37 protein-coding genes, 5 tRNA genes and 1 pseudogene are annotated in these 41,461 nt (G+C 62.9%); 26 read left to right on the forward strand and 17 right to left on the reverse strand.

Annotation, left to right across the window (positions count from 1 at the left end):
• Positions 1 to 655: 655 nt before the first annotated feature.
• The 8 genes from alaS (at position 656) to mgtE (ending at position 7,381) form a co-directional block, all read left to right on the forward strand.
• Complete coding sequence (gene alaS, locus LU671_RS27095; protein ID WP_232857508.1) at positions 656 to 3,280, forward strand: alanine--tRNA ligase; 2,625 nt, start codon at positions 656 to 658, stop codon at positions 3,278 to 3,280.
• Positions 3,281 to 3,363: 83 nt separating this feature from the next.
• On the forward strand, positions 3,364 to 4,599 hold the full coding sequence (locus LU671_RS27100) for an aspartate kinase (RefSeq protein WP_028691060.1): 1,236 nt from the start codon (positions 3,364 to 3,366) through the stop codon (positions 4,597 to 4,599).
• A 168-nt stretch (positions 4,600 to 4,767) separates the two neighbouring features.
• Positions 4,768 to 4,956 carry a carbon storage regulator CsrA gene (gene csrA / locus LU671_RS27105; RefSeq protein WP_003254503.1) on the forward strand — a complete coding sequence of 63 codons (189 nt, stop codon included), beginning with the start codon at positions 4,768 to 4,770 and terminating at the stop codon, positions 4,954 to 4,956.
• 72 nt (positions 4,957 to 5,028) lie between these two features.
• Positions 5,029 to 5,119, forward strand: a tRNA-Ser gene (locus LU671_RS27110).
• A 48-nt stretch (positions 5,120 to 5,167) separates the two neighbouring features.
• Positions 5,168 to 5,244, forward strand: a tRNA-Arg gene (locus LU671_RS27115).
• A gap of 70 nt (positions 5,245 to 5,314) precedes the next feature.
• Positions 5,315 to 5,391: transfer RNA gene (locus LU671_RS27120), tRNA-Arg, on the forward strand.
• Between the two features lie 71 nt (positions 5,392 to 5,462).
• Positions 5,463 to 5,539, forward strand: a tRNA-Arg gene (locus LU671_RS27125).
• A 399-nt stretch (positions 5,540 to 5,938) separates the two neighbouring features.
• Entirely contained in the window at positions 5,939 to 7,381 is a 1,443-nt protein-coding gene (mgtE, locus tag LU671_RS27130) for a magnesium transporter (RefSeq protein WP_110738608.1), read from the forward strand.
• Positions 7,382 to 7,623: 242 nt separating this feature from the next.
• Here the strand turns inward: mgtE and LU671_RS27135 are convergent, their stop codons facing one another.
• A complete protein-coding gene (locus tag LU671_RS27135; protein WP_232857509.1) occupies positions 7,624 to 7,950 on the reverse strand; it encodes an Arc family DNA-binding protein in 327 nt (108 codons plus the stop codon).
• An 87-nt stretch (positions 7,951 to 8,037) separates the two neighbouring features.
• Positions 8,038 to 8,187: a hypothetical protein gene (locus LU671_RS27140; RefSeq protein ID WP_232857539.1), complete on the reverse strand. Its 150-nt coding sequence runs from the start codon at positions 8,185 to 8,187 to the stop codon at positions 8,038 to 8,040.
• Positions 8,188 to 8,296: 109 nt separating this feature from the next.
• Here LU671_RS27140 and phnN point away from each other — a divergent pair, with 109 nt between their 5' ends.
• The 3 genes from phnN to LU671_RS27155 all read left to right on the forward strand — a co-directional run bounded on the left by phnN (position 8,297) and on the right by LU671_RS27155 (position 10,477).
• Positions 8,297 to 8,920, forward strand: a complete 624-nt coding sequence (gene phnN, locus LU671_RS27145; RefSeq protein ID WP_232857510.1) for a phosphonate metabolism protein/1,5-bisphosphokinase (PRPP-forming) PhnN — start codon at positions 8,297 to 8,299, stop codon at positions 8,918 to 8,920.
• Between the two features lie 74 nt (positions 8,921 to 8,994).
• A tRNA-Arg gene (locus LU671_RS27150) sits at positions 8,995 to 9,071 on the forward strand.
• A 98-nt stretch (positions 9,072 to 9,169) separates the two neighbouring features.
• Positions 9,170 to 10,477, forward strand: coding sequence for a hypothetical protein (locus tag LU671_RS27155; protein ID WP_232857537.1), 1,308 nt, complete (start codon positions 9,170 to 9,172; stop codon positions 10,475 to 10,477).
• On the opposite strand, the pseudogene LU671_RS27160 reads toward LU671_RS27155, so the two are convergent.
• From LU671_RS27160 to LU671_RS27185, 6 genes and pseudogenes are all read right to left on the reverse strand, one after another.
• A pseudogene (locus tag LU671_RS27160) lies at positions 10,474 to 11,081 on the reverse strand (recombinase family protein). The gene LU671_RS27155 and the pseudogene LU671_RS27160 sit on opposite strands and share 4 nt — an antisense overlap.
• 589 nt (positions 11,082 to 11,670) lie before the next feature.
• On the reverse strand, positions 11,671 to 12,330 hold the full coding sequence (locus LU671_RS27165) for a DUF4145 domain-containing protein (protein ID WP_232857512.1): 660 nt from the start codon (positions 12,328 to 12,330) through the stop codon (positions 11,671 to 11,673).
• Between the two features lie 186 nt (positions 12,331 to 12,516).
• Positions 12,517 to 12,783 (reverse strand): DUF6953 family protein, encoded by a 267-nt coding sequence (locus LU671_RS27170; RefSeq protein ID WP_232857515.1) that lies wholly within the window; start codon positions 12,781 to 12,783, stop codon positions 12,517 to 12,519.
• The gene (locus tag LU671_RS27175; RefSeq protein ID WP_232857516.1) at positions 12,783 to 12,971 is read right to left on the reverse strand and encodes a YodC family protein; all 189 of its coding nucleotides are present in this window, start codon (positions 12,969 to 12,971) and stop codon (positions 12,783 to 12,785) included. Before LU671_RS27175 ends, LU671_RS27170 begins: the two co-directional genes overlap by 1 nt.
• 85 nt (positions 12,972 to 13,056) lie before the next feature.
• Positions 13,057 to 13,410, reverse strand: coding sequence for an Arm DNA-binding domain-containing protein (locus LU671_RS27180; RefSeq protein ID WP_232857518.1), 354 nt, complete (start codon positions 13,408 to 13,410; stop codon positions 13,057 to 13,059).
• A gap of 192 nt (positions 13,411 to 13,602) precedes the next feature.
• The gene (locus LU671_RS27185) at positions 13,603 to 14,805 is read right to left on the reverse strand and encodes a benzoate/H(+) symporter BenE family transporter (RefSeq protein WP_232857519.1); all 1,203 of its coding nucleotides are present in this window, start codon (positions 14,803 to 14,805) and stop codon (positions 13,603 to 13,605) included.
• Positions 14,806 to 15,165: 360 nt separating this feature from the next.
• Here LU671_RS27185 and LU671_RS27190 point away from each other — a divergent pair, with 360 nt between their 5' ends.
• Together LU671_RS27190 and LU671_RS27195 are read left to right on the forward strand one after the other, a co-directional pair.
• On the forward strand, positions 15,166 to 16,557 hold the full coding sequence (locus LU671_RS27190; protein ID WP_232857521.1) for an aminotransferase-like domain-containing protein: 1,392 nt from the start codon (positions 15,166 to 15,168) through the stop codon (positions 16,555 to 16,557).
• 380 nt (positions 16,558 to 16,937) lie between these two features.
• Positions 16,938 to 17,936: a diguanylate cyclase domain-containing protein gene (locus LU671_RS27195; RefSeq protein WP_232857529.1), complete on the forward strand. Its 999-nt coding sequence runs from the start codon at positions 16,938 to 16,940 to the stop codon at positions 17,934 to 17,936.
• A gap of 65 nt (positions 17,937 to 18,001) precedes the next feature.
• On the opposite strand, the gene lpdA is transcribed toward LU671_RS27195, so the two are convergent.
• From lpdA to LU671_RS27215, 4 genes are read right to left on the reverse strand one after another with little or no spacing between them, the layout of a single operon-like run.
• Positions 18,002 to 19,381 (reverse strand): dihydrolipoyl dehydrogenase, encoded by a 1,380-nt coding sequence (gene lpdA / locus LU671_RS27200; RefSeq protein WP_232857532.1) that lies wholly within the window; start codon positions 19,379 to 19,381, stop codon positions 18,002 to 18,004.
• A gap of 2 nt (positions 19,382 to 19,383) precedes the next feature.
• Positions 19,384 to 20,652 (reverse strand): dihydrolipoamide acetyltransferase family protein, encoded by a 1,269-nt coding sequence (locus LU671_RS27205; RefSeq protein ID WP_203651568.1) that lies wholly within the window; start codon positions 20,650 to 20,652, stop codon positions 19,384 to 19,386.
• Positions 20,653 to 21,711, reverse strand: a complete 1,059-nt coding sequence (locus LU671_RS27210) for an alpha-ketoacid dehydrogenase subunit beta (RefSeq protein ID WP_186714872.1) — start codon at positions 21,709 to 21,711, stop codon at positions 20,653 to 20,655.
• Between the two features lies 1 nt (position 21,712).
• Positions 21,713 to 22,945 carry a 3-methyl-2-oxobutanoate dehydrogenase (2-methylpropanoyl-transferring) subunit alpha gene (locus LU671_RS27215; RefSeq protein ID WP_110738599.1) on the reverse strand — a complete coding sequence of 411 codons (1,233 nt, stop codon included), beginning with the start codon at positions 22,943 to 22,945 and terminating at the stop codon, positions 21,713 to 21,715.
• Positions 22,946 to 23,143: 198 nt separating this feature from the next.
• On the opposite strand from LU671_RS27215, the gene bkdR reads away from it, so the two are divergent.
• From bkdR to LU671_RS27230, 3 genes are all read left to right on the forward strand, one after another.
• Entirely contained in the window at positions 23,144 to 23,632 is a 489-nt protein-coding gene (gene bkdR, locus LU671_RS27220) for an Lrp/AsnC family transcriptional regulator (RefSeq protein WP_203651586.1), read from the forward strand.
• Between the two features lie 296 nt (positions 23,633 to 23,928).
• Complete coding sequence (locus tag LU671_RS27225; protein ID WP_232857538.1) at positions 23,929 to 25,170, forward strand: glutamine synthetase family protein; 1,242 nt, start codon at positions 23,929 to 23,931, stop codon at positions 25,168 to 25,170.
• Between the two features lie 130 nt (positions 25,171 to 25,300).
• A complete protein-coding gene (locus LU671_RS27230; protein ID WP_203651588.1) occupies positions 25,301 to 26,623 on the forward strand; it encodes an MFS transporter in 1,323 nt (440 codons plus the stop codon).
• A gap of 206 nt (positions 26,624 to 26,829) precedes the next feature.
• Here the strand turns inward: LU671_RS27230 and LU671_RS27235 are convergent, their stop codons facing one another.
• The 4 genes from LU671_RS27235 to flgA form a co-directional block, all read right to left on the reverse strand.
• Complete coding sequence (locus tag LU671_RS27235; RefSeq protein ID WP_232857533.1) at positions 26,830 to 27,573, reverse strand: flagellar brake protein; 744 nt, start codon at positions 27,571 to 27,573, stop codon at positions 26,830 to 26,832.
• A gap of 81 nt (positions 27,574 to 27,654) precedes the next feature.
• Positions 27,655 to 28,122 (reverse strand): flagella synthesis protein FlgN, encoded by a 468-nt coding sequence (locus LU671_RS27240; protein ID WP_186735519.1) that lies wholly within the window; start codon positions 28,120 to 28,122, stop codon positions 27,655 to 27,657.
• Between the two features lie 47 nt (positions 28,123 to 28,169).
• Positions 28,170 to 28,484 (reverse strand): flagellar biosynthesis anti-sigma factor FlgM, encoded by a 315-nt coding sequence (gene flgM / locus LU671_RS27245; RefSeq protein WP_203651596.1) that lies wholly within the window; start codon positions 28,482 to 28,484, stop codon positions 28,170 to 28,172.
• Between the two features lie 177 nt (positions 28,485 to 28,661).
• Positions 28,662 to 29,411, reverse strand: a complete 750-nt coding sequence (gene flgA / locus LU671_RS27250; RefSeq protein WP_186714868.1) for a flagellar basal body P-ring formation chaperone FlgA — start codon at positions 29,409 to 29,411, stop codon at positions 28,662 to 28,664.
• A 63-nt stretch (positions 29,412 to 29,474) separates the two neighbouring features.
• Between flgA and LU671_RS27255 the strand changes: the two genes are divergently transcribed.
• Positions 29,475 to 30,404, forward strand: coding sequence for a chemotaxis protein CheV (locus tag LU671_RS27255; protein WP_050706714.1), 930 nt, complete (start codon positions 29,475 to 29,477; stop codon positions 30,402 to 30,404).
• Between the two features lie 51 nt (positions 30,405 to 30,455).
• Positions 30,456 to 31,283: a protein-glutamate O-methyltransferase CheR gene (cheR, locus tag LU671_RS27260; RefSeq protein ID WP_050706713.1), complete on the forward strand. Its 828-nt coding sequence runs from the start codon at positions 30,456 to 30,458 to the stop codon at positions 31,281 to 31,283.
• 76 nt (positions 31,284 to 31,359) lie between these two features.
• On the opposite strand, the gene LU671_RS27265 is transcribed toward cheR, so the two are convergent.
• Complete coding sequence (locus LU671_RS27265; RefSeq protein ID WP_232857534.1) at positions 31,360 to 33,942, reverse strand: autotransporter family protein; 2,583 nt, start codon at positions 33,940 to 33,942, stop codon at positions 31,360 to 31,362.
• 348 nt (positions 33,943 to 34,290) lie between these two features.
• Between LU671_RS27265 and flgB the strand changes: the two genes are divergently transcribed.
• The 8 genes from flgB to LU671_RS29495 all read left to right on the forward strand — a co-directional run.
• A complete protein-coding gene (flgB, locus tag LU671_RS27270) occupies positions 34,291 to 34,698 on the forward strand; it encodes a flagellar basal body rod protein FlgB (protein ID WP_203651598.1) in 408 nt (135 codons plus the stop codon).
• 2 nt (positions 34,699 to 34,700) lie between these two features.
• Entirely contained in the window at positions 34,701 to 35,144 is a 444-nt protein-coding gene (gene flgC, locus LU671_RS27275; protein ID WP_198743001.1) for a flagellar basal body rod protein FlgC, read from the forward strand.
• A 15-nt stretch (positions 35,145 to 35,159) separates the two neighbouring features.
• The gene (gene flgD / locus LU671_RS27280) at positions 35,160 to 35,858 is read left to right on the forward strand and encodes a flagellar hook assembly protein FlgD (RefSeq protein ID WP_186735515.1); all 699 of its coding nucleotides are present in this window, start codon (positions 35,160 to 35,162) and stop codon (positions 35,856 to 35,858) included.
• Positions 35,859 to 35,888: 30 nt separating this feature from the next.
• Positions 35,889 to 37,262 (forward strand): flagellar hook protein FlgE, encoded by a 1,374-nt coding sequence (gene flgE / locus LU671_RS27285; protein WP_203651599.1) that lies wholly within the window; start codon positions 35,889 to 35,891, stop codon positions 37,260 to 37,262.
• Positions 37,263 to 37,334: 72 nt separating this feature from the next.
• A complete protein-coding gene (locus LU671_RS27290) occupies positions 37,335 to 37,520 on the forward strand; it encodes a hypothetical protein (RefSeq protein ID WP_050706708.1) in 186 nt (61 codons plus the stop codon).
• Between the two features lie 118 nt (positions 37,521 to 37,638).
• On the forward strand, positions 37,639 to 39,369 hold the full coding sequence (locus tag LU671_RS27295; protein WP_232857535.1) for a type I secretion system permease/ATPase: 1,731 nt from the start codon (positions 37,639 to 37,641) through the stop codon (positions 39,367 to 39,369).
• Positions 39,366 to 40,679: an HlyD family type I secretion periplasmic adaptor subunit gene (locus tag LU671_RS27300; protein ID WP_232857536.1), complete on the forward strand. Its 1,314-nt coding sequence runs from the start codon at positions 39,366 to 39,368 to the stop codon at positions 40,677 to 40,679. Before LU671_RS27295 ends, LU671_RS27300 begins: the two co-directional genes overlap by 4 nt.
• A gap of 66 nt (positions 40,680 to 40,745) precedes the next feature.
• Positions 40,746 to 41,461 (forward strand): calcium-binding protein (locus LU671_RS29495; protein ID WP_442964153.1); only part of this gene is annotated, 716 nt, incomplete at its 3' end.

Below are 41,461 nucleotides of genomic sequence, written 5' to 3' on the forward strand. Positions count from 1 at the left end.
TGCTGAGATCCTGGGGCTGCTTTGCAGCCCTTTCGCGGCACAAGGCCGCTCCTACAGGAACGCTCAGCGCTTGGCCGGTTTTGGATCCCTTCGGTGATGAAATTCTTTTAATTCACCAACCTGTTAATTTTCCCCGTCCCGGGACCGTAATTGGCTTGCCAGTAGCGAAACGCTGGCTTTAGCATCGCGGTCATGCCGTTTTCTGCCCGACTCGGGCTAACGGCTGGCTTAAGCCTTGCGCGATCCCTGTAGGAGCGGCCTTGTGCCGCGAAAGGGTCGCAAAGCGGCCCCGGCAATATCTGCTTTGTTGCTGAGATCCTGGGGCTGCTTTGCAGCCCTTTCGCGGCACAAGGCCGCTCCTACAGGAACGCTCAGCGCTTGGCCGGTTTTGGATCCCTTTGGTGATGAAATTCTTTTAATTCACCAACCTGTTAATTTTCCCCGTCCCGGGACCGTAATTGGCTTGCCAGTAGCGAAACGCTGGCTTTAGCATCGCGGTCATGCCGTTTTCAATTGCTGTAGTCCGACAAACCGTCCATTCGACGGTTTCTATCGCATAAACACACTGCACCGAGACTGCAGGACCGATATAATGCGGCCCTTTGCCGTCGTTTCGTCGATTCGACGTGTGGCCGCCGTTTCCGTGGAAGAACCTATGAAAAGCGCAGAAATCCGTGAAGCCTTCCTCCGCTTCTTCGAAGAGCAGGGACATACTCGCGTTGCCTCCAGCTCCCTGATCCCGGGCAATGACCCGACCCTGCTGTTCACCAACGCCGGCATGAACCAGTTCAAGGACTGCTTCCTCGGCCAGGAAAAGCGCGCCTATACCCGCGCCGTGAGCAGCCAGAAGTGCGTACGCGCCGGTGGCAAGCACAACGACCTGGAAAACGTCGGCTACACCGCCCGTCACCACACTTTCTTCGAGATGCTGGGCAACTTCAGCTTCGGCGACTATTTCAAGCGCGATGCCATCACCTTCGCCTGGACCTTCCTGACTTCGGACAAGTGGCTGAACCTGCCGAAGGAAAAACTGTGGGTCACCGTCTACGCCAGCGACGACGAGGCCTACGACATCTGGACCAAGGAAGTCGGCGTGCCGGCCGAGCGCATGGTGCGCATCGGTGACAACAAGGGCGCCCCGTACGCCTCCGACAACTTCTGGACCATGGGCGACACCGGTCCGTGTGGCCCGTGCACCGAGATCTTCTACGACCACGGCGCCGACATCTGGGGCGGCCCACCCGGCTCGCCGGAAGAAGACGGCGATCGCTACATCGAGATCTGGAACAACGTCTTCATGCAGTTCAACCGCACCGCCGACGGCGTCCTGCACCCGCTGCCGGCGCCGTCGGTGGATACCGGCATGGGCCTGGAGCGCATCAGTGCGGTGATGCAGCACGTGCACTCGAACTACGAGATCGACCTGTTCCAGAGCCTGCTGGCCGCTGCCGCCAAAGCCATCGGTTGCGCCAATGACGACCAGCCGTCGCTGAAAGTGGTTGCCGACCACATCCGTTCCTGCGGCTTCCTGATCGCCGACGGTGTGCTGCCGTCCAACGAAGGCCGCGGCTACGTGCTGCGCCGCATCATTCGTCGCGCCTGCCGCCACGGCAACAAACTGGGCGCCAAGGGCAGCTTCTTCCACAAGATCGTCGCCGCGCTGGTGGCCGAGATGGGCGAAGCCTTCCCTGAACTCAAGAGCCAGCAGGCGCATATCGAGCGCGTGCTCAAGACCGAGGAAGAGCAGTTCGCCAAGACCCTCGAGCAGGGCCTGCGCATCCTCGAGCAGGACCTGGCCCAGCTGCAGGGCCAGGTCGTGCCAGGGGATGTGGTGTTCAAGCTGTACGACACCTATGGCTTCCCCATGGACCTGACCGCCGACATCGCCCGCGAGCGCGAGCTGACCATCGACGAAGCCGGCTTCGAGCGCGAGATGGAAGCCCAGCGTGAGCGTGCCCGCTCCGCCAGCGCCTTCGGCATGGACTACAACAGCCTGGTCAAGGTCGACACCGCCACCGACTTCCTCGGCTATGACGCCACCGAAGGCCAGGGCAAGGTCATCGCCCTGTACAAGGACGGCCAGGCCGTCGAGCAACTGGCTGAAGGCGAGGAGGGCGTCGTGGTCCTCGATCGCACCCCGTTCTACGCCGAGTCCGGCGGCCAGGTCGGTGACTGCGGCTACCTGCAGGCCGGCGCCGCGCGCTTCGACGTGCGCGACACCACCAAGACCGGTGGTGCCTTCCTGCACCACGGCGTGGTCGCCAGCGGCGCCCTGACTGTCGGTGCCGCAGTTGATGCCCGCGTCGATGCCGACGTGCAGCACGCCACCTCGCTGAACCACTCCGCCACCCACCTGCTGCACGAAGCCTTGCGCCAGGTGCTGGGCGAGCACGTGCAGCAGAAGGGCTCGCTGGTCGACAGCCAGCGCCTGCGTTTTGACTTCAGCCACTTCGAGGCGGTCAAGCCAGAACAGATCAAGGCCCTGGAAGACATCGTCAACCGCGAAGTGCGTCGCAACACCGAGGTACAGACCGAGCTGACCGACATCGAGACCGCCAAGGCCAAGGGCGCCATGGCGCTGTTCGGTGAGAAGTACGGCGACACCGTGCGCGTGCTGAGCATGGGCGGTGACTTCTCCGTCGAGCTGTGCGGCGGCATCCATGCCAAGCGCACCGGCGACATCAGTCTGTTCAAGATCATCAGCGAAGGCGGTGTGGCCTCTGGCGTGCGCCGTATCGAAGCGATCACCGGCGCCGCCGCGCTGGCCTACCTGAACACTGCCGAAGAGCAGGTCAAGGAAGCCGCGCAGCTGGTCAAGGGCAATCGCGACAACCTGATCGACAAGTTGTCGGCTGTGCTCGAGCGCAACCGCCAGCTGGAAAAGCAGCTCGAGCAGCTGCAGGCCAAGGCCGCCAGCGCCGCCGGGGATGATCTCTCCAACGCGGCCGTTGAGGTCAAGGGTGCCAAGGTCCTCGCCGCCCGCCTGGATGGGCAGGATGGCAAGGCGCTGCTGGCGCTCGTCGATCAACTGAAGAACAAGCTCGGCCACGCAGTGATCCTGCTGGGCAGCGAGCATGAGGGCAAGGTCGTGCTGGTGGCTGGCGTGACCAAGGACCTCTCCAGCCAACTCAAGGCTGGCGACCTGATGAAACAAGCTGCTGCGGCGGTCGGTGGCAAGGGCGGCGGTCGTCCTGACATGGCCCAGGGCGGTGGCGTCGACGTCGCCGCGCTGGACCAGGCGCTGGCCCTGGCCGTGCCGTTCGCCGAGCAGGGACTTTGAGATGGAGGGGGCGCCGGTCTAGTCGGCGTCCCCGCCATGTTGGATTGTTTTTTGGGGCCCTTGAGGGCTGAGGCACCTTTGAAATGGCGTTGATCGTACAGAAATTTGGCGGTACCTCTGTCGGTTCCATCGAGCGGATCGAGCAGGTTGCCGACAAGGTCAAGAAATTCCGCGAGCAAGGCACCGACCTGGTGGTTGTGCTGTCGGCGATGAGCGGGGAAACCAATCGCCTGATCGACCTGGCGAAGCAGATCACCGACAAGCCCGAACCCCGCGAGCTGGACGTGATCGTCTCGACCGGCGAGCAGGTTACCATTGCCCTGTTGTCCATGGCCCTGATGAAGCGCGGCGTGCCGGCGGTGTCCTACACCGGCAACCAGGTGCGCATCCTCACCGACAGCGCGCACAACAAGGCGCGCATCCTGCAGATCGACGACCAGAAGATCCGCGCCGACCTCAAGGCCGGCCGTGTCGTGGTGGTCGCCGGTTTCCAGGGCGTCGACGAGCACGGCAACATCACCACCCTCGGCCGTGGCGGCTCCGACACCACCGGCGTGGCCCTGGCGGCGGCGCTGAAGGCCGACGAGTGCCAGATCTACACCGATGTCGATGGCGTCTACACCACCGACCCGCGTGTGGTGCCCCAGGCCCAGCGCCTGGAGAAGATCACCTTCGAGGAGATGCTGGAAATGGCCAGCCTCGGCTCCAAGGTGCTGCAGATCCGCTCGGTGGAGTTCGCCGGCAAGTACAACGTCCCGCTGCGCGTGCTGCACAGCTTCAAGGAGGGTCCGGGTACCCTCATTACCATTGATGAAGAGGAATCCATGGAACAGCCGATCATTTCCGGTATCGCCTTCAACCGTGATGAGGCCAAGCTGACCATTCGTGGCGTCCCGGATACCCCAGGCGTCGCCTTCAAGATCCTCGGCCCGATCAGCGCCGCCAACATCGAAGTCGACATGATCGTGCAGAACGTCTCGCACGATAACACCACCGACTTCACCTTCACCGTGCACCGCAACGAGTACGAGAAGGCGCTGAGCGTGCTGGAGAACACCGCCCGCGAAATCGGCGCGCGTGAAGTGATCGGCGACACCAAGATCGCCAAGGTGTCGATCGTCGGCGTCGGCATGCGCTCCCACGCGGGCGTTGCCAGCCGCATGTTCGAGGCCCTGGCCAAGGAGAGCATCAACATCCAGATGATCTCCACTTCCGAGATCAAGGTCTCGGTAGTGATCGAAGAGAAGTACCTGGAGCTGGCCGTACGCGCGCTGCACACCGCGTTCGAACTCGATGCGCCTGCCCGACAGGGTGAGTGACACGCTGCCTGGAGGGGCGCGGCTTGCCGCGCCCTTCGCGTTTCTGGCCACTGCGGCTGTCCCTGTCCAGGCAGCCGTGGTGGTCGATCCGGGCCAGTGCCGTCGTCCCCGGCCAGGCCCTGCTTTTCAAAGACTGTTGTCCCTGAAGATTCATGTGAGGAGAAAACTATGCTGATTCTGACTCGTCGGTGCGCCGAGAGCCTGATCATTGGTGACGGTGAGATCACCGTGACGGTCCTGGGTGTCAAAGGCAACCAGGTGCGTATTGGCGTTAGCGCGCCCAAGGAAGTGGCTGTTCACCGCGAGGAAATCTACCTGCGGATCAAGAAAGAGAAGGACGAGGAGCCAAGCCTTTAATTTTTTTGAAGTTTTTTTCAAAAAAAGGGTTGCAAACGAGGAAGGGTGTGTTTAATATTCGCCTCGTGTTGCGGTGAGGTGGCCGAGTGGCCGAAGGCGCTCCCCTGCTAAGGGAGTATACCTCATAAGGGTATCGGGGGTTCGAATCCCCCCTTCACCGCCATTATTTGCCTGGAGCGCTTAAAGCGATCCGAATGGCACAGCAAGACACGGACTCATAGCTCAGCTGGATAGAGTACTCGGCTACGAACCGAGCGGTCGGAGGTTCGAATCCTCCTGAGTCCGCCACTTTTGAAGTGGCTTTGCCTGCAAGGCTGCTTCAACAAGCCAGTGGTAATCTGGTCTAAAACTACCCCACGGACTCATAGCTCAGCTGGATAGAGTACTCGGCTACGAACCGAGCGGTCGCAGGTTCGAATCCTGCTGAGTCCGCCACTTTTGAAGTGGTTTTGCTTGCAAAGGCACTTCAACAAGCCAGTGGTAATCTGGCCTAAAACTACCACCACGGACTCATAGCTCAGCTGGATAGAGTACTCGGCTACGAACCGAGCGGTCGCAGGTTCGAATCCTGCTGAGTCCGCCACACATCAAGAAGCCCGCTCGTTAGAGCGGGCTTTTTGTTTTTCTGGCGCGCTGAATTGTTACGGATGTCCATCTACGCTGTTCTGTAGATGTTCCCGAAAGGGGCCAGGCGCCGCAAATCGAACCAGCGCAAGACGAATGTGCTTTTCACGCCAGAGCGACCGTCGCACTGATGGCTTCGAGCGTTGTCACAGCTTTAGCGCGCAAACGATTGTTCTGGCCAAAAATTTAAGCGATCCGACAGCTTGCACAGTGTATGATTGCGCCCGTCAGCCCCGCCGGGGCTTGTGGAATCCCACCATGGACTTACCCAGTAGTTACTCGCCAACACGCTTCATACAGCCAGATCTGACCGATTGATTCTCCCGGCGTGCTCCGCTGCTGGGAGTGGAGTTCGCCTATGACCGAAATCGAAGTAAAGAAAGCCCAAGACAGCCTGCAGGATCGCCTGGCCCAGGTGATCGAGCTGCTGCAGCGCCAGCGGGTGGTCGAGGACCTGACGCACCGTCAGGAAGGTCACCACCATGACCTGGTGGAAAACCTCGTCCACCGCCAGAACCTCGTCGAACTGCAGCGCAAGCTCGACGACCTGCACCCCGCCGACATCGCCTATATCCTCGAAGCCTTGCCGCTGGACGACCGCCTGACGGTCTGGCAGCTGGTGCGCTCGGATCGCGACGGCGACATCCTGCTCGAAGTCTCCGACGCCGTGCGCCAGACCCTGATCGCCGACATGGACGATCACGAGTTGCTGGCCGCCGCCAAGGAAATGGACGCCGACGAACTTGCCGACCTGGCGCCGGAGCTGCCTCGCGACGTCGTGCACGAGCTCATGGAAACCCTCGATGCCCAGCAGCGCGAGCGTGTGCGCTCGGCCCTGAGCTATGACGAAGAGCAGGTCGGTGCGCTGATGGACTTCGAGATGGTCACCATCCGCGAAGACGTCAGCCTCGAGGTGGTATTGCGCTACCTGCGCCGGCTCAAGGAGCTGCCAGGGCATACCGACAAGCTGTTCGTCGTCGATTACGATGGCATTCTCAAGGGCGTGCTGCCGATCAAGCGGTTGCTGGTCAACGACCCGGACAAGAAAGTCGCGGAGGTCATGGCCAATGACCCGGTGACCTTCCACCCCGAGGAAGATGCCTACGACGCCGCCCAGGCCTTCGAGCGCTACGACCTGGTTTCCGCCCCGGTGGTGGACAAGAACGAGCGGCTGATCGGCCGTCTGACCATCGATGAAATGGTCGACCTGATTCGTGAAGAGAGCGAGAGCGAAGTGCTCAACATGGCCGGTCTGCGCGAGGAGGAAGACATCTTCGCCTCGGTCTGGCGCTCGCTGCGCAACCGTTGGGCGTGGCTTGCGATCAACCTGATCACCGCCTTCGTCGCCTCGCGGGTGATCGGCCTGTTCGAAGGCTCCATCGAAAAGCTGGTGGCGCTGGCGGCGCTGATGCCGATCGTGGCGGGTATTGGCGGCAACTCGGGCAACCAGACCATCACCATGATCGTGCGCGCCATGGCCCTCGACCAGGTGTCGCCGGGCAACACCAGCCGCCTGATGCGCAAGGAGCTTGCGGTGTCGCTGCTCAATGGCCTGATCTGGGGTGGCGTGATCGGTGTCGTGGCGTTCTGGCTCTATGGCAGCTGGTCGCTGGGCCTGGTGATGACGGCGGCAATGACCCTGAACCTGTTGCTGGCCGCCTTGATGGGCGTACTGATCCCGATGACGTTGACGCGCCTGGGGCGTGATCCGGCGATGGGGTCGAGTGTGATGATTACGGCGGTCACTGACAGTGGCGGCTTCTTTATCTTCCTCGGCCTGGCCACGCTGTTCCTGCTGTAAGCGTTGGGTTCAGTCCATGCGCACCCCCCCTGTAGGAGCGGCCTTGCGCCGCGAAAGGGTCGCATAGCGGCCCCGGCGATCTTTGCATCAACGCTGAAATCCTGGGGTCGCTATGCGACCCTTTCGCGGCACAAGGCCGCTCCTACAGGGGGGCGTGTGTGACCCCGCCGTCATCCTGCAATCACCAGATGCAAAAAAGCCAGCTTGCGCTGGCTTTTTTGTGTGCGGTGTCGCTGCCTGGATCAGGACGCGTCGGCGGCCATTTCCACATCGTGAGCGATGAGGGCGACCAGGGCATTCTGCTGGCGGTGGGACAGTTGGCGGAAGCGCTGCAGCAGTTCACGTTCGTGGAGGCTGAGCTCTGAGCTGTCCAGGCGCATGCTCAGTTCATCACCCAGGGCGCCTTCCTGGATAAGGCTCTGCTCCAGGCGGGCGATGATCTCGGAGTTCATGCTGCGGTGGTGGTTGCGCGCTACCTCGGCAATGCGCTCACGCATCCCGTCTGGCAGGCGGACGACAAACTTGTCAGCGGTGCGGCTCGAATAGATAGCCTGTTTCATTGGGCGCATATAAATTGACCGGTTGTTCTGGTTCAGGGGGAGCGGTTCGCAAATTGGCCGCACGGTGGAAGTACGACCGCGGCGACGACAAAATGTTCAACCGTGATGTGATTTTGGTTCTTCATCTTGCCTCAGGGTCGCCGTTTCCTTGGCGTCAATTCTGTGACAAATAGTGATCTCGATAAAGGCTTTTTGCCAGTACCAATTATCAGAAATGAGCACTGGTTTGAAAAGTTTCACATTCATCGAATTACACCGGTGTCAGACAAATGCCGTCAAAATCTGGTAAAAGACGGTAAAGGCCTAGGGAAAATCCTGGAATACGCTGGTTTCCCATACATTGAGCATAGTGGCTATGCAATATGACGCAAGCGGTGGGGCGACCTCAAGAGGGCGCCTGATATTCCTCATGGGACCGTCGGGTTCGGGAAAAGATTCCCTGATCGATGCGGCGCGTGAGCGATTGTTCACCCTAGGTGTCGAAGTCGCCCGGCGGGTCATCACGCGCTCAGCCGAGGCCAAGGGCGAAGCTGCGCTCGGAGTGAGCGTCGAGCGCTTCGAGGCGATGCGCGAGGCGGGGGCCTTTGCCCTGGACTGGCAGGCTAACGGCTTGAGCTATGGCATTCCTGTACAGCTGGACGCATGGCTCGCTGCGGGTCGGTCGGTGCTGGTCAATGGTTCGCGTGCCTACCTGGCCAATGCCCGGCAGCGCTATCCCGACCTGGTGGCCGTGGGGCTGACCGTTTCACAGCAGGCGCTGCGCCAGCGTCTGCTGGCCAGGGGGCGGGAGAGCAACGAAGAGATCGAGCAGCGCCTGGCCCGCAACTTCAGGTTGCAGGCGTATGATCCCGGCGTGCATGTCGTGGACAACTCCGCTTCGCTGGCCGGTGCGGTCGAGGCGTTGCTCGCGCTATTGCGCAACGAAGGCGTGATCGCTGACGCGCAGGGGAAAAAGCCGACGTGCAAAACGCCCGATTGATACATGACAAATGCCCGCACGCTGGTTAACATGCTCGCCGTCCCCGCCGCACAGCGTCTGTTGTCGGCTTCAGTGTCTCAGTAGCTCAATTGGATAGAGCATCCCCCTCCTAAGGGGAAGGTTGGCAGTTCGAACCTGCCCTGGGACGCCATATATTTCAATAGGTTAGGCCGATTCACTTTGCTCGCGCGATTTGATGTGGGTGCATTGTGGGTGCAGTCGACATCAAGGATGACGAATGTGAGTGAAATGCTGAAGCCTTTGATCAGTGAAATCAATGGCATCATTAATGCGATTGATCAGAACATTTCGACTGCAGCTCCGCTGAGTCTGAACAGCGGGAATTGGTCATTTCCTGGCATTACCAAAGCTGACTTGGTCAGTCGTGCGATGGCGTTGAGGGAGCTCATCGAAGAGGCGAAGGAGCCTGCTCCAGAATCTCAGGCCATCATCACCAATCTAGGCGAACGCCTTACGTTCCTTCGTACAAACACTGTCCCTCAGTTTCTTTCGCAGGGAGGGGCAGCGGTCTCTGCTTATTTGATGACTTTGGATGCTGTGGAGAAGGTTTTGACGCCGATCTTCACTGACACCAAAAGTCAAGCGCTGAAAAACTCACAGGCTGTAAAGAAGACTACTACACAGGTTCGTTCGATTGAGACTCGACTGCGAGAGCTCGAGCCGCGGACCGTTACATTGGAATCGATGGTTGCGCGAATTGAAAAAGCGCATGACGCCGCTGATCAGCTTCCCACCGATCTTGAGTCATTGGCTGAGTCGCAGAAAAAGGTGGCGGATCTCCTGGCGAAGGCCCAGGGCGATAAGGCAGGTATTGGCAATATCTTGGCTGATGCAGAAGGTGTCAGTAAGCAGATGGTCTTGCACGCTGCTGAAGCAAGAGAAATTCTTGCGCGCTGCGAATCTGTTTACTCTTCCGCAACTAGTGTCGGTCTGGCTGCTGCATTCACGGAGCGATCTAAGGCTTTAGATCTGTCTATGTGGGGCTGGGTAGCAGGTTTAGTGGTTGCCCTTATCGTCGGGGGCGTCGCCGGCTCAGCGCAGTTGCACAACCTTGCGTTCGAGCTGACGAAAGCTGATTCGAATAGCGTGGGTGTTGGCATTAGCCTTGTGTTGTCGATTTTGTCAGTGGGTGGCCCCGTCTGGTTTGCCTGGCTTTCGACTAAACAAATTGGTCAGCGTTTTCGGCTATCTGAGGATTACGCATTTAAAGCGTCTATCTCCCGTGCATACGAAGGGTATCGCAGAGAAGCGTCGCGAATTGACCCTGATCTTGAGAGGCAGTTGCTAGGCTCAGCTCTATCAAGACTTGATGAACAGCCACTTCGCTTGGTCGAAAATGATAGCTTCGGGAGTCCTTGGCATGAATTTCTTTCCTCGGATGTCGTGAAAGACGCTGTGAAGAGTGTGCCGGGGTTCGTCGACAAGGTTACTTCTATGGCCACTGCAGCTGTTCAAAAGAAAAGTCTTCCGGTGACGCCGATTGTAGTGGCGAATGATGCGGCTGCTCCGCCTGAACAAGCTGAAGCCAAAGCTTAGAGGTCACGAATCCTCAATACCGTTGTAGTCGAGCAGTTGGCGTGTCTGGCCGTGGCTCTTACGCCAAGGCCTGCGGCCAGTAGCTCCTTGACCCGTTTATGCAGTTCCCCATCGACCGGCCGTCCCCGATACTTGCCAGCGGCCTGGCCTTCTGGATGCCTTGCGCCTGCCGTTCGTGGCGTTGTTCGTAGTCCTTGCGAGCGATCGCCGCCATCATTTCTACCAGCATCGAGTTAATCGCTGCCGGCATCCGATCAGTGAATTCTTCATCTCTGGTGTCGCGCATTCCTTGGTAGCTGGTGGGCAGATCGAGCGCGACGATGCGCAGGCCCTTTGCGTCTATTGCGCCCTTGAGCTTGGCCCAGTCGTCCGCGGGGAAGCGGGAGAGGCGGTCGATGGATTCGACAAGCAGCACATCACCCTTGCGGGCATCCTTGAGCAGGCGAAGCAGTTCAGGCCGACCCGCTGCGGCGTCACTGGCGTTCTCCAGGTGCGCGCAGGCGATGACCTTGTTATGGTCGTTGGCGAACTTCTCCAGAGAGACCCGGGCGCGTCCGGCGTCTTGCTCGGCGGTGGATGCCCGTAGGTAGGCGCGGATGAACATAGGCAACCTGTATCAGCTAGGGTGTTGTCCTAACGCTGTTTCATTTTGGGTTGTACTTATCAAGCGAAAAGGCTCATAAAGGCTCAAGTTGCCCGTATCAGCCCAGGTGTACTCCAGGTGCTACACGTAACGGGACATAACGGTCAAATGTGAGCCACGATCACAATTACCTTTCCTGGCCTGCTGTCAGGGCGGGGGTATCAGGCCTGGAGGTCCGAATCGGACGATCTGGTCTGTCTCGACTGATGGTCCGAATTTCGGACTTCAAATCCTGGCACTGGCGACCGGAGCCGGGATCACGGCTTAGCCAAAGCGGGATTTCCCGCCCAGGCTTTTACGAGACGGTTGCGAAAGGGGATCGGCTGTATCGTCGGCCCAGCCTTGGGCAATACCCTCAAATCTGAGGGTATCTCGCCCGCCTGGAGATGCGCTCAGGTTTGAGCACAACTCACCGCGGCAGGTGTGGTGGTCATCACCACACCTCCCTCTACGACGAAGCGCGGAATTTTGCTCACATCTAATCTGTCGGCCCCTGGTAACGCTCCGATTCTTAACGGGGCGTTACTTGGCCGTCTTATGCCCAAAGCTCCTACTGCTGTGCGAGTAGGAAGCGCTGCACGTCATCGATCATGCCTTTCACCTGGTCGGCCGTAAACTCTTCAGGCTTGCCATGAGCGGCGCTGTTTCGGATTGCCGAGAGAGAAGTGATCTGCTTTTTCTGGTTGGTGTTATAGGCGCCGGCTTTGGCCAGGTCATCGTTCATCCTGTTCAGAGTGCCGTGTCCAATAGCGTGCTTCGAGCATAGATCCCGCAGTGAGGTCTCGAGAACCACACCTGCAATTACTGCCGCCGCTGTTGCGTACCCAGAACTCAATAGCTCTTCTGCTTGCTCGAGCTCATTGCTAAAAACCTCAGCCTGCACAAGATTCCGGAGGGAGTTGAGATAACCGCCCTCGAAATCCTCTTTCGCAGCTAGGAATACTGCCTTCATCCGCTTCAACTGGTTTAGGCGGGAGTCGAACGAAACTAGCTTTTCGGCATCCAGATACATCTGGAGGTGAGTGGATTTCACCCCACAAGCTCGCTCCAGTAACGACCTTACCTTGACACTCCAGTTGAGAATCAAGTCAGACGGAATGGTGAGCTCGCTATCACCGGTAATTGGGCTTCTTACCTCGGTGGTGGACCTTTCAATGTCGGACAGCTGTTGCTCCAGCTCCCCGAAGCGCTGTTTGAAAAGTGCGGTCATTTGCTGCTCCTTAGCATGGTAGATGGCTGATGTTCGCTCGGGCTTGCCACCACCGCAAGGTTCAACGTGCCGGACCGCTGCTTCAGAGAGCCGCCCAGCGGCCTAGTCCATCCAGATCTGGATACATTCTCAATCTGAGGAAGTGTGTGGGTGCCAGGCCTGATGAACTGGGCCTGGCTAGCCATCTCAACCGCGGGCGTCACGTCCTGCCTCATCTTCCTCCACTCGGAGGCGCCAGTAGCGGTCGGGCTTCACCCAGACCACATTATCAGGGGTGAGCTTTCGGAAGGCAGCAAGAACGCCTTTGCCGAGCACCTGATTGCCGTCAGCGTTTTCGATCAGTAGGTCCTCTCTGCCAGCTTTGATGAAATAATCCACGACATCATCTTGATAGATGCAGGCCTCTGTCTTGATTTTGGCCAACATCCACTTGGAAACTGAGTCGGCGTCCATCAGTTTTTCTCAGGCTTTGAAATCTCAAGGGATTCGCCAGTGAAAAAGCCTCGCTCGAGTTTTTTCCCTGCGAACCACTGGCATTCGTACGCCTCCTGCAGGCTGCTCCAAGCCTTCACGGTCATATCTGGGCCACCAGATTTCAGTTTTACGATTTGCCCATCCTTAAACCCATTTGCCTTTGCCATAGCTGTAACACCTCGATTGGTAGGGGACATCCCTGTACCGGTCATATGGGGGCTGGCCATTTGCTTTCAAGTGAATGACAGGCCCCTACGACTTGCCCTCCACGAATGGTGAGCGACGCCCAGGGTAGGTGTCAGCGATGAATTCGCGCAGGGAGGGTAGGGTGGCACCTCGGCGTCCCTGCGAGACGGCCGTGGGCTCGCTGTGCTTGCGAGCCTCGGCAAGGTACTGGGCCGTCTCCTGACGCGCCTGCTCGAGAGTCAGGATGCCTGCCCGGCCAAGGGGCTTTTTGCGGCCCCGGGCCCAGGTAACGACATAGGACTTCGCTCCTGCGGCGGTCACACGCACGAACAGCCCGGTGATGGTGGTGTCGTGCACTTCGTCCTCGCGTCCGGTGAACTGCAGGCCGGCCAGGAGCTTGGCGGTGAGCTTTTCCTTCACTTCGTCCCCGAGGGTGCGACATGGGTGCAGAAATGAATATTCGGCGGTGTCTGGTAGGACGCACCGGACGAAAAGCTTGGCAAATACATGCGAAGGCCAGTTGCTGCGAGAGTGAAAGGCCCTCGTAAGGCGAAGGTTGGCAGTTCGAACCTGCCCTGGGACGCCATCTCCCCCCATTCCCCTTGTCTTCGTTCAACGAACCTGAACGCTTGCCTGCGGCTGCCGCGTCGTGCGGCTGTAGCTCAGGGCGAAGTGTGCCGCCAGCCCGAAGATCAGACCCCAGAACGCGGCGCCAAGGCCGAGCAGGCTCATCCCCGATGCGGTGACCAGGAAGGTGATCAACGCCGGCTCCCGCTGTTTCTCGTCACTCATGGCGCCCGCCAGGCCGTTGGCGATGGCGCCGAACAGCGCGAGCCCGGCAAGGGCGGCGATCAGTTCCCTCGGCAGGGCGGCGAACACGGAGGCCAGGGTCGCGCCGAAGCTGCCCATCAGCAGGTAGAAGGCGCCGCAGGCCATGCCGGCGATGTAGCGCTTGTCCGGGTTCTCGTGGGCCTCGCGGCCAGTGCAGATGGCGGCGGTGATCGCCGCCAGGTTGACGCCGTGGCAGCCGAAGGGTGCCAGCAGCAGCGAACCCAGGGCGGTGACCGAGACGATCGGGCGTGCCGGCACCTGGTAGCCGGAGGTGCGCAGTACGGCGATGCCGGGCACCGACTGGCCGGTGAGCGATACCAGGGCCAGGGGCAGGCTGATATTGACGATGGCCTGCCAGCTCCACTGCGGGCTGGTCCAGGTCGGGATGGTCATTTCCAGCACCAGGGCCTGGGTGTCCAGCTGGCCCAGGCCGGCGGCGAGGCCGCAACCGACGATCAGCACCGAAAGAATCGCGTAGCGCGGCGACAGGCGCTTGAACAGCAGGTAGCTCGCCAGCATCGACAGTACCAGCACGGGCTGCAGGCGGATCGAGCTGAACAGCTCGGCGCCGAAGCGGAACAGGATACCGGCCAGCATCGCCGCGGCAATGGCCTTGGGCAGGCGATTCATCAGCTTGTCGAAGGCGCCGCTCAGCGCGATCACGGCAATCAGCAGCGAGGCGACGATGTAGGCGCCCACCGCCTGGGCCAGTGACACGCTCGGCAGCATCGACACCAGCAGCGCCGCGCCGGGCGTGGACCAGGCGGTGATCACCGGCACCCGCAGTTTCCAGCTCAGCAGCAGGCCGGTCAGGCCGCTGCCGATGGAGATGGCCCAGATCCACGAAGCGGTCGCTGCGTTGTCCAGACCTGCCTGGTCGGCGGCCTGGAACACAATGATCAAGGGGCCTGCGTAGGAGATGATCACGGCGATCAGGCCGGCGACCAGGGCGGAGAGGGAAAAATCCTTTCTGAGGTTGTCCATGGCGAGTCCAGGTGAGTTAATTGATTCGATTGAGTCGATTCAAATTGAATCTATACGGTAACGAGACCTGAATTCAAGTGGGGCTGCTCTCCAGCCCATCGCGGGCACGTTCACTCCTCCTGGTGCAAGCTGTAACTTGTTGATTCAGTGAGTACCTGTGGGAGCGGGTTTACCCGCGAAGCATTCGGCGCGGTGGATGGCACCGGCTCCGCCGGTGTTCGCGGGCAAGCCCGCTCCCACAGAGGGACAATTTCATCCGTGATTTCATGGCAGGAAGGCACAACTTGAATCGCTCGGAGGATCGACTCAAGTCGGCCTGTGTGTTCAAATTTCAATCATTTTCAGCCCGGTAGCCGTCTCATGTGGGTTCCACGGATCAGCGAAAGCAATCAGCCTGTCTACCTGTCCATCGCCGATGCGCTGGCGCATGACATTGCCAGCGGCGCGCTGCGGCGTGGCGAGCGCTTGCCGACGCTGCGCGAATTGGCGCAGGCGCTGGATGTCACGCCCGGCACCATCAGCCGCGCCTATACCGAGGCGTCGCGCCGTGGCCTGACCCAGGGCGAGGTGGGGCGTGGCACCTACGTCCTTGACCGGATCGCCGAGACGGACGAGGCCCCCGTTGCCGCCCGTGCTGCCCCCGCGGTCCGCAGCGAAGTGCTCGACCTGTCGATCATCAAGCCCTACGGCGAAACCCTGCAGTACTGGTTGCGCAACGCCTTGACCGAGCTGGCCAATACCTCACGGCTGGAGCAGGTGCTGGACTACGCCCCCGACGGCGGCCATCCGGCGCATCGCGAGGCGGGCGCGCAATGGTTGCGCCAGTGGCTACCGGGTGCGCAGTGGCAGCAGGTGGTCATCACCAGCGGTGCCCAGCATGGGCTGATGGTGGCGATCAGCGCCCTGACCGGGGCGGGCGACCTGATACTGTGCGAGTCGCTGTGCTATCCGGGCATCATTTCCGTGGCCCATGGCCTGGGCCGCCGTCTGCGTGGCGTGCCGATGGACGAGCAGGGCATCATCCCCGAGGCCTTGCGCGAGATCTGCCAGCGCGAGCGGCCCGCCATGCTGGTGTGCGTGGCGACCTGCCAGAACCCGACCACGGCAATCATGTCCAACGAGCGGCGCGCCCAGATCGCGGCGCTGGCGGAGGAGTTCGACTTCCTGCTGCTGGACGATGACATCTACGGCTTCCTTGCCACCGACCCGCAGACCCGGCCGCTGGCGACCTTCGCCCCGGAGCGTTCGATCTACCTCACCAGCCTGTCCAAGTCGGTCATGCCGGCGCTGCGCATCGGCTACCTGTACAGCCCGCCGAAGCTGCTGTCGCGCCTGACCGCCATGGTGCGCAGCACGGTGTGGATGCCTTCGCCGTTGACCGCGCAATTGGCCAGCCATGTGATCGGTGAAGGGTTGGACAGCCAGTTGATCCGCATGCACCGCGCCGAGGCGGCGGCACGTCAGGCCATCGCCCGTGAAGTCTTCGGCAGTGCGTCGCTGCAGAGCCAGTCGCACTGCTATCACCTCTGGCTCAACCTGCCCGAGCCGTGGCGCAGCGACGAGTTCGCCCTGCTGGCGCGGGCCAATGGCGTGGTGGTCATGAGCGCCAGCCAGTTCCAGGTGGAGCGCACGGACGATCCACGTGGCGTGCGGGTCGTGCTGATGGCGCCGACCAGTCGGGAGGAGTTGCGCTTCGCCCTGACCCAGCTGGCCAGCCTGCTTGAGTCAGGGGATCCGCAGCGCTTTTACTGACGGATGCTCAGGGCTACAGCTTGGCGCTGTACTTACGCTCGGTGTCCCTGTCATCCGCCGAGGTCATGGCGCCCTGGGCGCGCTGCGCTTCCTGATCGTTTCATCTCGGTCTCCTCCTGCATGCGTTGGGCGATCTGTCGAGCGATCGCGGTGATAAGCATGATGGCTCCCGGGATGGAGCTGAAGACACGACGAAAGGGGCAAAAGCAGTACCAGTAGTGGTACCGGGGCGAAATAGGCCGTCAGGGCTATTCCGGCAGCCAGTTGCTCGGAATATGCTTGCCCGGCATAGGAACAGGATTGCCGCTTGCGGCAAATACAAGCATGTGTCGGCAGCACCGGATACGGGGCGCAGTTGCTGGACAACAGGGAGCGCGTCCATGAGTCAGGCAACAAAGCCGCTACCGGCTGGCTTCACCGAGCAGCAATTGCACACCTTGTTCGATCTGATCAGCGACGGTATCTGGGACTGGGATGCCAACAGCGGCTATGTCTACCGCAACCCGGGCTGGTACGCGATGTTGGGCTACGCCAGCCATTCGCTGGACAATTCCGTGCTGACCTGGGAAAGCGTGATTCACCCCGAGGATTACCCGCGGGTGATGGCGCATTTCGAGGCTTACATCAACCAGCGCAACGAGCGTTATCTCATCGAGTACCGTTGCCGCTGCCAGGATGGCAGCTATCTGTGGATCGAGGACAGCGGCCATGTCATCGCCCGCAACGCCGACGGTTCGGTGGCGCGGATGCTCGGCGCCCACCGCAATATCGACGCGGGCAAGCGCCTGGTCGCCGAACTCGAGCAGCGCAACCTGTCCCTGGAAAGCCTGGTGGCCGAGCGCACCCGCGAACTGTCGTGGGTCAACCAGCAGTTGCAGCGCCAGCTCGACGAGAATCGCGAGTTGGCCGAGCGCGACGCCCTGACCCGTACCGCCAATCGCTATCGCCTGGAAAAGACCCTGGAGCAGGCGTGCGAGCGTGCCCGGCGCTTCCGTGAACCGCTGGCGTTGATCGCCATGGACCTGGACGACTTCAAACCGATCAACGACCTGCACGGCCACGCCCGTGGCGATGCCGCACTGGTCGAGGTTACCGAACGGATCCGTCGGTGTCTGGGCGAGCAGGACTTGTTGGCACGTTGGGGCGGCGATGAATTCGTGGTGGTCTTGCCGCGAACTTCGCAGGAGCAGGCACGTGAAGCGGCGCAGCGAATCCAGGAGGCCTTGGCCAAAGTGCCGCCGATAGGCCAGTGCCAGCTGACCATGAGCTATGGCGTGGTGCAGTGGCGCGAAGGGGAGGACCGTCAGGGGTTGCTGGGCCGTGCCGACAAGGCGCTGTACCGGGCCAAGGCAGCCGGCAAGAACGTCGTCGCCGAGTGAAAAAAAGACCCGCTGCGCCAGGGGCGTAGCGGGCCAAATACGGCGATTGCCGCTTCAGTGTCAGGTCAGATGTGCAGGGCGTGGCCCAAGGCGCGCAATGCCGCTTCCTGCACCGCCTCGCCCAGGGTCGGGTGGGCGTGGATGGTGCCGGCGATGTCTTCCAGGCGTGCGCCCATCTCCAGCGACTGGGCGAAGGCGGTGGACAGTTCCGACACCGCCACGCCCACGGCCTGCCAGCCGAGGATCAGGTGGTTGTCACGGCGGGCCACCACGCGCACGAAGCCGGTCTTTGATTCCAGGCTCATGGCCCGGCCGTTGGCGGCGAAGGGGAACTGCGCGACGATGCAGTCCACGCCCTGCTGGCTGGCTTGTTCCGGGGTATGGCCGACCACCACCACTTCCGGGTCGGTGAAGCACACCGCGGCGATTGCGCTCGGCTCGAAGCGTCGGCTCTTGCCGGCGATGATCTCGGCGACCATCTCGCCCTGGGCCATGGCCCGGTGCGCCAGCATCGGCTCGCCGGCCACGTCGCCGATGGCCCAGACGTTGCGCATGCTGGTCTGGCAGCGCTCGTCGATGGCGATGGCCGCGCCGTTCATCTTCAGATCCAGGCTTTCCAGGCCGAAGCCTTTGGTACGAGGGCGACGGCCCACGGCCACCAGCACCTGGTCAGCCTCAAGGCGCAGCTGGCCACCTTGGCCATCGCTGGCCAGCAGGCAGCCGTCGGCATAGCCTTCGACACTGTGGCCCAGGTACAGGGCGATGCCGAGTTTCTTGATCGAGTCGGCCACCGGCGCGGTGAGTTCGGCGTCGTAGGTCGGCAGGATGCGTTCGCGCGCTTCCACCACGCTGACCTTGGCGCCAAGCTTGCGGTAGGCGATGCCCAGTTCCAGGCCGATGTAGCCGCCGCCGACCACCACCAGGTGCTGAGGCAGCGCCTTGGGCGCCAGGGCCTCGGTGGACGAGATGATCGGCCCGCCGATCGGCAGCATCGGCAGTTCGACGCTGTTCGAGCCGGTTGCCAGCAGCAGGTGCTCGCACTGGATGCGCTGGCCATCGACCTCGACGCTCTTGCCGTCGAGGATCTTCGCCCAGCCATGGATCACCTTCACGCCGTGCTTTTTCAGCAGGGCGGCGACGCCGCTGGTGAGGCGGTCGACGATGCCGTCCTTCCACTCGACGCTGCGCGTGATGTCCAGGCGCGGCGAGGATACGCTGATACCCAGCGGCGAAGGTTCGGTGAAGCGACTGGCCTGGTGGAACTGCTCGGCCACATGGATCAGCGCCTTCGAGGGAATGCAGCCGATGTTCAGGCAGGTGCCGCCCAGGGCCTGGCCTTCGACCAACACGGTGGGGATGCCCAGTTGCCCGGCGCGGATGGCGGCCACATAACCGCCGGGGCCGCCGCCGATGATCAGCAGGGTGGTGTTGATGAGCTCTTGCATGATCACTCCACGAACAGGCAGGCAGGCTGTTCCAGCAGGCCGCGCACGGCCTGGATGAACAGGGCGGCATCCATGCCGTCGACCACGCGGTGGTCGAACGAACTGGACAGGTTCATCATCTTGCGCACGACGATCTGGCCGTCGATCACCACCGGCCGTTCGACCATGCGGTTGACGCCGACGATCGCCACTTCCGGGGTGTTGACCACCGGGGTGCTGACAATGCCGCCCAGGGCGCCGAGGCTGGTCAGGGTGATGGTCGAGCCGGTCAGCTCTTCGCGGCTGGCCTTGTTGTTGCGCGCGGCGTGGGCCACGCGGGCGATCTCGCCGGCGTTGCTCCACAGGTTGCCGGCCTCGGCATGACGCAGTACCGGCACCATCAGGCCGTTGTCGCCCTGGGTGGCGATGCCGACGTGCACCGCGCCGTGGCGGGTAATGACCTGGGCCTCGTCGTCGTAGGTGGCGTTGATCTGCGGGAAGTCGCGCAGGGCGACGACCATGGCGCGCACCAGGAACGGCAGCAGGGTCAGCTTGCCGCGGCTGTCGCCGTACTTGGCGTTGAGCTGCTGGCGCAAGGCTTCCAGGTTGGTGACGTCGATTTCCTCGACGTAGCTGAAGTGGGCGACGCGACGCTTGGCGTCCTGCATGCGCTGGGCGATCTTGCGGCGCAGGCCGATCACCGGTACCTGCTCGCTGTCGGTGCGCTTGCCGTAGCCGCCCGGTGCCTGGCCGGCGCCGGTCTGCGGCTTGCTGATGAAGGCGTCGAGGTCTTCATGCAGGATGCGCCCGGCCGGGCCGCTGCCATGTACGTAACGCAGCTCGATCCCGGCGTCCAGGGCGCGCTTGCGCACGGCCGGGGACGCCAGTGGCTTGTCGTGGGCTTCGCGCGGCACGATAGGCGCGGCGGCATGGGCCGCAGCAGCCTGGGGTTGTGCCTCGATGCGTGGCTCGGGCTGGGCCACGGCCTTGACCGGCGCGGCTTCCGGCTCAACCGGCTTGGCCTGTGGCGCGTCGACATGGTTGCCGCTGCCTTCGACCTCGATGCGGATCAGCTCGCTGCCGACCGCCATCACTTCACCCGGCTGGCCGCCCAGGGCCAATACCTTGCCGCTGACCGGCGAGGGAATTTCCACGGTGGCCTTGTCGGTCATGACATCGGCCACCACCTGGTCCTCGGCGATCATGTCGCCGACCTTGACGAACCATTCCACCAACTCGACTTGCGCGATGCCTTCACCGATATCCGGCATCTTGATGACGTGCGTGCCCATTCAGACCTCCATGACCCGTTTCAGTGCCGCGCCTACCCGCGAAGGGCCGGGGAAGTAGGCCCATTCCTGTGCGTGGGGGTAGGGCGTGTCCCAGCCGGTGACGCGCTCGATCGGCGCCTCGAGGTGATGGAAGCAGTGCTCCTGGACCAGCGACACCAGCTCGGCGCCGAAGCCACAGGTACGGGTGGCCTCGTGCACGACCACGCAGCGGCCGGTCTTTTTCACCGAGGCGACGATGGTCTCCAGGTCCAGCGGCCAAAGGCTGCGCAGGTCGATGACCTCGGCGTCGACGCCGCTCTCCTCGGCGGCCACTTGCGAGACATACACGGTGGTGCCGTAGGTCAGCACGGTGACGTCATTGCCTGGGCGGGTGATCACCGCCTTGTCCAGCGGCACGCTGTAGTAGCCATCAGGCACTGCGCTGTGCGGGTGCTTGGACCACGGCGTTACCGGGCGGTCGTGGTGGCCGTCGAACGGGCCGTTGTACAGGCGCTTGGGCTCGAGGAAGATCACCGGGTCGTCGCATTCGATCGAGGCGATCAGCAGCCCCTTGGCGTCGTACGGGTTCGACGGCATCACGGTGCGCAGGCCGCAGACCTGGGTGAACATCGCCTCGGGGCTCTGGCTGTGGGTCTGGCCGCCATAGATGCCACCACCGCAGGGCATGCGCAGGGTCAGCGGCGAGATGAACTCGCCGGCCGAGCGATAACGCAGGCGGGCCATCTCCGAGACGATCTGGTCGGAGGCGGGATAGAAGTAGTCGGCGAACTGGATCTCGACCACCGGACGCAGGCCATAGGCGCCCATGCCCACGGCGGTGCCGACGATGCCGCTCTCGGAGATCGGCGCATCGAACACGCGGGACTTGCCGTACTTGGTCTGCAGACCTTCGGTGCAGCGGAACACGCCGCCGAAGTAGCCAACGTCCTGGCCGTAGACCACCACGTTGTCATCGCGCTCGAGCATGACATCCATGGCCGAGCGCAGGGCCTGGATCATGGTCATGGTGGTGGTGGACATGGCGTTTTCCAGATGGATGCTGTTGTTGTGATCGTTCATCTCAGACCCCCAGTTCCTGGCGCTGACGGCGCAGGTGGTCGGGCATTTCCTTGTACACATCCTCGAACATCGAGGCGGCGCTGGGGATATGGCCATTGCTCAGGGTGCCGAACTGCTCGGCGTCCTTCTGCGCCTTGATCACCTCGGCCTCGAGCTCGGCGGTGACCGCCTGGTGCTCTTCCTCGGACCAGTGGCCGAGCTTGATCAGGTGCTGCTTGAGGCGGGCAATCGGGTCGCCCAGCGGGAAGTGGCTCCAGTCGTCGGCCGGGCGGTACTTGGACGGGTCGTCCGAGGTCGAGTGCGGGCCGGCACGGTAGGTGACCCACTCGATCAGCGTCGGGCCCAGGCCGCGGCGGGCGCGTTCGGCGGCCCAGCGCGAGGCGGCGTAGACGGCGATGAAGTCGTTGCCGTCGACCCGCAGCGAGGCGATGCCGCAACCAACGCCACGGCCGGCGAAGGTGGTCGACTCGCCACCGGCGATGGCCTGGAAGGTCGAGATCGCCCACTGGTTGTTGACCACGTTGAGGATCACCGGGGCGCGGTAGACGTGGGCGAAGGTCAGGGCGGTGTGGAAGTCGGACTCGGCGGTGGCGCCGTCACCGATCCACGCCGAGGCGATCTTGGTGTCGCCCTTGATCGCCGAGGCCATGGCCCAGCCGACCGCCTGGACGAACTGGGTGGCCAGGTTGCCGCTGATGGTGAAGAAGCCGGCTTCGCGCACCGAGTACATGATCGGCAGCTGGCGGCCCTTGAGCGGGTCACGGGTGTTGGACAGCAGCTGGCAGATCATGTCCACCAGCGACACCTCGCGGGCCATCAGGATGCTCTGCTGGCGGTAGGTGGGGAAGCACATGTCGCTGCGGTTCAGGGCCAGGGCCTGGCCGCTGCCGATGGCTTCCTCGCCCAGGCTCTGCATGTAGAAGGACATCTTCTTCTGGCGCTGGGCAACCACCATGCGGCTGTCGAAGATACGCGTCTTGAGCATGGCGTGCATGCCCTGGCGCAGTACCTGCGGCTCGATGCCCTCGGCCCAGGGGCCGACGGCGTCGCCGTGCTCGTTGAGCACGCGCACGAGGCTGTAGGAGAGGTCCGCCGTGTCGGCAGGCTCCACATCGATAGGGGGTTTACGGACTTGACCGGCGTCGTTCAGGCGCAGGTAGGAGAAATCGGTCTGGCAGCCTGGCCGGCCTGTAGGCTCGGGCACATGCAGACGCAGGGGGGCGTACTCGTTCATGCTTTTTACGCTCGCTCGAATGTTGTTTTTGTGAGCTTTGAAGCGGCCGCCGCTGACTGCCGGCTCGTGACTGGCAGGTCAGCGTCTTTTTACATCATAGGGGGACGGCAGGAGAATTTTTCTCTCAAGTTCATTGCCTTTGTCCGGCGGCGCAGATAAACATTCCGTACAAACACAAAAACCAGGTCAATTTCTCTCATGCGTAAACTGGATCGAACGGATATCGGCATCCTCAACAGCCTGCAGGAAAACGCCCGGATCACCAATGCAGAGCTGGCGCGCTCGGTCAACCTGTCGCCCACGCCGTGCTTCAACCGGGTCAAGGCCATGGAGGAGCTTGGGGTGATCCGCCAGCAGGTCACGCTGCTGTCGCCCGAGGTGCTGGGGCTGGATGTGAATGTGTTCATCCACGTCAGCCTGGAAAAGCAGGTGGAGCAGTCGCTGCACCGCTTCGAGGAGGAGATCGCCGAACGGCCGGAGGTGATGGAGTGCTACCTGATGACCGGGGATCCGGACTACCTGCTGCGGGTGCTGCTGCCGAGCATTCAGGCGCTGGAGCGCTTCCTCGATTACCTCACGCGCTTGCCCGGGGTGGCGAACATTCGTTCCAGCTTTGCCTTGAAACAGGTGCGTTACAAGACCGCGTTGCCGCTGCCGGCCAATGGCATGACGCTGCGCGAGCAGTAACCTGGGCTGGCCCTTTCGCAAGTAAACCCGCAGGTTCACCTTTGCCCTGAAGGCTGGCCAGGTTCCTGTGGGAGCGGATTTACCCGCGAAGAGGGCGCCACGATCCCTGGGGTGCTTGATATTTTAAACACCCCCGGCCTATGTTGTGTGCGTCGCCATTCCCGGCATGCGAACACAACAAGAAGGACAGCGTCATGACGACCGAAGGCCCGCGCAACCAGGCAGCGTTCCTCAAGGGCATCGATGAAATCGAGTGCGTCACCCCCGACCTCAACGGCGTGCCCCGCGGCAAGGTGATGACCGCCGAGGGCTTCCTCGAGGGCCGCCGCCTGCAGATGGCTCGCGGCGTGCTGCTGCAGTGCATCATGGGCGGCTACCCGGCGGCCAAGTACTATGGCAGCGACGACGGCGACCTGGCGCTGGTGGCCGAGCCTTCGCAGATTCACCGCCTGCCCTGGAGCGACGAGCCTCGCGCGCTGGCCATCTGCGATGCGGTGGAGCTCGATGGCACGCCCTCGGGCCTGTCCAGCCGTGGCCAGCTCAAGGCGGTGATCGCCCGCTACGCCGAGCGCGGGCTGGCGCCGGTGGTGGCGACGGAACTGGAGTTCTTCGTGTTTGCCGCCAACAGCGACCCGACCCAGCCGTTCCAGCCGCCACTGGGCAAGGACGGTCGTCGGGAAATGGGCCACTCGGCCTTCAGTGTCAGCTCCAACAACGGCCTGCGTCCGTTCTTCAACGATGTGTACCGCTGCATGGCGGCGTTGGGGCTGCCGCGTGACACCTTCATGCACGAGATGGGCGTCAGTCAGTTCGAGATCAACCTGCTGCACGGCGATCCCTTGCTCTTGGCCGACCAGACCTTCCTGTTCAAACACCTGCTCAAGGAAGTCGCGCTCAAGCATGGCCTGACCGTGGTGTGCATGGCCAAGCCCCTGGCGCACACCCCCGGCAGTTCGATGCATATCCACCAGAGCCTGGTCGACAGCGCCAGCGGGCGTAACGTGTTCAGCGACGAGCAGGGCAGGGCGACCGACACCTTCCACCATTTCATCGGTGGCCTGCAGGCCTGTCTGGCCGACTTCACCGTGCTGTTCGCGCCGAACGTCAACTCCTACCAGCGCCTGTGCCACCCCTATGCGTCGCCGAACAATGCCTGCTGGTCCGAGGACAATCGCGCAGCGGGCCTGCGCATCCCGGCCAGCTCGCCTGCGGCGCGGCGAGTGGAGAACCGCCTGCCGGGCGCCGACGCCAACCCTTACCTGGCCCTTGCCGCGAGCCTTGCCGCCGGCCTGCATGGAATCGAGCGGCAGCTTGCGCCGACGCCGGCGATCCAGGGCGAGTTCGAGGTGCCCGAGCACCTGAGCCTGCCCTGCACCCTGCACGCCGCGCTGGAGCGCCTCAAGCGCAGCAACCTGGCGCGGGAACTGTTCGGCAGGGAGTTCATCGAAGGCTACATCGCCACCAAGACCCTGGAGCTGAGCGATTTCTTCGATGAGATCACGCCCTGGGAGCGCCGCGTGCTCGCCGCGCAAGCCTGAGCGCGACACGACCGCTACTGGATGCGCCCCCGGCGGCCGATTTCGCCGTCCGGGGCCTGCGCCGCGATGGATTTGCTTTTATGCTTGGCAGCAACCCCGCGCCACCAGATCAAGGAGCTTGACGGGACGTATGCGAAATATCTGGAAGCCGTTTCAGTCGTTGTACTTCGCCGCCCTGATGATGCTGATCGGTTCGGGCCTGCTCAGTACCTACCTGGCCCTGCGCCTGGCCGCCGACCATGTCGACAGCCTGTGGATCGGTGCGTTGATGGCGGCAAACTACTTCGGCCTGGCGGTGGGCGGCAAGGTCGGGCACCGGCTGATCGGCCGGGTCGGGCATATCCGCGCCTACGCCACCTGTGCCGGCATCGTCGGCGCGGCGGTGCTCGGGCACGGGCTGACCAGCTGGCTGCCGGTGTGGATCGGGCTGCGGATGATCGTCGGCCTGGGGATGATGTGCCAGTACATGGTCATCGAAAGCTGGCTCAACGAGCAGGCCGATGCCAAGCATCGCGGCGCGGTGTTCAGCGGCTACATGATCGCCTCGTATCTTGGGCTGGTGCTTGGCCAGTTGATCCTGGTGGTGCATCCGCAGCTGGGGCCTGAGTTGCTGATGCTGGTGGCGATGTGCTTTGCCCTGTGCCTGGTGCCGGTGGCCATGACCCGGCGTATCCACCCCGCGCCTTTGCGGCCGGCGCCGATGGAGCCGAAGTTCTTCATCAAGCGCGTGCCGCAGTCGTTGTCCACGGTGCTCGGCTCGGGTCTGATCGTCGGTTCGTTCTATGGTCTGGCGCCGCTGTATGCGTCCAGCCAGGGGCTGTCCACCGAGCAGATCGGTCTGTTCATGGGCAGCTGTATTTTTGCCGGCCTGCTGGTGCAGTGGCCGCTGGGCTGGTTGTCCGACCGTTATGATCGCGCCGTGCTGATCCGCAGCGTGGCGATCGGCCTGGCGCTGGCCTCGGCGCCGCTGGCGATTCTGCCGGGCGTGCCGTTGGCGCTGTTGTTCGGTATCGGCTTCGTCATATCGCTGTTGCAGTTCTGCCTGTATCCGCTGGCGGTGGCGTTTTCCAATGACCATGTGGAAAGCGAGCGGCGGGTCTCGTTGACCGCCATGCTGCTGGTCACCTATGGCGTGGGCGCCTGCATCGGGCCGCTGGCGGCGGGGGTGCTGATGAAACTGCTGGGTGCGCAGATGCTGTACGCCTTCTTCGTGTTCTTCGCCCTGGTGCTGGTCTGGCGCATTCGGCCCAAGGCGGTCACCGGGCTGCACCAGGTCCAGGATGCGCCTCTGGGGCACGTGGCCATGCCGGCGGCGGGCTCGCCCTTGTCGGCGGCCCTTGACCCTCGGGTGGACGAGCAGACCGTGCAGGAGGTGATGCAGGCGCCGGTGGCGGCGGAGGATACCGAAGAGGAGGCCGGCGCGGAGCGGGAAAGCGAGATGAGCAAATCCTAGCCAGTCAGTTAAGCCAATTGGGGTCGCTGCGCGACCCTTCGCGGGTAAACCCGCTCCCACAGGATCGCGCAGATGCTGAATCGAGCGCTGTACCTGTGGGAGCGGGTTTACCCGCGAAGGGCTGCAAAGCAGCCCCAATAAGTGCGATCAAGCGCTAACTGCCTGGCATTAACCCGTGGGGTGGCGTTTTCGTGCCCTGCTGACGCTCAATAGTCGTCTTTGTCGAACCGCCGCGCCTCGCGCTGCAGTTGATAGACGAAACTCTCGATCTTGCGCTGCGCCTGACCGTTGAGGTTATGGAAGCGCACCCCAGCGAAGGTGGTGTTGATACGCTCCTCGAAGTGCAGGTGGCGCAGTTCGACCAGGGTGTCGGTCAGCCCCAGTGGGTTGCTGGCCTTGAAGCGCTCGTAGACCTGGCCCAGTTGCAGGCGGTCCTCGACGTTGCCGTCGAAGCGCAGCTTGCAGCCGGTGGCGGAAATGTCCAGCAGCTTGCCGCGCAGGGCGCCGTTGCCCTTGAGGTGGGCGCCGTCGAGTACGATGTCGACCAGTTGCGACAGCTTCAGCGCGGCGCGGAAGGCGTTGCGGCGCTGGTGGTAAGTCACTTCCTCGGGCAGCGGGCCACGGTAGCAGCGGTGGCCGTCGATCTCGCCGATGGTCAGCGCCGTGTTGGATTCCCAGGCGATACGCACACCGTCATGGAAGCCTTCGACACGGAACGGTTCGCCGTTCTCGATGTACTTCTCACCGTCGCGGGGGATCATTTCATCCAGCGCCAGGACGCCGCTGTCCCGGTCGACATGCACCACGTAGCTTTGAAACCGCTGGCTGCGCTCATGGAAGCTGATGATCAGCGGGTCGTGGCTCTCCAGCAGTTGGCGCAAGTTGGCCGTGATCTCCAAAGGGGTGCTCAGCACCTTTGGTGGCTGGGGAGCATCGGATTCATTGAACACAGGTAATCAATCTCCAGGCGAATACGGCACACGCAAGTAACGGCATTATGCCAGTATGTTCCGTGCCTTGATCAGGGTCAATCAGACTTGGCCGATGGCCCTGGGCTTGTCCATTGGCGAGGTGGCGCCGCGGCTGTCATAGAGCGACGGCGAGTCGCCGCCCATGAGGATTCTGATCTGGTTGGCCGTGGCGTACTGCTGCATCTGGATGATCCGGCCGTTGTTCTCGTTGACCTTCTGGCAGGCATCCATCAGTTGGGTGAGCTCATTGAGCTGCTGCATGATGAGTTCGCCGTTGGGCGACTGGTCGGCCACCGCCTGCACGCCTGCGCGGTCGGCGCTGAGGCCGAGATCGATGAGCAACTGGTTGCGCCGTTGTCCCTGCTGCTCGAGCAGCACGACCAGCGACTGCTTGCGGGCAAGGATATGCTCCAGCGCCATGATTTCCCGGCCATGCAGGGAAACTGCCTCCTTTTGCAGAAGGTCGAGCAGTTCCTGGGTCGGCGCGATGTCGTCTTCGATCAGTTGCAGCAGGGTGATGTCGTGCATGGCTAACTCTTGGCGTTTTGCGTCCTTGAAGTCAGCGCCCCTGGAGGTCAGCGCTGGGCTTCGAAATCAAGCAGTTTGCTGGCGACCCGGTCGGCATCGACCTTGTAGCTGCCGTCCGCGATGGCCTGTTTCAACTCGGCCACGCGGGCGCTGTTGACGGTCGGCTGATCGCGCAGCTTGTCGCTGATCTTCTGCAATTGCTGGGCCTCTGGGCTCAGGTGTACCGCTTCTCCGCTGACACTGGCGTGCTTGGGCGCTGCGCTGGCCTCGCCGGCTTTATCGGCGTTGCCCGGCGCGGCATTGCCGCGAACGCCGCCCGTGACGGACGGAGAGTTGTTGAGACGACTGAAGTCGATGACCATGTTCAGAACCCCTGGGAATTAGGACGCATGCCTTGCTTTCGGCCTACCCGAGCAAAACTTTAGGCGTGAATGCATCACCGCCTCTCGGCACACGTGCGCAACCCGATCTGTGACACAGTTTAGGGGGCGCGGTTCCACATCGCCAGCGTTGCGTCACTATCCCGACGCAGTGCAGCCCTACATGGCCACCTCGACCTGCCCCGGGCCCGTGACGCGGGCCTTGACCACGCGTTTGGAGTTCAGGTTGCGTACCCGGATCTGCGTCTGCAGGCCACCTTTGTCCAGGGCCTCGCCGGGCATGCGCACGCTCAGGCTGCCGCTGCGGGCGATGATCACCACGTGATCGCCCTTGCGCACCACATCGGCCTGCTCCAGGTGCTGTTGCGTCAGCACCTGGTCGAGCACAGTGGGGCGCAACAGCTTCAAGCCCACGGCCTGGTCAAGCTGGGTCAGGTAGCCGACGCCGAGGGTGCCCACATCGCGTTCGCGCAAGGCCACATCGCCTTCACCCACCACGCTTTCACGTTTCAGGGGGCGAGTCATGACCACCACGTCGCGCATCAGGCGCACCTGGGCTGGGACGAATACCGTCCAGGGCGCCGTGCCGTCGCAGCGGACCCGTACCGTAACCCGCCCCAGGGGCGTCGAACCTTCCAGCGAGGCGTCCAGCTGCTGGCTGCACAGCGGCATGCGCAGGCGTGGGTCGAGGTTGTTGACCTGGATCTCGTAGCGGCCCGGGGTCTGGGTGGTCGCCAGGTAGTCCTCCACGGTGAATTCAAGAAACCCCTGAGTGACACCGATAAGCTGTTCAGGCAAGGTAAAAGAGTCCGCCAGCGTACGAATGCCGGGTGCCAGCAGGCACAGGGCGGCCAGTGAGCCGGTCAACAGGCGCGTCAGTCGTCGGAAATTTGTCGTTTTCGTATACATGGCGTTCAAAAAAGCAAAGCCCGTGCCGATTCGGTACATAGGCAATCGTTGAAGGAGTCTGGCATGGCTGGAGTGATGGATTCGGTCAACCAGCGCACGCAACTGGTGGGGCAGAATCGCCTGGAGCTGCTGTTGTTTCGCCTCAATGGCGATCAGCTCTACGGCATCAATGTGTTCAAGGTACGGGAGGTGCTGCAGTGCCCGGACCTGACGCTGCTGCCCAGGTCCCATCCGGTGGTGCGCGGCGTGGCTAACATTCGGGGGGCGACCATCCCGATCCTGGACCTGTCGATGGCCACCGGCCTTCCGCAGCTGAAGGAAGAAACGCGCAACAGTTTCGTGATCATCACCGAATACAACACCAAGACCCAGGGCTTCCTGGTGCATTCGGTCGAGCGCATCGTCAACATGAACTGGGAAGAGATCCATCCGCCACCCAAGGGTACCGGACGCGATCACTACCTGACAGCCGTGACCCGGGTCGACAACCGCATGGTCGAGATCATCGATGTGGAGAAGGTGCTGGCCGAGGTGGCGCCTTCGTCCGAGTCGGTGTCCGATGGCGTGATCGATGCCGAGGTGCAGGACAAGGCGGTGATGCTGCGGGTGCTGACGGTCGATGACTCGTCGGTGGCGCGCAAGCAGGTGAGCCGTTGCCTGCAGACCGTGGGGGTCGAGGTGGTGGCGCTCAACGATGGTCGCCAGGCCCTGGATTACCTGCGCAAGCTGGTGGACGAGGGCAAGCGTCCGGAGGAGGAGTTCCTCATGATGATTTCGGATATTGAAATGCCGGAAATGGACGGCTATACCCTCACGGCGGAGATCCGCAGCGATCCGCGCATGCAAAAACTGCACATCTGCCTGCATACTTCGCTGTCCGGGGTATTCAACCAGGCGATGGTCAAGAAAGTCGGTGCCGATGACTTCCTGGCCAAGTTCAGGCCGGATGACCTCGCCCAGCGCGTGGTCGACCGGATCAAGGCAAGTCATTGAAACGGCCGGGGCCCGTCCCCGGCGCTAGCGATTTAAGAAGAGGCGGCAGCATTGTCTACGGGTAATTTGGATTTCGAACAGTTCCGGGTCTTCCTGGAGAAAGCCTGTGGCATCCTGCTGGGCGAGAATAAGCAGTACCTGGTCTCCAGCCGTCTCAACAAGCTGATGGAGCAACAGGGTATCAAGTCGCTGGGCGAGCTGGTACAGCGCATCCAGACCCAGCCACGCAGTGGTCTGCGCGAGCAGGTGGTCGATGCCATGACCACCAACGAGACACTGTGGTTTCGCGACACCTACCCGTTCGAGGTGCTCAAGAGCAAGGTGATCCCGGAGTTCATCAAGAACAACCCGGGCCAGCGCCTGCGCATCTGGTCGGCGGCCTGTTCGTCCGGTCAGGAGCCGTACTCGATCTCGATGTCGATCGACGAGTTCGAGCGCACCAACCTCGGCCAGCTGAAGATGGGTGCGCAGATCGTCGCCACCGACCTGTCGGGCGCCATGCTCAACAACTGCAAGACCGGCGAGTACGATAGCCTGGCCATCGCCCGCGGCTTGTCGCAGGAGCGCCTGCAGCGCTACTTCGACCCCAAGGGTCCGGGGCGCTGGGCGATCAAGTCGCCGATCCGCAGCCGTGTCGAGTTCCGTTCGTATAACCTGCTCGACAGCTATGCGCCGCTGGGCAAGTTCGACATCGTGTTCTGCCGCAACGTGCTGATCTACTTCTCGGCCCAGGTCAAGAAGGACATCCTCATGCGCATTCACGGCACCCTCAAGCCCGGTGGCTACCTGTTCCTGGGGGCGTCCGAGGCGCTCAACGGCCTGCCTGACCATTACCAGATGGTCCAGTGCAGCCCGGGGATCATCTACCAGGCCAAGTAAGGCTGGGCGAAAAAAGGCCGGTATCCTGCGATACCGGCCTTTTTGTTTTCGCTGCGGGCTTGCCTGTGATGGCGTGTCAGAACGCGTAGCGCAGCCTGGCCGAGAACACGTCGGCATCGAAGCCCGACTTGCCCACGTAGTCATAGCTGACGCCGACGCTCACCGCGCCCAGCTTGTAGTCCGCTCCCAGCCCGGCCTCGTAGCTGTTGCGCGCGACGCTGGCGCCGTGGCTGACGAACGGCGTGGTGCCCAGCACGAAGGTCGCGGTGTTCTGCACAGGATCCGCGGCAAAGTCGTGGTAGGCCATGACTTTCACCTGCGGCTCCAGGATGCCGGCGCCGAGCGGCAGTTGGCTGGCCACGCGCACGCCGGCGCCCAGCTCGATGGCCTCGTAGCGCTGCGCCTCGACCTTGAGTGCGGCGGCCGAGCCTTTCTCGTTGAAGCGGTCGATGTCGACGCGGCTGTAGCGCGCTGCCAGGCGCGGCTCGACCAGCAGTCGCGGATTCAGCTGCCAGCTGTAGCCGCCGACCAGATTCAGGCCCAGCAGGTTGCTGTCATAGTCCGACTTGGCCCGTGTGCCCGCGACCTCTCGCTTGCCTTGGTTATCGTTGAAACCGTAGGTCAGGCTGGCATCGACGAAGTAGTTGTCCAGGGTGTAGCTGCCATACAGCGAGAAGGCGTGGCTCTGAACCTGGGTCTTGTTGCCGCGTTTGCCGTTGATGTCGGTGTCGATGAAGCTGTAGGCCGCACCTAGGGTGAGCTGGTCGTCCAGCTGGCCATCGGCGCCGACCGCCACGCCGCGGCTGTAGGCGTTGTAGCCGGCAATGCCATCGCGCTGCTGCTGGCTGGCGTCGCTGTACAGCGACTGCATCCACACGCCGGAGGCGCGGCGTGCTTCGTCGGCGCGAAGGGCGCGCAGGCTGCTGGAGCGGTTGTCGATGGCGTTGCCGATCAGTCGCTGGCTGGCCATGGCGGCCTGGCGGGCGCCGTCGCTGACGTCCGGCGCCAGTTGCTCGGCGAGCCTGGCCAGTTGCGCCTCGTCGGCGCTGGCGGCGGCGAGGAACAGTGGGTCCTGGTTGCCCAGGCGTGCCAGCAGGCCGGCTTCGGCCAGGTTGCCCAGGGCACGCTGTGCATTGCTGTCGCCACCCTGTTGCGCGACGATCTGCTCAAGGTCCTCGGTCGGCTTGGTGCTGACGGTGACGTAGACCTTGTTGTCATCGAGCGTGCTGCTCAGCACGTTGAGCATGGCCGAGGTGCTGGCGACCTGGGGCTTGGCGTTGACCTGCAGGCCGTTGGCGTCGAGGACCTGCACCTGGCCGGCCTCGAGCAGCAGGTAGCGGCTGCCGTTGGCCTCGAAGTCGGTGTCCTCCGGCTCCAGCAGGATCCGCGCGTTCTGGGCGAACTCGGCGATGCCGCTGACCTTGAGCAACGCTGTGTTCGGGTCAGTGCTGCTTGCCAGCCACAGGCCCAGCGCCGAGTTGTCGGCAATCCTCAGGTTGCCGTCGAGGGTGGTGTGAAGGCTGTGCAGGGTGAAGGTAGTGGGTGGTTCGCTGCTGTCGCCAACGTCGATCCAGCCACCGTTTGCCAGGCGGATGCTGTTGCTGCCGGGCGGGGCGTAGGCGACGCCATAGGTGCTGTCGCCTTCGACCTCGATGTTGGCCAGGCCGACGAGGTCGCCGTAGATCTTGCTGCCCTGGCGCATGATCAGCTCGACCGGGCGGTTGCTGGCGGTGGCGTCGATGGCGGTGTTGCCCCAGATCGTCCCGCTGTTGAAGATGTTCAGTGCGCCGTTGGCCTTGTACCAGGCCGACAAGCCTGTGCCGTCGAAGGCGGTGTTGCCGATACGGATGGCGGTTGTGGTGGCTGTGATCCTGCCGCTGTTGACCAGGTGGCGGTCCATGCTGTCGACCAGGGTGGCGCCGTCGAGCGCGATGGCCTGGTCACTGGCGAAGATCCGACCGGTATTCTCGATGCCGGCCAGGATGGTGGGCCGGTTGCTGGTGCCTGCAGTGGCACTGATGGCAACGGCGCCAGGGCCGGATACATCGATGTTGCCGCGGTTGACGACCTTGCCTTCCAGGCTGGCGCCCGCCAGGTTGATGCCGCGTGCGTCCCTGCCTTCGACGGTGATGCTCGCGCCATCGGCGTTGATCACATCGCCGTGCAGGACAGTGGCGCCGCTCGGGCTGGACAGGTCGATGCCGTAGGTCGGCCCGCCATTGAAGTAGGAGATGCCGGTGCCGACCCTGAGGCTTCCCTCGTTGGTGAGATCGCCGTCTACCAGGGTGCCTTGCAGGCGCAAGGCCGCGCCATCGAGGCTGGTGGTTTTCACGTTGCCGCGATTGTACAGGTAGCCGCCGATGCTGCTGTTGGCCAGGCGGATGCCGTCGCTGCGGTTGACCATGTCGACCGTGCGCTGGTCGTTGTCGTTGATGGCACTGTTGAAGACCAGGTCGCCCATCACGCGGGTATTGGCGAGATTGATCGCGTCACGTCGCAGGCCGGTGTAGCTGCCAGTGAATTCGAGGTCTGCGGGGTGGCTCTGGTTCTGCTCGGCGTGGCCGGCATCGGTCAGTTGAATGGTCTCGGCCAGCGAGGGCAGGGGGCTGGCGCCGATCAAAAGGGCCAGGAGGGTCTTGCGTGCGTTAAGCGGTGGCACGGTTTCGTTCCTTTGAAATCGTAGAGCAAGCAGTGCGCATCCATGCGGGCGTATGACCGTAACGGCTGGGGCTTTTCGCCACGACAATGCGCGGGGGGGGCGAATGCTACCGTGGATGATGGCAGATTGGCATTGTTGTTTGACGTCAATTTTTTGTTTTGCCGCTTTTGCCGCCTGCCAATTGCCGCTTGGTGGTGGTGTGGCGGAAGCACTTTGCCGCTTTTCTGGCATCACCAGCGCCCTAATACCTGGGTAGCCCCCGGTTTACTGGGGTTGCGCTGGTTGGCACAGCCCTTGCTAAAGCCTAAGCCAACGAAACTCTGGTCAACCTTTGAAGGTTTCCCCGATATGAGCATCAGCTTCGACAAGGCGCTTGGCATCCACGAAAAGGCATTGGGCTTCCGCGCCCAGCGTGCCGAGGTGCTGGCCAATAACATCGCCAACGCCGACACGCCCAACTACAAGGCGCGTGACATGGACTTCTCGTCGGTACTCGCCGCCGAGGCCGACAAGCAGCAGAAGGGGCGCATCGCCCTGGACCGTACCAACAACCGCCACATCGAGGCCGAAGGCCTGGCGATGATGGACGACACCCTGCAGTACCGTACGCCGATGCAGCCGTCGATCGACCAGAACACCGTGGATGCGCAGATCGAGCAGTCGAACTACGCGGAAAACGCCGTTGGCTTCCAGGCCAGCTTCACCCTGCTCAACAGTAAATTCAAAGGGCTGGTATCGGCCCTGCGTGGAGAGTGACCATGTCCCTTGCCAGTGTCTTCAACATCGCCGGTAGCGGCATGAGCGCGCAGAACACGCGCCTGAACACCGTTGCCTCGAACATCGCCAACGCCGAGACGGTGTCCTCGAGCATCGACCAGACCTACCGCGCCCGCCATCCGGTGTTCGCCACCACCTTCCAGAACGCGCAGAACGGCATGGGCCAGTCGCTGTTCGAGGAGCAGGGCGAGGCCGGGCAGGGCGTCCAGGTCAAGGGCATCATCGAGGACCAGAGCAACCTCGAGGCCCGTTACGAGCCCAATCATCCGTCGGCGAACAAGGACGGCTACGTCTACTACCCGAATGTCAACGTGGTCGAGGAGATGGCCGACATGATCTCCGCCAGCCGTGCGTTCCAGACCAACGCCGAGCTGATGAACACCGCCAAGACCATGATGCAGAAAGTACTGACCCTGGGTCAGTGATAAGGAATCCCGACCATGGCAGTCGAAAACCCCAGCGTGAACCTCAATGATGTGCTGACAAAATCCGGGGTCAGCACCGGCACCAAGAAAACCACCACCGAGCCTGTCGACAAGAATGCGCTGGGCAAGGATGCGTTTCTCAAGCTGCTGGTCACCCAGATGCAGCACCAGAACCCGCTGGATCCCCAGGACAACGGTCAGTTCATCGCCCAGCTGGCGCAGTTCAGCAGCCTGGAAGGCATCCAGACCCTGAACAGCTCGGTCAACTCGATCATCAGCGGCATGGGCTCGTCCCAGGCGCTGCAGGCCTCCTCCCTGGTAGGGCGTTCGGTGATCGTGCAGAACGACAAGGCCCTCTTCGATCCGAAGGAAAGCCTCAATGGCCAGGTGGTCGTGCCGCAGAACATCACCGACGGCAAGGTGACCATCAAGGACAAGGATGGCAACGTGGTCAAGACCATCCAGTTGGGCGAGCAGAAGAAAGGCACCGCCGATTTCATCTGGGACGGCACCAACGACAAGGGCGAGAAAGTCGAGGCGGGTACCTATACCTTCACCGCCACCACCACTGTCGACGGCAAGTCGCAGGAGATGTACACGATGCTGCCGGCCAAGGTCACCAGTGTCAGCTTCCAGAACGGCGGCGAGATGATGCTCAACCTTGCCGGGATCGGCAAGCTGGGCATCTCCAAAGTACAAACCATCGGAATCTAAGGCCGCTAGCACGGCATAAGGAGTGAATGCATGTCTTTCAATATCGGCCTTAGCGGTCTGTACGCAGCCAACAAGAAGCTGGACGTCACCGGCAACAACATCGCCAACTCCGAGACCGTCGGCTTCAAGTCGTCGCGCGCCGAGTTCGCCGACGTCTACGCTGGCGCCAACCGCCTGGGCGTGGGCAAGAACCAGGTCGGCAACGGCGTGCGCCTGGCCACGGTTTCCCAGCAGTTCGGCCAGGGCGACGTCAACAACACCGGCAACGTACTGGACATGGGCATCCAGGGCCAGGGCTTCTTCGTCCTGTCCGACAACGGCTCGCTGAGCTACACCCGCGCCGGTGCGTTCCAGACCAACAAGGACGGCTATGTCGTCACCTCCGATGGCCTGGGTCTGCAGGGCTATGGGGTCGATGCCAATGGCAAGATCATGAAGGGCGTGCTGACCGACCTGCGGATCGATACCTCGGCAATGGCGCCGAAGGCGACCACCCTGATCGATCAGGGCATCAACCTGAACTCCTCGGCCCCCGACATTCCGCTGCAGGTCCCGGACAATTCCACGCCGCCCGTGATGGTGCCGAACAAGCCGTTCGACCCGAAGGATCAGAGCACCTACACCAAGTCGTTCCCGACCAAGGTGTACGACAGCCAGGGCAACGAACACGTCATGGAGCAGTTCTACCGCAAGACCGGCGAGAACCAGTGGACCATGTACACCCTGGTGGAAGGTCGCAACCCTTACGATCCGAGCAAGACCACGCCGCTCATTGGCAACATCGACTTCAACCCCGATGGCAGCGTCAAGGCCATGACCGCCAGCCCCGACAACGTGCCGACCACGCCGGTGGGAGCGTTCGACTGGAGTGTGGTCAACAACACCTTCACCATGAAGGGCTGGATCCCGGCCGCCAAGGACGCCGCGGGCAACTGGGGTTCCAACGGCTCGGTGGGTAACGCCGACGGCATGCGTCTGTCGATGAACAGCACCACCTCCTACAACCTCGAGACCGCGCGCAGCTCGCAGTCCCAGGACGGTTATGCCACGGGTGTCCTGTCGAACCTGTCGATCGACTCCACCGGCGTGATGTTCGCCAGTTTCAGCAACCAGCAGTCCCGCGCCATCGGCCAGGTAGCCATTGCCAGCTTCGCCAACGAGCAGGGCCTGCAGCAGGTCGGCGGTACCCGCTGGAAGGAAACCTTCTCCTCGGGTATTCCAGGTATCGACGCGCCAAAAACTGGCACCCTGGGCTCGGTGGAGTCCAACTCGCTGGAGGCTTCCAACGTCAACCTGACCAAGGAGCTGGTCGAGCTGATCAAGGCGCAGAGCTTCTATCAGGCCAACGCCAAGACCATCTCCACTGAAAGCACCATCATGCAGACCACCATCCAGATGACCTGATGGTCGCTGGCTGAGCGTTTGTCGACGAACCCCTTTGCACGAAGGGGTTCGTCGTTTTCGAGGAGAGGCTCCATGAAAAAGTTGGTCGCTGCCGCTGTTGCGGCGCTCTGCCTGCTCCAGGCGCAGGCCGCGATGGCCCCCTGGTGGCGCTGGGAGAGCCAGGCCGATGGGCGTCTGGTGTGTTCGCAATGGTCACCTGGCGAGGGCTGGAAACGCTTTGCCGGGCCGTTCGACAATGCCGGTTGCAGGTCGCTTTGACCCAAGGCAAAAATTGATGGCTTGAGGCCATCGATTGGCGGATTTGCTTCAGGTATGATCCGCGTCATTCCATTCGTTCGAGTGGCTGGCAAGCGTCATTTTCCAAGGATCGGAACTCTTGAAAAGCAGTAAGGATACTGGCGCGCGCGTGCTGCCGGCGCCGCTTCGCGTGGCCTTGAAAAAGGGCCTGGTCGGCGCAGCCCTGTTCTCTGGTGTGATCAACCTGCTGGCGTTGATCGGCCCCCTGTTCATGCTCGAGGTCTATGACCGGGTCATCCCCAGTCGCAGCCTGCCCACCTTGGTGGCGCTGGGGCTGCTGGTGGCGGGTGCGTACCTGGTGTTCGCCGTGCTCGACATCATTCGCTCGCGGGTCATGTCGCGTATCGCTGGAGCTGTGGACGGAGCGCTTTCGACGCAGGTGTTCAGGATCATCGCCGGCACGCCGCTGAAGATCGCCCTGGACCAGGATCCGCTCAAGCCCGCCCAGGAACTCGAACAGATCCGCGCCTTCATCGCTGGCCCCGGGCTCATGGCGTTCTTCGACCTGCCGTGGATGCCGGTGTACCTCGCGGTCAGCTTCTACATCCATCCATCACTGGGCTGGCTGGCGTTGGGCATGATCGTGCTGATGGTACTGCTGACCTGGCTCACCGACCGTGGCACGCACCAGGCCATGCGCGACAGCGCGATACTGGCCAGCCAGCGCAATCGCCTGGGCCAGCAGGCCCATGGTGGTGCCGAAGTGCTCGCCGCGATGGGCATGACCGAGCGTGCCGCTGCACGTTGGCAGGTGCTGCAGGAGCAGTACGCCACGTTGCAGCGGCGCAGCGCCGATGTCGGCAGCTTCTATGGCGGGATCACCAAGGCCCTGCGCCAGTTGGTGCAATCGGCGTCCCTGGGTGTGGGTGCCTGGTTGGTGATCGGGGGCGATCTCAGCGGCGGTGCGATTGTCGCCGCCTCGATCATCGTTGCCCGCACCCTGGCCCCGGCCGAGCAGATCATTGGCACATGGCGCAGCCTGGTGTCCGCGCGATTTGCCTGGCAGCAGTTGCGCGGCGTGCTGGCGATCTTTCCGGCACCCGCGCACAGGACTGCGCTGCCGACTGCTCGCAGCCAGCTGCTGGTGAGCGGCCTGTGTGTGGCGCCGCCGGGCGTGCAGCGGCTGGTGCTGCAAGGGGTGAATTTCAGCCTGGCTGCCGGCGGCTCGCTGGCGGTGATCGGCCCCAGCGCCTCGGGCAAGTCGTCGCTGGCGCGGGCCTTGGTCGGCGCGTGGCCGGCGCTGCGCGGCCAGGTCTGCCTGGATGGCGCGGCACTGGAGCTCTGGCCGGATGCGGCGCGGGCGGTCATGACCGGTTACCTGCCGCAGAGCGTCGATCTGTTCGAGGCGAGCGTGGGGCAGAACATCGCGCGTCTGGATCCGCAGGCCGATGCCGCGGCGATTGTCGCGGCGGCGCGTCAGGCCGGCGTGCACGAGTTGATCCTGCAACTCCCGCAGGGCTACGACACGCCGGTCGGCGAGGGCGGCGTCAATCTTTCGGCAGGGCAGCGCCAGCGTATCGGCCTTGCCCGTGCGTTGTATGGCGAGCCGTTCCTGGTGGTGCTCGACGAGCCCAATGCCAACCTTGATGCCGAGGGCGAACGGGCGTTGGCCCGGGCGATCGAGGGCGTCAAGGCGCGCGGCGGGGTGGTGGTGGCCATCGCCCACCGTTCCGGGCTGCTGGCGGTGATGGACCAGGTACTGGTGCTTGAGCAGGGGGCGCAGGCGGCATTTGGCCCGCGCGATACCGTGCTGGCGCGACCGGTGACGCTCGCCGAGCCGCGAGTGGTCAAGGGAGGTGTGCAGGCATGATGCGGATCGATGATGAGCAGGGGCTGCTGCGTTCGCTGCGTGGCCACCTGTGGGCCGGTGCCGGGGTCGTGGTGGTGTTGCTGGGCGGCGCGCTGACGTGGTCGGCCGTCACTGAACTGGCCGGTGCGGTGATTGCGCCGGGGGCGGTGGCGGTGCAGGACAGCGTGAAGAAGGTCCAGCATCCCAGTGGTGGCGTGGTGGCGCAATTGCTGGTTGGCGAGGGGCAATCGGTGCAGGCCGGTGACGTGTTGCTGCGACTGGACGCGACCTTGCAGGAGGCCAGTCATGCCATCGTCGCCAAGGCCCTTGACCAGGCCTTGGCGCGTCAGGCTCGGCTCGAGGCGGAGCGCGATGGCCTGGCGCAGGTGGACACGCCGTCACGGCTTGTCGCGCGCGAGGGTGAGGCGCAGGTGCAGGCGGTGCTGGCCAGTGAGCGGCAGTTGTTCGTCGACCGCCGCCAGTCACGGGACGGGCAGAAGCAGCAATTGCGCGAGCGTATCGAGCAACTGACCCAGACCATCGCCGGTCATGACCTGCAGCAGCGCACCAAGGGCGAGGAAATCCGCCTGATTGATGAGGAATACCAGGCCGTCAAGATCTTGCAGAAGAAGGGCCTGATGACCCTCGACCGGGTCAATGCCCTGGCCCGCGGCATCGCTCGCCTGCAGGGCGAACGTGGCCAGTTGGTCGCGGCCATCGCCGAGGCGCGGGCGCGCATTGCCGAAACCCGTCTGGAGCTGTTGCAGGTGGACCAGCGGTTCCGCGAACAGGTTTCCGGCGAGCTGCGTGACCTGATGGCGCAGCAGGGCGAATGGGTGGAGCGCGAGGTCGCTGCGGCCGACCAGCTCAAGCGCATAGAAGTGCTGGCGCCCAGTGCCGGGCGGGTCCAGCAGTTGGCGGTACACACCGTGGGCGGTGTGATCTCGCCGGCCGAGACCCTGATGCAGATCGTCCCGCTGGACGACGAACTGTTGGTCGAGGCGCGCATCAGCCCGCAGGACATCGATCAGGTCGTGCTCGGCCAGGAGGCGTTGCTGCGCTTCAGTGCGTTCAATCGCGCGACCACCCCCGAAGTGCTCGGGCGGGTGGTGCGTCTCTCCGCCGACCTGGTGACCGACCCGCAGAGCGGGCTCGGCTTCTACCGCGCCGGCATTCATATCGACAAGGCCGAGCAGCGCAAGCTGGACGGCCTCACGCTGGTGCCGGGCATGCCGGTGGAGTCGATGATCCAGACGGGTCATCGCACCGTGCTGTCCTATCTGCTCAAGCCAGTAGGCGACCATGCGCAACGGGCATTCAGGGAAGGATGAGCGTCGACCGGAGGGTGGGCGCTGTCATGCAGGGATTGTTCAACCATTGGCAAGGAATCAGTAGACATGGCTGTTATCCAGGGAACCGAAGGCGCCGACAATCTGGTCGGTACCAGCGCGGACGATCAGATTTTTGGCAAGGGTGGCGATGACATCATCAATGGCGGTGATGGTAACGACACGCTATACGGTGGCGCGGGTGCCGATCGCTTCATCGGTGGTGCGGGCAACGACACCGTGTCGTACACCGATGCCAGTGCCGGCATTACCCTGAACTTCAAGACCGGCGTGCATACCGGTATCGCCGCTGGCGATACCTTTGAAAGCATCGAGGTGTTCCAGGGTTCGAACTACGCCGACACCTTCATCAGCGATGCGCGCGCGCAGACCTTCAATGGCGGCCTGAACGACACGATGGACTATTCGCTGTCCGACCAGTCGGTGACGATCACCATCGACAACACCGGCGGCAAGGGCCAGGGCGGCGATGCCGAGGGCGACAAGTTCACCGGCATGTACAGTGTCATCGGCAGCAGTCAGAACGACACCTTCATCATGCAGGCGACGGGTTCGAGCAAGAGCTTCGCCGGTGGTGCCGGCAACGACGTGTACTACCTGCATGGCGCTGCCGGCGTGTTCGAGCAGGCCGGCGGCGGCATCGACGAGGTGCGCACCTCCCTGGCCAGCTACACCCTGACCAGCGAGGTGGAAAACCTCACCTACATCGGTAGCGGCAACTTCACCGGTGTCGGCAACGCCAGCGACAACATCATCACCGGCGG

The organism is Pseudomonas sp. NMI760_13 (assembly GCF_021283245.1).
GTDB lineage: Bacteria > Pseudomonadota > Gammaproteobacteria > Pseudomonadales > Pseudomonadaceae > Aquipseudomonas > Aquipseudomonas peradeniyensis.

Bases quoted from the DNA above. Each gene is read 5' to 3' on its own strand.
- LU671_RS27255 (WP_050706714.1), top strand. From the start codon at position 29,475: ATGGCTGGAGTGATGGATTCGGTCAACCAGCGCACGCAACTGGTGGGG.
- LU671_RS27165 (WP_232857512.1), bottom strand. From the start codon at position 12,330: ATGACCGCACTTTTCAAACAGCGCTTCGGGGAGCTGGAGCAACAGCTG.
- flgC (WP_198743001.1), top strand. From the start codon at position 34,701: ATGTCCCTTGCCAGTGTCTTCAACATCGCCGGTAGCGGCATGAGCGCG.
- flgE (WP_203651599.1), top strand. From the start codon at position 35,889: ATGTCTTTCAATATCGGCCTTAGCGGTCTGTACGCAGCCAACAAGAAG.
- flgB (WP_203651598.1), top strand. From the start codon at position 34,291: ATGAGCATCAGCTTCGACAAGGCGCTTGGCATCCACGAAAAGGCATTG.
- alaS (WP_232857508.1), top strand. From the start codon at position 656: ATGAAAAGCGCAGAAATCCGTGAAGCCTTCCTCCGCTTCTTCGAAGAG.
- LU671_RS27300 (WP_232857536.1), top strand. From the start codon at position 39,366: ATGATGCGGATCGATGATGAGCAGGGGCTGCTGCGTTCGCTGCGTGGC.
- LU671_RS27210 (WP_186714872.1), bottom strand. From the start codon at position 21,711: ATGAACGATCACAACAACAGCATCCATCTGGAAAACGCCATGTCCACC.
- LU671_RS27240 (WP_186735519.1), bottom strand. From the start codon at position 28,122: ATGCACGACATCACCCTGCTGCAACTGATCGAAGACGACATCGCGCCG.
- LU671_RS27230 (WP_203651588.1), top strand. From the start codon at position 25,301: ATGCGAAATATCTGGAAGCCGTTTCAGTCGTTGTACTTCGCCGCCCTG.
- LU671_RS27170 (WP_232857515.1), bottom strand. From the start codon at position 12,783: ATGGACGCCGACTCAGTTTCCAAGTGGATGTTGGCCAAAATCAAGACA.
- phnN (WP_232857510.1), top strand. From the start codon at position 8,297: ATGCAATATGACGCAAGCGGTGGGGCGACCTCAAGAGGGCGCCTGATA.
- flgA (WP_186714868.1), bottom strand. From the start codon at position 29,411: ATGTATACGAAAACGACAAATTTCCGACGACTGACGCGCCTGTTGACC.
- LU671_RS27155 (WP_232857537.1), top strand. From the start codon at position 9,170: ATGCTGAAGCCTTTGATCAGTGAAATCAATGGCATCATTAATGCGATT.
- mgtE (WP_110738608.1), top strand. From the start codon at position 5,939: ATGACCGAAATCGAAGTAAAGAAAGCCCAAGACAGCCTGCAGGATCGC.
- bkdR (WP_203651586.1), top strand. From the start codon at position 23,144: ATGCGTAAACTGGATCGAACGGATATCGGCATCCTCAACAGCCTGCAG.
- LU671_RS27205 (WP_203651568.1), bottom strand. From the start codon at position 20,652: ATGGGCACGCACGTCATCAAGATGCCGGATATCGGTGAAGGCATCGCG.
- LU671_RS27185 (WP_232857519.1), bottom strand. From the start codon at position 14,805: ATGGACAACCTCAGAAAGGATTTTTCCCTCTCCGCCCTGGTCGCCGGC.
- csrA (WP_003254503.1), top strand. From the start codon at position 4,768: ATGCTGATTCTGACTCGTCGGTGCGCCGAGAGCCTGATCATTGGTGAC.
- LU671_RS27175 (WP_232857516.1), bottom strand. From the start codon at position 12,971: ATGGCAAAGGCAAATGGGTTTAAGGATGGGCAAATCGTAAAACTGAAA.
- LU671_RS27215 (WP_110738599.1), bottom strand. From the start codon at position 22,945: ATGAACGAGTACGCCCCCCTGCGTCTGCATGTGCCCGAGCCTACAGGC.
- LU671_RS27195 (WP_232857529.1), top strand. From the start codon at position 16,938: ATGAGTCAGGCAACAAAGCCGCTACCGGCTGGCTTCACCGAGCAGCAA.
- LU671_RS27225 (WP_232857538.1), top strand. From the start codon at position 23,929: ATGACCGCCGAGGGCTTCCTCGAGGGCCGCCGCCTGCAGATGGCTCGC.
- LU671_RS27140 (WP_232857539.1), bottom strand. From the start codon at position 8,187: ATGAATGTGAAACTTTTCAAACCAGTGCTCATTTCTGATAATTGGTAC.
- LU671_RS27190 (WP_232857521.1), top strand. From the start codon at position 15,166: ATGTGGGTTCCACGGATCAGCGAAAGCAATCAGCCTGTCTACCTGTCC.
- flgD (WP_186735515.1), top strand. From the start codon at position 35,160: ATGGCAGTCGAAAACCCCAGCGTGAACCTCAATGATGTGCTGACAAAA.
- LU671_RS27290 (WP_050706708.1), top strand. From the start codon at position 37,335: ATGAAAAAGTTGGTCGCTGCCGCTGTTGCGGCGCTCTGCCTGCTCCAG.
- LU671_RS27100 (WP_028691060.1), top strand. From the start codon at position 3,364: ATGGCGTTGATCGTACAGAAATTTGGCGGTACCTCTGTCGGTTCCATC.
- lpdA (WP_232857532.1), bottom strand. From the start codon at position 19,381: ATGCAAGAGCTCATCAACACCACCCTGCTGATCATCGGCGGCGGCCCC.
- flgM (WP_203651596.1), bottom strand. From the start codon at position 28,484: ATGGTCATCGACTTCAGTCGTCTCAACAACTCTCCGTCCGTCACGGGC.
- LU671_RS27135 (WP_232857509.1), bottom strand. From the start codon at position 7,950: ATGCGCCCAATGAAACAGGCTATCTATTCGAGCCGCACCGCTGACAAG.